Below are 57,671 nucleotides of genomic sequence, written 5' to 3'. Positions count from 1 at the left end.
GTTGGCCAGGCGCGCGAGTTCCAATGCGTCCGCACTGCCCAACTGCTGGCCAAGGGCGGTTAGAAAATCACTGTCCCACCCTGCCCCCTCGCGGACCAGCGCCTCGCGCAGCGGCGTGTCGGAAAGAAACAGATTGCTGTTAATCAGCGGATCGGGCTGATTGAATACGGTATGGGTTTTCCAGTCCATCACGGCACCTTTGTCATCAACGCTCACGTCAGTATGAGAGACGGACAAAAATGCAGGAGAAAGGGGAGTGAATTTCGGGGCGCAGGTCACGCCCCGGAAGGATTATTTACTGCGGCGCTGACGCACGGCCTCAAACAGGCAGACACCCGTGGCGACCGAGACGTTCAGCGAAGAGACGCTTCCGGACATGGGAATGCGGATCAGCTCATCACAGTGCTCGCGGGTCAGACGGCGCATACCTTCGCCTTCCGCACCCATCACCAGCGCCATCGGACCGGTCATTTTGCTCTGGAAAAGATCGTGATCGGCTTCACCTGCCGTGCCAACAATCCAGACGTTAGCCTCCTGTAGCATACGCATGGTACGCGCCAGGTTGGTCACGCGGATCAGGGGAACATGCTCCGCCGCGCCGCTGGCCACTTTCTTCGCCGTGGCATTCAACTGCGCTGAACGGTCGCGGGGGACAATAACCGCATGTACGCCTGCCGCATCGGCGCTGCGCAGGCAGGCGCCCAGGTTATGCGGATCGGTAACGCCATCGAGGATCAGCAGGAAAGGGGAATCCAGCTTTTCCAGCAGCGCGGGAATATCATTTTCCTGATACTGACGACCCGGCTTAACCCGCGCCACAATACCCTGGTGCACGCCGCCCTCCACCTGACTGTCCAGCCACTGGCGGTTGGCAACCTGTATAACAATCCCCTGCGCTTCCAGGCCCTGAATCAGCGGCTGTAGACGGCGATCGTCGCGCCCTTTGAGAATAAAGACTTCCTGAAAGCGCTGCGGATCGCTGTCCAGCAGCGCCTGCACGGCGTGGATACCAAAAACAATTTCACTCATTAATCGGTTACTCAATATGAAATTTTAATGCTGCGGGCGGCAGCTTACCCGCCCACAGCACCAGACGGGCTCACGCCGTGGTGTCAGGTTTTTTCTTAGCGGCGCGTTTGGCACGGGTCGCAGCGGAGATTCTACGGGTTTTATCCGACGGTTTTTTAGCTTTTTTCTCTTTGCTGGCACCGTCGTCAACGCTGACTTCTTTAGGCTTCGCGGCGCGAAATGCGCTGTCTGGCTCAAAGTTCTTCCGCTTGCTCTGCTCACGACGACGCTTGCCGCTATTTTGCGAGGGGCTTTTCTTCGCGCGGTCACGTTCGGTTTTGCCTTCACCGCGCGGCTTACGCTGGCTTGAGATCAGCGCGAAGTCGATTTTACGCTCCTCCATGTGCACCGCGTCCACGCGCACTTCTACCGTATCACCCAGTCGATACGATTTGCCGCCGGACTCGCCAACCATACGCTGGCCAACGGCATCAAAGCGATAGTAGTCGTTATCCAGCGAGGAAACATGCACCAGCCCGTCAATAAACAGATCGGTCAGACGCACAAAGAAGCCAAACCCTGTGACGCTGGAAATCACGCCGCTGAAGGTTTCGCCAACCTGATCCTGCATAAAGTCACATTTCAGCCAGTCGGCAACGTCACGCGTCGCTTCATCGGCCCGGCGCTCCGCCATCGAACAGTGCTGGCCTAGCTGCAACATCTGCTGAAGATCGTAATGGTAGCCGCCCGTCGGCGTGGTGTTGCCCTGCAGCGTGCCGTTCTCTTTCGCCACCAGATACTTAATGGCGCGGTGCAGCAGCAGGTCGGGATAACGACGAATAGGCGAGGTAAAGTGCGCGTAGGACGCCAGCGCCAGCCCGAAGTGACCCCGGTTTTCCGGATCGTATACCGCCTGTTTCATCGAGCGCAGCAGCATGGTTTGCAGCATTTCATGATCGGGACGGCTGGCAATTTGCGTCAACAGCTCGGCATAGTCCAGCGGATGAGGCTTATTGCCGCCGCCAAGCGTCAGACCCAGCTCGTTGAGTACCGAACGGAAGCTTTTGATATTCTCTTCGCTTGGGCGGTCGTGATCGCGGAACAGCGCCGGTTCATTGTTCTTTTCGACATAGCGCGCGGAGGCGATATTCGCCAGAATCATGCACTCTTCGATCAGCTTGTGCGCATCATTGCGCGATACCTGCTCAACGCGCTCAATACGGCGATCGGCGTTGAAAACAAATTTAGCTTCGTCCGTCTCAAAAGAGATGCCGCCGCGCTGCTCGCGGGATTTCTCAAGCACCAGATACATGCGGTGCAGCTCTTCCAGATCCTTAACCAGCGGCTGATACTGCTCGCGCAGTTCCTGGTCGCCCTGAAGGATATTCCAGACCTTGTTATAGGTCAGACGCGCCCAGGAGTTCATTACCGCTTCATAGTGCTTATAACCGGTCAGCTTACCGGTAGCGGAAATGGTCATCTCGCAAACCATACACAGGCGATCGACCTGCGGGTTAAGCGAACAGAGTCCGTTGGACAGCACTTCCGGCAGCATGGGAACAACCTGCGACGGGAAGTAAACCGAGGTGCCACGGTTAACCGCTTCGTCGTCAAGCGGCGTACCGGGACGCACGTAGTAGCTGACGTCGGCGATAGCTACCCACAGCCGCCAGCCGCCGCCGCGTTTTCTTTCGCAGAATACGGCATCATCAAAGTCGCGGGCATCTTCACCATCAATAGTGACCAGCGGCAGATCGCGCAGATCCACACGGCCCGCTTTCGCCTCTTCCGGCACTTCTTCTTTCAGTTTAGCGATCTGTCGCTCAAGCTCAGGCGACCAGCTATGGGGAATATCGTGGGTACGCAGCGCCATTTCCACGGCCATCCCGGTGCCCATATTATCACCAAGTACTTCGACGACCTTACCCACGGCCTTGCTGCGGCGGGTTGGACGCTGCATCAGCTCCACGACCACCACAAAGCCCATGCGCGCGCCCATCAACTCTTCGGCGGGGATCAGAATATCAAAGCTCAGGCGGCTGTCATCCGGCACCACAAAGCCGACCCCGGCTTCAGTGAAGTAGCGGCCAACGATCTGATTGTTGCGCGGTTCGAGTACACGCACCACGCGAGCTTCCCGGCGGCCTTTGCGGTCTGCGCCCATCGCCTGCGCGAGGATCACATCACCGTGCATGCACATTTTCATCTGTTCGGCAGAGAGGTAGAGATCGTCTTTGCTGCCTTCAATGCGAAGAAAGCCAAAGCCATCGCGGTGGCCGATAACTTTACCGCGAAGCAGGTCCAGACGCTCCGGCAGCGCATAGCACTGGCGGCGAGTGAAGACTAACTGACCGTCGCGCTCCATGGCGCGCAGGCGGCGGCGCAGCGCTTCTGTCTGCTCTTCGCCCGTAATAGAAAGTTCATCGGCCAGCTCTTCACGGCTGGCCGGTTTTTCGCGTTTATCAAGATGAGCAAGGATAAATTCGCGGCTGGGAATGGGGTTTTCGTATTTCTCTGCTTCCCGTTCCTTAAATGGATCTTTTGACATTGCGGTTCCTCCGTTGTCATTCATTGCAGCGTGAAGATCGTTCACGGCGCAATAATGGGTAGAGCGGATGGGTGTTATCAACCCGGTCAGCCTGCGGCTGACGTGCGGGTGATGCAGCTAAGCGCTGTCTCCCAGGGTACAGGCTCTTTTCAGGCAACAGGCCCGGAGCGCTACCCTATTCCGCTCATAAATGAGTGTATTGTAAATGATGATAAACCACCCTTTACACTTAGGGCCATTTTATTTAAGCGCGGTGGCAAGAGAAAACTGGGCAGGGCATGACACGGAAGGACAAAGGCCGGGGAATCCCCGGCCTGAGACGGCTTTATGCGTCAAAAGGATCGCGCAGAATCATGGTCTCACTGCGATCCGGGCCGGTAGAGATGATATCTACCGGTACGCCGGTTAACTCTTCCACGCGCTTAATGTAGTCGCGTGCTGCCTGCGGCAGACCTTCCAGCGTTTTAACCCCAAACGTGTTTTCACTCCAGCCTGGCAGGCTTTCATAAATGGGTTCAATACCGTCCCAGCCCTCGGCTGCCAGCGGCGTGGTGGTCACTTCACGACCGTCTGGCATGCGATACGCCACGCAGATTTTCACCTCTTTCAGGCCATCCAGCACGTCCAGCTTGGTCATGCAGAAACCAGAAAGCGAGTTAATCTGCACGGCACGACGCACGGCGACCACGTCCAGCCAGCCGGTACGACGGCGGCGACCGGTAGTGGCACCAAACTCGTTGCCTTTAGTACACAGGAATTCGCCGGTTTCATCGAAAAGTTCGGTCGGGAATGGACCCGCTCCCACGCGCGTAGAGTAGGCTTTCACGATGCCCAGCACGTAGTCCACGTAGCGCGGGCCAATGCCTGAGCCGGTCGCCACGCCGCCTGCGGTGGTGTTTGAAGAGGTCACGTACGGATAGGTGCCGTGATCGATATCCAACAGGGTGCCCTGTGCGCCTTCAAACATGATCAGGTCGCCACGCTTACGTGCGCCGTCCAGCAGTTCGGAAACGTCAACCACCATGCCCGTCAGGATGTCGGCAATTGCCATCACATCGCTCAGCACTTTGTCGTAGTCAACGGCCTCTTCTTTGTAGTAGTTGACCAGCTGGAAGTTGTGATACTCCATTACGTCTTTGAGCTTGGCGGCGAAGGTTTCTTTATTAAACAGATCGCCGACGCGCAGGCCACGACGTGCGACTTTATCTTCGTAGGCTGGACCAATACCGCGACCGGTGGTGCCGATAGCTTTAGCACCGCGCGCTTTCTCACGCGCCACGTCCAGCGCAACGTGATACTCAAGGATCAGCGGACAGGCTTCAGAAATAAACAGACGTTCACGTACCGGGAAGCCGCGATCCTCCAGCCCCTTCATCTCTTTCATCAGCGCAGCCGGAGACAGCACCACACCGTTGCCGATGATGCTGGTGACGTTTTCGCGAAGAATGCCAGAAGGGATTAAGTGGAGGACGGTTTTCTCACCGTTGATGACTAGCGTATGGCCAGCGTTATGGCCGCCCTGATAGCGTACAACGTATTTTGCACGTTCAGTCAGGAGGTCAACAATCTTACCTTTACCTTCGTCACCCCATTGGGTGCCCAGTACGACGACGTTCTTACCCATTTCTCAAAATCACCGATTGCTTAAAAATGGATTCTACCATCGTAAAACCCGTCTTTCAGCTCTTTTAGCATACGATTGCGTACTTTTTTACCCTAAATCAGCGGTGCAGCGTAAAGTAAAACGCCAGACAGAGACCCCAAAGGTTGAGAAGATGCGAGAGCGGGGGATTCGGCACTCCCTTGCCACAGCAGGTCAGCCCTGACCACCATTATGAATGCTCACCATGTAGTAGGTTACCGCACCTGCCACCACCAGCCCCCCACCAAAACGGCGCAGCAGCTGGTCAGGGAGGTTTGCCATTGACAGGATCATTCGGCGCCAGATACGCGGCAGCAGTACGGGCCCTAAGCCTTCTAAAACCAGCACCAGAGCCAGTGCCATCCAAATGGTTGAGTTCATTATTATACCCGCATAAGACAAAAAGAAGGGGCCGGAAGATCCGGCCCCAGTTTTATAACAGATTCTTAGCGTGTGGCGTTAGAAGGCGACTTCATAAAGCGGAAGAAATCGCTGTCCGGGCTGAGCACCATAATATCCTGGTTGCTCTTGAAGCTGTTATCGTAGGCGCGCAGGCTACGAATGAAGGCGTAGAAATCCGGATCCTGGCTGAACGCATCGGCGAACAGCTTAGCCGCATCCGCATCCCCTTCACCACGGGTCATCAGCGCGGTACGCTGCGCTTCTGCCAGCGTGCGGGTCACTTCGTAATCCGCACCGGCACGTAGCTTCTCAGCCTCTTCCTGCCCCTGTGAACGCTGGCTACGGGCGACGGCTTCACGCTCTGCGCGCATACGGTTGTAGATCGCATCCGACACTTCCGTTGGCAGATTGATCTGCTTAATGCGCACGTCGACCACCTGAATGCCCAGCGCAGCCATGCTGTTCGGATTGACCGCCGGCTCTTTGCTGGTGGTTTCACGCTCAACGCGGGCCGCCGCGGAAGCGATGGCATCGTCTGCAGCAGGCGTGGCAATTTCATCATCCTGCCCTGCCGTACCCGTATTCAGCGCTTCCCGCACGTCCGTGGTCAAACGCCCACGGGAGTCAGTAACGATATCCTTCACATCCAGACGTCCCATTTCGGAACGCAGGCGGTCACTGAATTTGCGCTTCAGCAGCACTTCGGCCTGAGAAATATCACCGCCGCCTGTTGCCAGGTAGTAACGGCTGAAATCGCTGATGCGCCACTTGATATAGGAGTCGACGATCAGATCTTTCTTCTCTTTGGTGACAAAGCGGTCAGCCTGGTTATCCATGGTCTGAATACGCGCATCAAGCGATTTGACCGATTCCAGGAATGGGATCTTAAAATGCAGGCCTGGCGCATAGACCAGCGGCTTGTTCTCGCTGTCGCGCAGCACTTTACCAAAGCGCATCACGATACCGCGCTGCCCCTCCTGCACTACAAACAGTGACGCGTACAGCACCACCAGCACAACAATCAACACTACGATTAATGGCTTACGCATCGCTTATTCTCTCCCTTCGCGCTGGGTATCGTTGCGCTGGGCGTTAACCCGACGCTGATCCATGATGTCGTCCGGGCTGAACGACGAACTGCTGCTGGCGCGTTCACTGCTGCTGCCTGAAGCCGGTGGCAGACGAAGCAGGCTGTTGCTGCTGCTGTCCTGCGTTGCGTTGGAGGACGAACCGCCCTGGCCCCGCATCAGCTGGTCCAGCGGCAGCACCATCAGGTTATTGCCTTTATCGTTAACCAGCACCTTGCGGGTGTGGCTCAGTACACGTTCCATGGTTTCAATATAGAGACGCTCGCGGGTAATTTGCGGCGCGGCTTTATATTCAGGCAGAATTTTTGCAAAGCGGGCAACTTCACCCTGGGCTTCCAGCACGGTACGTGTTTTATAAGCACGTGCCTCTTCGAGAATACGCTGAGCCTGACCATTAGCGCGTGGCTGAACCTCATTCGCATAAGCTTCTGCTTCACGGACGTACTGCTCGCGGTTTTCACGCGCGGCAATGGCATCATCAAACGCGGCTTTCACCTCTTCAGGCGGACGAGCAGCCTGGAAGTTGACGTCCAGCAGCGTAATACCCATATCGTAAGGACGGATAGTTTCTTCCAGCTCGCGCTGCGTTTCGCTACGCACCACGGTACGACCTTCGGTCAGAATGCGATCCATCGTCGAGCGCCCAATCACGCCGCGCAGCGCGCTGTCCGTGGCCTGACGCAGGCTGTCATCGGCGCTGGTAACGGCAAACAGATAGCGCTCCGGATTGGTGATGCGGTACTGCACATTCATCTCAACCCGTACGACGTTTTCGTCAGAGGTCAGCATGGTGCCGGACGCCGCCAGCTCACGCACGGCTTCAACGTTTACCGCACGAACCTGATCAACGAAGGTTGGCTTCCAGTTCAGGCCGGGTTCAACCAGATGGCTGAATTTACCAAAGCGCGTTACCACACCCCGTTCCGCCTCTTTGATGGTGTAGAAACCGCTGCCCGCCCAGATAACTACCGCGGCCACAACCACGATGCCGACCAGCCGGCCGCCGCGTCCTGGCGTATTCTGGCTACCGCTGTTATCGTTTTTACCACCGCCAAATCCACCAAGCTTTTTGCTTAGCTTGCGAAAAATATCATCCAAATCAGGAGGCCCCTTATCGCGCCCTCCCTTATTTCCCCCAGAGTTGCCGCCTTGATTATTGCTGCTTCCCCACGGGTCGCGGTCCTGTCCGTTATTCCCGGGCTGATTCCACGCCATGTTTATACTCCATTAATTGTGTGTGCGGTGGTATCCCAGGGCCGGGATACGCGTGTCAGGCAAAATCAGTCAAACAATGTAATCCACCAGTGCCGGCTCCTGCTTGCACAGACGACGCCAGTCAACGATGGGCATGCGTACCTGCAAACCTACGCTACCATCGTCTTCATTCCACTCTTTTTCTATCGCCTGGAGCTGATAAAAACGGCTGCGCAACCGTCCCGTTCCCGGCGGCAGACGTAAATCATACTGCGCGATCTCGCCCGCCAGACGTTCAGTCAGCGCCTGAAACAGGAGCGGGATCCCTTCGCCCGTTTGTGCAGAAAGCCAGACGCGGATCGGCAGATTTTCTTCATTACGATCGATTCGCGGAACAAAGTCCTCCAGCATATCGATTTTGTTCATCACTAACAGGGCGGGAATATCATCAGATTCGATCTCTTCCAGAACCTCATTCACCGCCTCAATATTTTCATCCACGCGCGCATCGCTGGCGTCAATGACGTGCAGCAGCAGCGTTGCCTCGCGAGTTTCCTGTAGCGTGGCTTTAAACGCGGCCACCAGGTCATGAGGCAGATGGCGGATAAATCCAACCGTATCCGCCAGCACCACTTCTCCTACATCCACCACGTCAACGCGACGCAGCGTGGGATCCAGGGTCGCAAACAGCTGGTTTGCAACATACACCTCTGCGGAGGTAATACAGTTAAACAGCGTCGATTTACCGGCGTTGGTATACCCCACCAGCGAAACCGTTGGCACGTCGGCTTTATTGCGGGCCTGCCTGCCCTGCTCACGCTGCTTTTCAACTTTCTGCAGTCGCGAAAGGATCAGCGTAATGCGATTACGCAGCAGGCGGCGGTCCGTTTCCAGCTGAGTTTCACCCGGCCCGCGCAGGCCAATACCGCCTTTCTGGCGTTCAAGGTGAGTCCAGCCGCGTACCAGACGCGTGGCAAGATGGCGGAGCTGGGCCAGCTCCACCTGCAATTTACCTTCATGGGTACGCGCGCGCTGGGCAAAAATGTCAAGGATCAGGCCCGTGCGGTCAAGGACCCGGCACTGGCACAGGGCTTCCAGATTACGCTCCTGAGCCGGGCTAAGGGCGTGATCGAACAGCACCACTGAGGCACCGCTGGATTTGACCGCTTCAGCAATTTCAACGGCCTTACCTTCGCCAACAAAATATTTAGGATGTGGCGCTTTTCGGCTACCGGTTACGACTCGCAGGGCTTCAACACCCGCAGAAGAGACAAGAGTTTCAAACTCCTGCAAATCTTCCATATCTCTGTCTTGGGAGAAATAGATGTGTACCAGTACGGCCTGCTCACCGGCATCATAACGGTCAAACAAACTTGAAACCTCTCAGAACCTTGTGAAACCTGTTACGCAATGGCCATACAGCGTTAAAATCAGATTTACAGTGCGCGTTTTCGGTTGAAAACGGCGTTTATTTGCGTAATTTGGCCCAGGCTTTATCTGCCCGGGCAAATCAGGCTGGCATTATCCTACCTGGACGGGGAACCTGAAGAACGCTCCCCCGTCATATAAGACCTGTGATTACTCTGCGTCGTCACCGTCTTGCTGAGGCTGAGTTGAAGCCCCCTGAGTACTGCCACTGTGGTGATAGTTGCTGCTTCCGCCACCCGCGTTATTGTTGTGGTGGGAGACCGGACGGGACGGAACAACGGTGGAGATAGCGTGTTTATACACCATCTGGCTTACCGTGTTTTTCAATAAAATCACAAATTGATCAAACGACTCGATCTGACCCTGAAGTTTGATACCATTAACCAAATAAATCGAAACCGGAACACGTTCGCGACGCAGTGCGTTCAAGAACGGATCTTGCAATGATTGCCCCTTAGCCATTCTATCTTTTCCTTATATGCTTGTTGTTTGCTACTTAAGAACCTCGCGGTTCTGAAATACTGCGTAAAAAATTTGCGCAAGATAACGTACCAATTGTACACAATCACCCATGCTTCGCACCAAGAACCTGTAACACTTTCACCCGTGCGGCTTCAGGGTGTTCGCTATCCAGCCAGTGAACATCTTTCCACCCACGAAGCCAGGTCATCTGGCGCTTGGCCAACTGCCGGGTCGCGCAAATTCCCCGATAAACCATGTCATCGTAATCGATCTCACCCGTCAGAAATGACCACATCTGGCGATACCCGACACAACGAATGGAAGGCATATCCGTATGCAAATCACCTCGTGCAAAAAGCGCCCGAGCCTCCGCTTCAAATCCTGACGCCAACATCTGTCGAAAACGCAGCTCAATACGCTGGTGAATCAGTTCGCGCGCCTGAGGGGCTATCGCAAACTGAACAACGTCATAGGGCAGGGCGTCACCTGAGATTTTAGTCAGTTCCGTTAAAGTTTTACCCGAAATAAAAAAAACTTCCAGTGCTCGCGAGAGTCTCTGGGGATCATTCGGATGAATACGATTTGCAGCAATGGGATCTATTTCACATAACTGACGGTGAAGTGCATCCCATCCACACTCACTCGCCTTCTGCTCAATACGCTGACGCACCTCAGGATCGGCCGGGGGCAACGGCGATAATCCTTCCAGTAAAGCCTTGTAATAGAGCATGGTGCCACCAACAAGCAACGGAATTCGACCGCTCCGGGTGATCTCCGCCATTTCAGCCAGCGCATCACGACGAAACTCGGCTGCCGAATAGGCTTCTGCCGGATCGCGGATGTCCAGTAAACGATGGGGAGCAAGACGCTGTTCCTCTGCGGAGGGCTTGGCGGTGCCAATGTCCATACCGCGATAAATCAGGGCAGAATCTACGCTAATCAACTCAACAGGCAGATGCTGGCGTAGTGCAATTGCCAGCGCCGTCTTACCCGACGCGGTCGGGCCCATCAAAAATAGTGCCTTTGGCCGGCCAGCCTTGGATGTTTCACTCATGCTTCAGGGCGTTCATCGCCTGTTCAATATCGATGTGCTGCAATAATCCAGAAGGTGGCGATTTAATCAGCTGCGGGCATAACCGTTCGAGATCGGCCAGCAGTGCAATCGCCTGCGAGTGATTCCAGTGAGGGTGTTCAGCAACCGCATGGCGCGCTAACCACTGCGCCATTTGCGTTGTGCTGACATCCTGCTGCCGGGCCAGATAGCCTAACAGTTCTGGAATCAAGATTTGTAAATTTTGTTGGCGCAATGGTAAAGGCACCGCCCGTAGCTGGATGTGATGCCCGTCGGTTTGCAGGTCAATCCCCATCTTATTCAGCAGGCTGACGTAGCGGGCATGGGCATCACGCTCGGGCCGGTCGATTTTCATTCTGAGGGGGATAAGCAGCGGCTGTGGCCGAAGCCCCTCTTCGCCTGGTTCCAGCTGGGCCTGTTTTAGCCAGCGTTCCGCCACCGGCAGCAGGATCAGCGCCAGCTGGTTGTGCCCCTCAACCAGCGCACAATCTTCCCCGATAATGGTCAGGACGCGGCCAAAGCTCTGGCTATGACCACCGAGCGGCGAGGCCGCCTGAATTTTTGGTGCCGGACTCTGCTCATTGATGCGGGAGGCGCCAGAAACATTCAATAGCTGCTGGTAAACCGCCCCCTCTTTTTTCTGGTAAACCGGCTCCTGTCGCTGCCTGGCGGGAGGCATGCCGCCCGCACCGATCGGACGTGTCGCACCACCCTGCGACGAAGCAGAGGAGCCGCCCGCTGAATGTGTCGACCCGCCCGTCGGTGAAGATGAATTGCTGTCTGACGGGAATATTGCGCGATCTGCACTCCCCTGAGAGGAACGCCCGGCAACGGATGTCGGGTGTCCGGCCTCCAACGATAGCACCACATTCCCGCCCACGGCTTTACCCGTGGCAGGTGTAGAGAGGTGATCGTCACCCGCTGATGTCGTCGCCACAGGCGTAGAGAAGTGGTTACCGCCCGCAGCCTGACGGTTTTCCGGCTGCCAGCGCGCCGGAGATTCGCCTTCCGCGCCCGGCAGTACGGGCTGTGCGCTCTCCTGCAGGACGGTCACCACGCCCTGATAGATAAAATCATGTACCAGGCGTGACTGGTGGAAACGTACCTCATGCTTGGCAGGATGCACGTTGACATCGACCTGATGCGGATCGATTTCCAGATAAAGAACGTAGGCGGGCTGGTGATCGTCCCCAAGCTTATCCTGATAGGCCTGGCGAATCGCGTGGTTGATCAGCCGATCGCGCATCATCCGTCCATTCACATAGCAGTATTGAAGGTCGGTCAGGGTGCGCGAACCGGCAGGATCGGCCACCCAGCCGCGCAGGCTCAGATCGCCGTGCTGCCACGCTATTGCCAGGGCATGGTTCAGGAAGGGCAGGCCGCAGATCGAACCAAGGCGTCGCTCCTGCTGGCCGCTGCCGCTCACGGCACGATACTGCCGCATCAGCTTGCCGTTGTGCGTCAGCGAGAAGGCCACATCAAATCTCGCCAGCGCTATACGGCGAATGATTTCATCAATGTGGTTAAATTCCGTTTTCTCGGTGCGCATAAATTTACGCCTGGCAGGCGTGTTGTAGAAGAGATCGAGCACTTCCAGCGTTGTACCAACCGGATGCGCCGCCGGTTTCAGCGTCACCGCCATCTCCCGCCCTTCCGCGTAGGCCTGCCAGGCTTCTGTTTGTGCTTCCGTCCGCGACGTCAGCGTCAGGCGTGAAACCGAGCTGATGCTGGCCAGCGCCTCACCGCGAAAACCGAGGCTGACAATCGCCTCCAGGTCGTCGAGCGACGTAATTTTGCTGGTGGCATGGCGGGCAAGCGCCATCGCCAGTTCATCCTTGCCAATACCGCTGCCGTTATCACGGATGCGGATCAGCTTTGCACCGCCCCGGTCAATCTCGACATCAATGCGCGTGGCACCCGCATCCAGGCTATTTTCAACCAGTTCTTTGACCACCGACGCCGGACGCTCCACCACTTCACCGGCCGCAATCTGGTTAGCAAGTTGGGGAGGCAACACCTGAATGGGCATAAAGGTTCCTTGGTTAATTACGAGGTCGGGATCGTGAGCGTCTGACCCAGCATCACATTCTGCGACTTCATTTTATTGGCCTGCATGATGGTGCCCGGGCTGACGCCGTAGCGTGCAGCAATTGCGGTCAGTGAGTCGCCGCGGACCACTTTGTGGCGCATTACCCTTTTCGGCTTGCTGGCGCGGGTAAGCTGACTGCCCGCCGGAACCTTAAGGCGCTGTCCAACCCATACCACGTCTCTTTTCAGCGTATTCAGGGTGCGCAGCGTCGCCATGCTCACGCCATACTGCGCGGCAATACCGGAAAGCGTTTCGCCCCGTTTTACCACATGGCGCTGAGTAGGCCCAGAATACTGCGTATTTGCCGGAGCAGGTATCGGTTCGACGTTAACCGCCGCTGCGGACTGCAGCGGTCGGTTTTCCTCCTTTGGGACCGATTGTAGCGGGTGCGCCAGGAAGTAGTTGCGGAGTCCTTTGTAAATCGACTCGGCAATCTTCTGCTGGTATGCGCTACTGCCAAGCAGTCGCTCCTCCGAAGGATTACTGATAAAGCCGGTTTCCACCAGCAGGGAAGGAATATCCGGCGATCGCAGAACGCCCAGGCTCGCGTGTTCAGGACGGCGCTTGTGCAGCGAACCCACGCGCTGTAGCTGAGCGATCACTTTGACCGCCACGTCATAGCCCACGCGCTGGGAGTGCCCAAACTGCAAATCCAGCACCGCCTGGCTCAGATAAGGGTCGGCCTGGCTGTTCGCCAGCAGGTCACCTGCGCCACCCAGCAGCTCTGACTGTTTCTCATGCTGTTCAAGCCAGCCCGCCATCTCGCTGTTGGCACGTCGGTTAGACAGCACCCAGACGGAAGCCCCGGATGCGCTGCGATTTGGGGCCGCATCGGCGTGGATAGACACCAGCACGTTAGCGTTTTGCTTGCGCGCCACGTCGGAGCGGCCCATCACCGAAATAAAGTAGTCGCCATCGCGGGTCATTACGCCTTTGAACATCCGGTCCTCATTCAGCAGGACTTTCAGCTTACGGGCGATAGCAATAGTGACATTCTTCTCTTTTAATCCGCCTGCGCCAATAGCGCCAGGGTCCTGTCCGCCGTGCCCGGCGTCAATGGCCACGATCACCGCGTCATTGGTCGCGGTAGCACTTGCACCGGGCCGCAGGACGGTATTACTGCTGCTGACGACCGTGACAGCCTTCGACTTAAACGGATTTTCAGCGGCGGTCGCCCGGCTCGGGGAGGCGGTGCGCGAAGCGGGACTTATCGTGGCCTGTTGACCGGCTGGCGGCGCCTGCTGCGTACCTGAAATGGTAAATATTACGTTGTAGCTGCTGCCGCTACGCTGGGTTATCGCGCGGGTCTTGCCCTTCTGACTCAGCTCAAACACCAGCCGAATACTCTGACCATCTACCGGCTTGCTGGAGCGAATGCGCTTAACGATATTTTCGCCGCTAAAAGTCAGGGGTAATCCCTTGATCACGCCGCTCTGACGGATATCCAGCACCACCCTGTCAGGATTGTGCAGCGGGAAAAAAGCATAAATCGGCTGCCCGCTGAAATTGAGCGTCACCGTCGCCTTGCTGTTGCCGTTCGAGACGTTGATATCCGACAAATTCGCGGCCAGGGTGGAGAATGTACTGAATAACAGGGCCAGTATCAGACCCATCTTCATGCGCAACATCATTAACAGCCCTTCTCTGCGGCAAGCTGCCGCACAATTTCATCACCCGTTGCGGAACAGGCGGTAATCTCAGCCTCACGCGCGTCGCCCTGATAGCGAAGATGAAGTTCAATGTCCGGCGTCGGCAGCACGCCAGCGCCCTGCTGCGGCCATTCGACAAGGCAGAGGCTGTCGCCGGTAAAGTAGTCCCGGATGCCCATGAACTCCAGCTCCTCCGGATCGGCAAGGCGATAGAGATCGAAGTGATACACCCGGCGGTTCGGCAGAATATAGGGTTCAACAAGGGTGTAGGTTGGGCTTTTCACATTACCCTGATGCCCCAGCGCCTGGAGGAAACCGCGGCTAAAAGTAGTTTTACCCGCGCCGAGGTCGCCATACAGATAGAGAGTAGCCGCTGCCGTGCAGAATCGGGCCATGCTGGCACCAAGGTCGAGAGTTGCTGCCTCATCGGGCAATGTGATTACACAGGTCTTCATTCTTATTTATTCAACATCTCAGGATTAACAAACAGATAGAGCTCGGAAAACAGATCGGTCGCTAGCATTCCCCGCGTACCATAGCGTCTGGACACGGCTTCAGCGGCTGCGCCATGCGCAACGCATCCTGCACAGGCCGCCTCATACGGTGAGAGCTTCTGTCCTAACAAACCGCCAATAATACCCGACAGTACGTCACCCATACCGCCGCTGGCCATCCCCGCATTGCCTACATCGGCAATGGCCATTTCGCCCTTTTCGCTGGCAATCAGCGTACCGGCACCTTTTAGTACTACCACGCCACCGTAGCGTTTTGCCAGACGCGTCGCGGAATGTAAGCGGTCACTCTCAATTTCGCTGGTCTTCACATTCAGCAATCGTGCCGCTTCGCCGGGATGAGGGGTAATAATCCGATTTTGACGTTTATCCGGACTGATTGCCAGCAGGTTAAGTGCATCCGCGTCCCAAAGCATGGGTTTCTGAGAGTTTTCTACCTTATTCAGAGCATTTTTGCCCCATTCGCCCTGCCCGAGGCCCGGTCCAATCACAATGACATCGGCCCATTCCAGCGCTTCGTCAATACTCTGGTTGCTAAGCTCATGCACCATCAGCTCGGGACGGGCGGTCAGTAAGGGGGAAACATTATCTTTGTGAGTAAGCACTCGCACCAGGCCGGCTCCGGCGCGTAATGCGGCCTCGCCGGTCATGCGGATCGCACCTGCCGTCCCGCGATCGCCACCAATAATCACCAGCTTACCGTGATCGCCCTTATGCGACGTGGGCCGCCTCGGTTTCAGCCAGCGAGAAAGTGCACTGGCGTCATAGCGCGAAATGGGCGCAGGCTGCTCATTCAGCCAGGGATCCAGGCTTAGCGCATGGAAATGCAGCGTGCCCACCACATCGCGTGCCTTTCCGGTCAGCAGGCCGGGCTTTAGTGCAATAAACGTCAGCGTGTGAACCGCGAAGATAACCTCACCGGGAACCGTACCCGTAGCGGCGACCAGCCCGGACGGCACATCGACGGCGAAAACCGGTGCCGGGTGGGCATTAGCTTTTTGGATTAGCGCATCATAAGGGGCTTTAGGGGGACGATTACCGCCGGTGCCTAAAAGCGCATCGACAATCACTCCGACGTTCTCAGGCCAGGCTACCGCGGGATCGTGAACAATGCCGCCAGCCGCCAGCCAGGCCTCGCGCGCCTGTCCGGCCTCCGCCGGTAACGGTTTGCTGCCATCGCAGGCGATCAGCGTGACCGTTAATCCCGCTGACTGCGCCAGCCGGGCGATGATGTAGCCATCACCGCCGTTATTGCCATGACCGCAGAGGATTAAATAGTGCTGCTCATCGGGCCACAGGCTGCGGATTTTAGCAAAGGCGGCCTCTCCCGCGCGCTGCATCAGTTCAAACAGCGTCAGCCCCAGCGCATCCGCCCCCTGCTGCTCAAGGTGGGATAGCGCCTCTACAGGCCAGACGGAATAGGGTAAACTGGCGATGTTTTCTTGCTGGTTCAGGTTACTCATGTCACATCCTCTTGATCTTTTTCAACTCGCCCAGGATATCAAGCACTGGGGGCAGACCCTCGGTTTTCAACAGGTCGGCATTTGCGATACCGATTTAAGTTTGGAAGAGCCTCGTCTCCAGGCGTGGCTGGACAAACAGTATCACGGCGAGATGAGCTGGATGGCACGCCACGGCATGATGCGCGCGCGTCCTCACGAGCTACTTCCCGGCACTCTCCGGGTTATCAGCGTGCGCATGAATTATCTTCCGGCGAAGGCTGCGTTCGCCAGTACGCTAAAAAACCCCCAGCTTGGCTACGTCAGCCGCTATGCACTTGGCCGTGATTATCACAAAGTATTGCGCAATCGACTGAAAAAGCTTGGAGAATTGATCCGCGAGCACTGTACTGACGCGCATTTTCGCCCCTTCGTTGACTCTGCGCCGGTGCTGGAAAGACCGCTGGCGGCCAGGGCCGGACTGGGCTGGACCGGTAAACACTCTCTGATCCTCAACCGGGAAGCAGGCTCGTGGTTTTTTCTTGGCGAGTTACTGATTGACCTTCCCCTTCCCGTAGACAGCCCCCAGCAGGATCAATGCGGCCGCTGCGTTGCCTGTATGACTGCCTGCCCTACAGGCGCTATCGTTGAACCCTACAAGGTCGATGCGCGCCGCTGTATCTCATACCTGACCATTGAGTTAGAGGGCGCGATCCCGGAAGCGTTCAGGCCGTTGATTGGCAATCGAATTTACGGCTGCGATGACTGCCAGCTGATTTGTCCATGGAATCGCTACGGTCAGTTAACGGATGAAGAAGACTTTAGCCCGCGAGCGGTGCTGCATGCGCCTCCCCTCACCGAACTCTTTGCCTGGGATGAGGCAACATTTCTGCGCATAACGGAAGGCTCGGCCATTCGGCGCATAGGCCATCTGCGCTGGCTGCGTAACATCGCCGTTGCGCTGGGCAATGCCCCCTGGGCGCGGGAGAATCTTGACGCGCTTGTCGCCAGGCGAGGCGAGAACGCGATGCTGGATGAGCATATTGAGTGGGCGGTTGAGCGTCAGTTAGAAAGCAGGAAGCAAAATGCAGTAGAAATCACGGCGGCGCGTCATAAGCGCCTGCTCAGGTCGATTGAGAAAGGACTACCGCGTGATGCCTGACAACGAAGGTGTCGCTCAGGCCACCGGAACAGTTTTCCACATGCTGTGAATAAAAATAAAAAGTCGTTGTCATTCAACTGTCACAGAAAGCACAAGGGATCGTGATAACAAATTGAAATATTATTTATAGTAATTAATTCATGTGGTTATCAAAAGATGTAAAAAAGATGCCTGTTCGGGAAGCCATGCAGGGCGGCGGCTAACCTGTGGATAACTCTGTGAATGATGTATTTATAAATGGCAAAAAAAGCGAAGCACAGCTGAATTACCGCTGTGGATAAATCATCTGTCGGCCAGGCTTTTCGTCATTTTTTTGGAGCGGGAAACGAGACTCGAACTCGCGACCCCGACCTTGGCAAGGTCGTGCTCTACCAACTGAGCTATTCCCGCATACGATCTGAATTGTGAAAGAGACTATCCGTGGAAAAAATCAGCAACTTCGCGCTAACTCTTTGATTTTAAACGGTCTCTCTATTCCCTGTTTCGGAATGGAGGGGATTATGAACGTTATGCTTGTTGATGACAAGATCTTTTTAGCGATCGGATGATCCCGATGGGCATGATGTCGTGGGTAAAACCGTGCCATGACCAGCCTGAGGATACCGGTTGTACACGTTGAGAAGTAAGCCCGGTTCGCTCAGTCTGCGCGCCGGGCTTAAGTGTTACCTGTTATTGCCGCCAGAAGCGGAAGGCGTATTCGATTTATTATCTATCAGGGTTTTCCAGTTTTCACTGCGCGTGTTAATGGCTGGCGTGGAGCCTGGCTTGGGCTGTCCGCCCCCGACTCCGCTTGAACTGCCCGGGCCTCCAACAAAACCGGAGGGTGGCGTCACCGTCGGCCACTTACCGTTACTGCCTGTCGGGGTGGCAGGATTAGTTGCTGGGGCCTTTGCACCAGTAGCGGGAGTTGTAGCCGGTACTTTAGGTTGCAGGCAAAAAAACGCAGCGTATACGACGCACGTGAAGACGTTGAGCACTGCCTTACGTCATAATGACCAATGAAATTTCATGATGGGATGAGCTCCAGGGGCAGTGCAGTTCTTCAGAAGTATTAACCGTGAAAATACCCGCTAATTTTTTGGTTGAAAAATTGACACTGCTGCTCTATTGGAGTGCTGTCAGTGAGCAGAGCCTGATAGATGTGCTCACTCTTTTCAGCCAGCTGCTGGTACTCTGCGGCATCCACCGGCCAGCTGCGCTGCTTAGCCAGTTCAAGGATGCTGGACAACATCTTCTCCCCTGAAGGCAGGTCACTGCGATGACATTTTGCTTTCAGGTAATACCCTCCCCCCACAATGGCCGACAGCTGCTGGACCTGCTGCTCGATTTCAGGCATTTCGGCGACTGATGTAATATTTAACTTTTTGGCGCTTTGCTGGCACCCCGTCACCGTCAGCAACATTAAAGATGCCGCACAGAAATTAAATAAGTATTTTTTGTGAATCATTATTCTTTTCCTTAAGTTTAAAAAACGCTGTCCGTTATTAACTAGCCTGCTATCCCGTAGTTAAGACCCCCGTGACCTGTAGCCATCCAGCTACGGCCAGAGCAGGCCCGAACGGAATAGCGGAGCGGAGGTTTTTTTTATACACTAAATGCGCGAGTGCAATGGCGAGTATTCCCAGCGTTGCCGCCAGTAATAGCAGCTGCGGCAGGCATTGCCAGCCGCTCCACGCAGCGAGAGCGGCTGTAAGTTTGAAATCCCCGTTACCCATACAATTTTTTTTCACCAGGGATGATGTCACCGCGTTAAATAACCACAGCAAACTATAACCGGCTATCACGCCTAAAACTGCATCCTCCAACGGTGCAAATTGACCGTTCAGATTAAACAGTAGCCCCGTCCATAGCAGGGGCCAGGTTAAGGCATCCGGCAGCAGCCAGGTCTTGCCGTCGATAACAGCCAGTGCAAGCAGTAACCAGCTGAAAAGTAGTACTCCAATTAACGCAAGGCCAGGAGGGAACAGCCAGGCGCAGAACAGCGTCACACCCATAGTGACTAACTCCACCAACGGATAGCTAATGCTAATGGGTTTATTGCAGCAGCGGCTTCTTCCCCGGATCAATAGCCAGCTTAAGAGTGGAATATTATTCCTCCAGCCCAGTGGGGTGCGACATGAGGTACAGTGTGACGCCGGAATTAACAGGTTAAATACTCCCCTTTCCTGCCGCGTATCAAGCTGAGTAGCGAAAGAATACGGGGCTATTCTTTCTTCGGCTCTCTGTTCCGCGATGGAAATCATTAGCGGCAGACGATAGATCAGCATGTTTAAAAAACTGCCGACACAGAGTCCCACTGTCGCCAGTCCTGCCCACCAGAGCACCGGCAGGTCCCGCGCAATTTCTGCGAATAAATCCATTTAACGTGTCCTTTCTTTCAACGGTGCGCTGACGTCCTGAAGCATCCATCATTGGCCATGTTTTAACACCAACTCAGTTACACTCACGACATCATCCTTATCGCTTTGCGCCACTGTATTTAGCTGGAGAACCTCAATCCCAGACTCTTCCTGTAATTCATTCATAAAGCTGATTAAATGGCTAAATTGAATAGCCGCTATTTGCAACTTTATCTCCTGCGGAGAGTGATCATCAATGATGGCCGTTATGCCGTTTCTCATCATAGTTTGGTTAACAGAGGTTAATAAAGGGTCTGGACTTTTATTTGCGGCGCGGCGTCCACTTAGCTTAAGCAAAAGGTTTTTTTGCTGAGCGATCCATTGCAAATCCTCTTCAGCCTTAATCATCCTTTTATTCGTGCTGTCAGCGTACTCTTTCAACGGGCTAACGACACCACAAGTGATAAACAGCACAACCGCAACGCTTATCACCCCCAGACAGGCGCCTTTTTCGCTGCTGGAATATGCCTTCCAGCGCTCGATTATTTTCTCTTTCATTTCTGTCTGTCCATTTGCAGCCACACCGTCTGGGGATCATTATGTGCTTTCAGCTCCGGCTCTGCTGTGCGAACGACTAATGACAGGGCTTCCAGACCGTTACTTAGCTTTTCGGCATTTTCACGCGGTACCTCAATAAATAATGCGTCCTGATTGCCGTCATAACAGATCGAATGAATAACGATCCCAGCCTCAGCATCACTGGCGACGGCCAGGATATTCAGTAACTGCATCACGCCACTCTGCTGCTGCTGCTTTTGCTCGTTATTTTTAACTATCTGCATAAGTCGGAATTTAGGATTGCTCACTTTTCGCTTACTTTGCGTGATTTCCCGATATAATTCCTGAGATTGCATTTCCATCCGTTCTGCAGCCTGCTGATACTGATAGCCACGTAGAAAAAGCGACAGGCAGAGCATTCCCAAAACCAGGGTTGCCAGTAGTACCGTATATTTCCAACCCTTAAACAGAACGCCTTTTTTGACACCCACCGGCTGCTTAAGTAAATTCACCGTCGTGCTGCTACTGTGAGCCGCCAGGCACTCAAGCGTATTGCCCGCTATAACCGGATACCATCCTGCCGGAAGCGCAATCCCGGTATTGACGCCGTACACCTTTGCAACAGGGAGATCGCCAGACAGGGCGGAGAGCCACTGACGATGAAGCACCATGCCGCTCCCCGTATTCTGACGGATAACCCATCGCTCACCATCCTGAACACAGCTCCACTCCTCGTCGCAGGGAACCGGGAGGCAAAGCGTATCCGGCACGATGCGATGCAGCGGTAATTCGGCTTCGGTAAACCAACTGATCCATGCCTGCAACACCGCTTTATCCACGCCGAACATACTGAAGGGAGGCTCAACATTAACCCGCAGCCACTCCAGTGCGTCGACTTCGCCTGGGATCTTATCCTCCAGCCAGTAGGGCAGAGCTTTCTGCAGCTGGCGGCTCATTCTTACTTTTCCGGCACCGGGTATATCAACAGTGTGAAATACTGCGAACTCGCCGGGAAGGATCAATATGACATCACCTGCTGCAGCATATTCCTTCAGCCTGTTAATGCTGGCCATACCTGGGAGTTCACCTGTGGCCTGAATGTCTTTATTAATGGAATAAAGCCATTCAGCGCGCTGGTCGGAAGAGGGCGAAGGCCGGATAAAAAGCACCGCACGCTTACCTGCTTTTTTCTTAATATTATTCATTGACTCTTACTCAGTAATCTTCGCTCATGCCATAACGCCGTTGGATGACAGTTAATTTTTTATTTTCGTCTTTTAACAGAGAGCGAAGAACGTACTCATTTTCATCGTCCGTGACCCACTGAGAAAGCGAGAAATAGCGGCTTTTCAGCACCAGCGTTTTCCCTGTCGCTTTCTTAAACCCGAGCTCCTTCTCTGTTGCTGCCGCCATTAATAAAGCACTGTCTGTCCAGCCCTCCGGCGGTCTTTCACTTAATAACCGGCTGGCCTTGCTAACAGACAAGCTGCCCGTAAACAACGCCGCCAGCAATGCACCCCGAGCTGGGCTCAACGCGTTGATATTTATGTTTAAATTATTATCCGGCAGTACGCAGATCCAGGGATTCAGCAGCTCCCAGACTTTCTGGTCAACGCCGCTTAGCCTGCGCAGCTCGCGGCTATCAAGCATCGGCGCATAGGTAACGGGCCGTTCCACAGACCGTTCTCTGTCTGCATTTTCATCCTTATCGCCCGGCACATTATTTACCGAATCGTCTGCTTCCCGATTTGCCCACTCCACTGCTGACTGAGTGACGCTTTTTGCTGCTATAGGGTCCATCCCGGTGACATTGATCAGCAGGTGAGTGAAGACCGCCGCAGGATAATGCCCAGCTTTCTGCGCCATTCCCTGATCGTTAGCAGTCAATGACGTGTCCACCGCAGACGACCCATCCAGCGGTGAGATTTGAGATCCCGCTACAGAGGGCTCGTTTTCCGGTGCCTCATCTTTTTCTGCCGTGCTCGCCGGTAAATCGCTTTTGTCAGAAGAGGCCGCGCTGACCAGCGAGTTCAGATTGAAACAATCGCTTCTATCGCGAATTTCATAGCTGATATGCACATCGTCCAGCACCGCAATCCGCCCGACGGGCAGGATCTTCAGCTCTTTTTGCAGCTGGTTCCTGACAATCTTCTCGTTGCCCAGCAGCGTCCACTTCATTTGCGTCCGCCAGACTGCGTGCTGGCTTCTGGTCATGACGTGCTGCCAGTACTCATTACTCATCACGGTTATGGTGAGAATTAAGGCCATCATCAGCAATACCATCAGCAACGCGCTTCCTTTCTGATCTGACATCCTCTTCCCTCACTCTTCTGCCAGCAGAAACACCCGGCTGAATTTCCCGGACTCAGTAAGCACCAGCGTTATTTCAACGGCCTTCGGTAACACGCTCAGCATATTGAGATCCTCAACCCACTGATTACCGCTGTAGTAGCGGAGTGTAAAAGCCTCTACACCCGTCAGTAATGAAGTCACCTTGGGCTTGCGACCCGATATATCCGCAGGCCATACGGCACTGACTTTTTGCAGCTCTCCCTGCCTCAGGCGATAGCTGACCACCTCGATTTGCGTACGCTGTAGCATCCCGCCGGGATTAAGCCAGTTACCCCGTAAAAACTGCACTGCAGACCCGGAAGCGGGCGTGGGCAGGTCGTTGTTCGGGGTAAAGCCCTTATCTTCGCTACCAGCAACGCTTAGCAGAGCATGTGAAAAATCATTTTCCATCACCGAGAAGGCAAACTGTTGTTGCATCAGCCGGGTAGATTTCTCACGTAACAGCTCCGAACTGTGCAGTACCCCCTGAAAAAGCTGTAGCGCCACCACGCTGATTGTCGCAGTCAACGCCAGAGCGACAATCATTTCCAGCAGCGTAAAACCGGCCTGTCGCTTAAGTCCGTTCATTCTTAACGCTCATCCACGTTCTTAGCGATGCCACAAGCTGTTGCTTCCTGTTTTGACGGATTTCAATCTCCACGGCCACGATCCCCGGAACGGTGGTGGAAACTCGCCGCCAGCGAAGATGCCACGTCGTGCCTCCCATCACCTGAGAATCCTGCTGCCATAGCTCAGAAGTGCTGGCAGGATGGAGCATGATTTCGTTCAGCTTCGAGTCTGCCAGCCATGCCCCAGTTTGTTTCTGTTGCAGGCTAGTGAGAGCCTTTACCTGTTGTCCGTTGGTTCTCAACACCGCAGTCGCTGAGATAGCCAGAATAAGCATCGCCACCAGCACTTCCATCAGTGCCATTCCGCTTTCTTTCACAGCTTTCACCCTCTGATAGCAAAAATTGTGCGCTGGAGGTGATAAACCCGCCTGCGGCTGCACCGTTTGCCTGCCTGTCCCTGTCGTCACTGGCCTGTCGCATCGACGTCGATAAAACGAAGTCTGTGACTTCCCCGCCAGGCAGGAAGAGTACCTGGGGTTTGTCATCGCCCCCCTTTTCCCCGACAGAGGAGTAAGACACGCGGTTAACCTCAATTTTCAGCACGACCTGTGGCGGTAAGCGGTACTGCAGCGTTTTACTTCCGCGTTTCGCTATCCGCCAGTGGTAGCCGTCAATTAAAGCACCCGACTGCCGGAGCTCAGCAGGCTCGGTATCCCGGCTTAACACCCTGATGTCCCATCCACCCGGGCGAATTTGCAGGCCGTAAACCCGACCTTCAAGCTGGGCCCGCTCAGCCGTAGTGCGCAGCGCCAGAAGGATTTTTTCATGCTCTCTGGCCATCTCACGGTGCGGAGAGGGAAACGCGCCGGTTACCAGCGATCCCATCAGCCCCAGCAAAAACAACACGCAAAGCATCTCCAGCAGCGTGAACCCCTGACTACGCGTAATCACGGCTATTTCTTGCGCTCATCGTCCCAGTTACCGATATATTGCTCGCGCGCGCCTTCGCCCTCTGGCCCAAAGGAGAAGACATCAATCGCGCTGTGGTCGCCAGGGTTGAGCAGCTGATAATCATTGCCCCAGGGGTCCCTGGGCAGACGGCGAATATACCCCTGTTCAGGGTAATTTTTGGGGATGGGGGACAGCTCAGGCTTCTCTACCAGCGCTTCCAGGCCCTGTTCAGTGGTCGGGTAACGATGGTTATCCAGTCTGTACATATCCAGCGAATTTTCCAGCGTGGCGATATCGCTTCTGGCTTTTTGCCTGTCTGCTTTCTCTTTATTCCCCATCAGACTGGGTATGGTCAGGCTGGCAAGCAGCCCCAGAATGACAATCACCACCATAATCTCAAGCAGGGTAAAACCACCCTGCCCGTCAGGCCGTCGAATGCGTCTCTCTCCATAAGTCATCGTGTATATCCTTATCCAATCATTTCATTGAGCTGCAATATGGGCTGTAAAATAGCCAGAATGATGAAAAGCACTATGCTCGCCATCGTCACCACCAGCGCAGGCTCAAACAGAGCCAGGGCCAGGGTAATCTGATGTGATAACTGTTCTTCCTGTATCTCTGCCGATCGCTCCAGCATCTCATCCAGGCTACCGCTTTGTTCCCCTGACGCCACCATATGCAGCATCATCGGTGAAAAAAGCCCGGTGGCTTTCAGAGACTGATGAAATTTCCCGCCCTCTCTGACTTTCGCTTCAGCGTCGTTCAGCTGTTGTCGGGCATACTCATTCATTACCACAGACGCGCTGATGCGCATCGCGTCAAGCAGCGGTACGGCACTGGCATTCAGAATGCTCAGGGTGCGGGCATAGCGCGCGGTGCTGATACTGCGGGTGAGTCGGCCAATCAGCGGCCAGCGAAGATGCTGCCGGTGCCGCTGAATCAGCCTCGCCGGGTGACGCAGCCACAGTAGATTCGCTATCGCTAACGCCACCATCCCGCCGAGCAGGATGACTCCGTAGGTGCGCAAAAAATCGCTGCAGGCGATCAGCATTCTGGTTGTTAACGGCAGTGCCTGCTTCATGGTGATAAACTGTTCAATCACTTCAGGCACCACGGCCGTTAGCAGGATGGCCACAACAGTAAAGGCCACCAGCGTCAGCACTATTGGATAAATCATTGCCTGCATAATTTTGCCTTTCAGCTTCTGGCTCTGTTCCTCATTATTCGCCAGCCGCTGAAGCACTAACGGCAGATGCCCCGAGGCCTCACCTGCCGCCACCATCGCACAGTACATCCGGCTGAAGACCGTTGGAAAGGTCGCCAGCGCTACCGCCAGCGAGCGTCCCTCACGGATCATGCCTCTTAGCTGGGAAAAAATATTCACGACGGTTTTTCTTTCGCTTTGCTGAGCAACGGCCTGTACCGCTTCATCAACCGGCAGATGCGCCGCAATCAACGTCGCCAGTTGACGAGTCGCCAGCGCCAGCTCCCTGCCAGAGAGGGAGGAACGCCGCGGAAGCGCTACTTTCATCGATCTTTTGAGCGTAATAACCGCCAGTCCCTTCTCTCTTAACTGTTGTCTGGCATCGCTGAGACTGGCTGCCAGCAGCTGCCCCCGGCATTTTTCTCCCTGGGGTGACAACGCCTGATAAGTAAACTTTTCCATATCAGACTTCCCTCGTCACCCGGGCGACCTCTTCCAGGGTTGTTAATCCGGCCAGCACCTTGCTTATACCGTCCTGCCGCAGCGTAGCCGTGCGTTGATGGACCAGCGCCTCAATCTCCTGCTCGCTTTTCCCCTGGCTCAGCGCCGTCCTTACCTCCTGATCGAGAATAATCAGCTCATGAATGCCGGTTCGCCCCTGATAGCCGGTCTGCTTACAATGCTCACATCCTACTGCACGAGAAAGCATCAATGTCGGTTGCAAACAGCCTGTAAGTTGCTGCTCCTCCAGGCTTGCCGTTGTCTGTGTGCTGCAGTGAGTGCACAGGGTACGCACCAGCCGCTGGGACATCACCCCGGCCAGCGTATTGGCGAGCAGAAAGGGCTCTATCCCCATATCCTGCAGTCGGGTAATGGCGCCGGCAGCGGTATTAGTGTGAAGTGTGGAAAGCACCAGATGTCCGGTCATGGAAGCCTGTACGGCGACCTGTGCCGTCTCTGCATCGCGTATTTCACCCACTAATACCACGTCGGGATCCTGACGCAGTAACGCCCTCAGTCCACGGGCAAAGGTCATCTCCACCCTGCTGTTTACCTGGGTTTGTCCAATCCCGTCCAGCTCATATTCAATCGGGTCTTCGACGGTCATGACGTTGCGTACACCGCTGTCAATCTCATTCAACGCCGCATAAAGCGTGGTGCTTTTACCCGATCCAGTGGGTCCGGTGACCAGAATCAATCCGTGTGGCTGATGTACCAACTGGGTCAGCCCTTCGCGGCAGGCGGCAGACATACCTGAATAAGAGAGCGTCAGCCTGGCATTATTTTTATCAAGCAGGCGCATCACGACCCGTTCGCCATACTGCGTGGGAAGCGTCGAAACGCGCACATCTACCGCACGCCCCGCAATACGTAAGGCAATGCGCCCATCCTGAGGAAGGCGCTTTTCGGCAATATCCAGCTTCGCCATGACTTTGATACGGGAAACCAGTAATGAAGCCAGCTGACGCTGAGGTTCCAGGACGTTATGTAAAATGCCGTCCACCCGGAAACGGATCAGCAGACGCTTTTCAAAGGGTTCTATGTGCACATCTGACGCCGCTTCTTTAATCGCTTCGCCAAGCATGGCGTTAATCAGTCTGATAATAGGCGCGTCATCATTGCTATCCAGCAGATCGATGTGGCTGGGGATCTCCTCTGCCAGTGCATAAAAATCAATTTCACTGCCAATATTTGCCATCGCGCCAGTATTATTTTGATAAACCTCTGCAAGGGTATGTTCAAAGTGGGACTGACTGACCCGTTCCAACTCCCCGATGGCGGGAAAGAGGCGCTGAATCTCCATCAGCGCGGAAAGGGTGACATTCTCACGACAGACCACGCGCAGGCTTCCCGGCCCCTCTGATACCAACGCGCCGTGCTGCTTAACCCATGAGAAAGGCAGCGATGGAATCGGATCCCGTTGCCTGCCTGTCACTCTTTCACCCCTCCGTGCTGCTGAAAGGCTGCGATCAGCGCGGTAACCTGTTTGAACTGTTCACGCTGCACGTCAGAGTCTTTCAGCGCTATCAGCTCGCTGGGCAATTTATGTATGCCATCACGTACAGGCTGACGATCCTGATGATCGTTGAATTTACGCGAGCTGAGATGATGGTACTGTTCGCCATCACGAATAATTGTCGGACGAATAAACAGGATTAGATTTCGCTTGATGGTTTTCTTGGACGTTGAGCTAAAGAGTTGCCCAATAAAAGGAATATCGCCCAGCAACGGGACTTTCTGCATCACATCAGACTGGGTGGTATCCAGTAGCCCACCCACGACAACGGTTTCCCCGCTGCCCACCAGCACAGAATTATTGAGCGTGCGGGTGTTAAACGTCGCACCGAGCTCGGCGCTGCCGGTGGTTGAACTCTCCGCCACGCTGGAGACTTCCTGCTCGATTTTCAGAAATACAGAATCGCCCTGATTAATCTGCGGTTTAACCTTCAGTTTAATACCGACGTTCTTACGCTCAACGGTATTGAATATGTTATCGCTGTTAGTAGTTTGTGATCCAGTAAGCACCGGCACTTCCTGACCGACGCTAAAAACTGCTTCAATGTTATCCAGCGTAACAATGCTTGGCGTAGCCAAAATATCGTTATTGGTATTACTTTTAATTGCACTGAGCAAAGCCGACCAGTTGTTATGACCAAAGCCCACGCCTAATCCCGTCACGTTTTTAACGGCACCCGTCAGCGACCCGCCCTCCAAAATTCCGATAGCTGATGCATTATTTGATGGAAAATTTGTACCGCCGCCATTTTTATTGAACCACTGCACGCCCAGATTCAACCCTTCGGCGTCCTGCAACTCCACAATCACCGCTTCCACCAACACCTGGGCGCGACGGATATCTAATTTTGCAATGACGCTTTCCAGTTCGGACATCATGCCTGGCTGAGTGGTAATAATCAGCGAGTTGGTCTGCTCATCCGCTTTGATGCTGGTGCCTTTTAACAGTGCGGGGCTGGCTGTCGATGAGGCCGACTGGCCATTGTTTTCCATATTGGCACTCATGCCGGTCAGGACTTCAACTAACCCGGCAGCCTGGGCATATTTAAGGTAGATGACTTTGGTTTTTCCCTGCGCGGTATATTCCAGATCGAGCTTTTGGAAAAGATCCTTCGCTAACCGACGTGAGTCAGGCTCTCCCATTATCAGAATACTGTTAGTGCGCTCATCGGCCACCATCTGCAGCGCCATCGCGCCCGGGCGGGCGGATTTTCTGCTGTCGTTTAGCATCTCTTCCGCGAGGCGGATAAGCTCGCCAGCTGAAGCATGCTGGAGGGGGTAGACGTCAATATGGCTATCGCCGCGACGATCGATTCGCTTAATGATGTCCAGTAACCGGTTAATTACGCTGCTTTTCCCGGTGAGCAACAGGCTATTGGAGCTCTCAAAACTGCTGATAAGCATCCCGCTGGCCGCATTCGATTTTTCCAGTGCGGGAACCAGCTCATGCGCAGGCATATTCTTTATGGCCACCACGCGCGTGGCGAGCATGTCACCGCCCTGAGTCATCCCCTCGTCAATGGCGGCATTGCTGCCTGCAAATACCGCGGGCACGACCTTCAGGACATTATTGTCCATTTCAATTACGCTAAAGCCATAAACGTCCAGTACGTTCAGGAAAAACTGATAATACTGTTCTTCATCAAGCTGTTGGTAACTCCTGACGGTTACTGTGCCGCTAACTGCCGGCTGGATGATAATGGTTTTATTTAATGCCTGACTCACCGTATTAATAAATTCCCGAATATCAGTATTCTGGAAGCTGGCGCTGTATTTATCGGCCATGGCGGGCGCGGTGAATATCAGGGCCAATATGATAAGCAATACCGTTTTTAACGCCCGGCAATCAGCGATTCTACGTCCCTGCATAATCACAACTCCTTGAAACGCTACTAAACTATTTAATCCGTGAAGGGGATGATGAGTTCATTTTACTTACTGTTTTGCTCTGGAAACATAAGCTTAGCGACATAAAAACCCTTTAACTCAAATATCACCCTGTCGGGTAAAACCCGCACGACCGTCCCCCCTTCTTCCAGCTGGTCACCGGGTCGATAACTTTTTTGCTGGCCCGAAAATTCAATAATGGCCAGGTCCTGATGCCGATGATGACTACTAAACAATCCGGTTACTATGCCGGGCAATTCACCGACGGGGGCCTGCATAAACACTGCATCATCAGGCAGCGGCTGAGTGACAGCAATTTTTCCATCTCTAACGCTGTCTGTCGCGCGTATTCTTATTAACTGTTCGAATGGGCTGGGGGTATCAGGAGCGCTTTCTTTTTCGAAAACGTCTGCCCCCCCACCTTCTTCAGCTGATAATATAATATTTTTAACATGCTTTTCCTTAAGCGTTAAATCGGCAAAGGTCGTTGCAAGCAGGTAAGCGGCAAGGCTCAACAGAATGAGGTTGATCACAATTATTAGCGGCGAAACACGTAGAAAACCAAAACGCTGCAAGTTAAAGCTCTCCCAGGAATAACCGACCTGTAATAGCTGAAAGGAGAGATTGACTCTCTCCTTTCAGCTTGTTAAAACCCTGCCCTGACAAGCGGCAGGGGCCACTCACTATTTAACTACATTGGAATAAATCGTAGTGAAGCTGGATGAACTCACGCCTGGGATATGACTCACGCGTTTAACCTCAATTTTATCACCTGTTTTAACAGACGATGAACCGGTGAAAGTCACTCGATCTGCCTGTTTTTTTACTGATGAGTGATAGGCTTTACCGTTATAAGATTCCATCATGTATTTACCATTCAGATAAACCATATAACGATTAGGCTGATTATACTCTTTGGCACTAATGGTCACACTGACCTTGCCATTTCCAACAATGACAGATTGTATCGCTTTGTCGGCAATATAGTTAATACCATTTTTTACCACAATTTTCTGGCTAATCGTTGAACTGCCAGTCACATTTAGGGTGATGATATCGCCATCTTTCGTATCAAGGCCATGAGTCAACTGAATCACACCTCCCCCCAGGTCTGATTGGTAAGAGTAATATGCGCTACCCTTGTTAAAGGAGAAGATATATTTCCCATTTAATTTAACCTGGTAAGCGGTCGTTTTTAACATTTTGTCAGAGACAAACAGTTTAACTTCAGCCCCCTTATTGTAATCAATGTAGCGTAGCTGGGGACCGGCTGAAACGTCTGGTACAGCCAGTTCTACCGCGGGTGCTTCAGGCTGCTCTGGCTCATTCGGGGTGACAGGATCAACGGGCGTTACGGGCGGAGTTTCTTTCGCCAGCTTAACCATATCGTTCAGGTAAGAAACCTGATTGGCAAATGATGTCTGTTCAGTTGAAGAACCTAATGTCCATGCGAAGAAGCCGCCATAGCCATTTTCTGCCTGCCACGCAGCACGCTCCATGTTGTTAGCTTTGCTTTCAACAAAGTTACCTTCTGGCCCCCATTGACTGTTAATCGTCGCTCCAACCAAAATTTTACTTTTATCTCCAACCGCATTGGCGTAGTTCTGCATGGCAACTTTATAGTTAAAGTTTTTGCCCGCGTCATAGGTCATTACGTTGAAGAAATCAAAAAGGTCCTTGCTGTCTTTCAGCAGCTGAGTCACTTCACCGTGATGGGCTGAACGCGCGTTTTCGATATAAGAACAGTTTTCAGTGACGGAAGGATTCTCGCAGTTTTCCGGATCCGCGCCAACGTGGTAAGTGGTCAGACTCAGCATAGGTTCTTTACCGACCAACGCACGCAGACGCTTAACCAGATCCACCAGGTTGTCGTTTTCCTGCTGCGTCAGGCGGGCAGCCTTTTCGAAATCAAAATCAATGCCGTCGATATAAGTATATCCCGCGAGCTGATATTGACTGTAGTCACACTTTCCATCCCAGGTTGTTGCCAGACATTCACCCACGGCCTCATTAGCCTTCAAACCTTTTTGGTAAACAGGGAAACGTGTATTGAGCAGATTTGCCAGATTTTTGGCGACCTTATCGCGCTGTGCCGGAGTACTGATTGCTGACCAAATCCCTTCATAGGTCTGACCGCCAAAGGCCACAACAACCTTTTTGTTTGGATTGGCTCGCTTAAGCTGCGTCCATCCCAAATAACCCTGCGGCATCCAGTAACCCTCGTATTTAGGCACGGTTAGCATTTTGTCCGATACGGTAATATTACCTTCGCTATCCCACTGGCCGAAAGAGAGCATAAAAATATCAATATCAGATTTTTTCAGCTGAGCAGTGAGAGCATCAACGTCGGGTAAGCCCCAGGATGTCAGATAGCTGACATAGCGATTTTCTGCCGCAGCCGCAGGCATCATTTGAGCCAGTAATGTACAACCCAGTAATGTGGCAACAGCCGTCTTTTTAAACATTTATGTATTTCCTTATAAAAACGTAAAATAAACTACAGTTAACATCGCTGAATGTAAGACGATGGCTCTGAGAAGTTTGCGACAGGCCAGCTATAACTTTCAGTTAACAAATTATTTAATCTTCTGATTATATTTGGGTCGCAGCCACCCCTCCTTCAGGATGCCCACTCAGATAAAGCAGGGCAATATAGCCACAAAAATAATAATTTTCTTGCATTTTTTGCTTAAGCGACCAGAACGACACTCATTAATAAGCACATTAAGGGGAGAAATCGCAAAAAAATTAGCTGATAATACATGCCGCCGCGCTTAAACTCATCATTTTCTGAAAGATAAGCCAACCAGAAAATAATCCATCATCTTAAGCCAGGTGCATTATGGGACGCAAAGCCCCGCCAGCCAGATTATAGGAAATTTTAGAACACATTAAAGCTAATACTTTATCATTAAAGTAATAGCCCCGACCGTAGCTTATTGTAATAAACCCATTATGTGGCAGGAGAACGACTGTGAGTTATAAAGTACGCTCACGCTCTTTGATCCTGTTGCTATTTTTGTTATTAAATGCTTTCATTATCACCAGGAATAAGAGGAAGGTACCGATAGAAATCAATCATTGATAATTAAAATATCTTATCATTTTCGGTGCTGCGTTACGCTAGTTAAGTCGTAATCTTCAATATATTAAGGACGATGTAATCATGGCTAATCAATGCGACACATGCTATTTAATTAATGAAAAGGTAATATTCCTACCACATAAAAACCTGTTTATTTCACGTAACAATAAGACTCAGCATGTGATTTTCAGTACGGCCTCTCGCTGTTTAGTTTTGTTAATTGTTAACCATGGCAACATTGTCAGCCATCAGCAATTCTATAAAAGTGGCTGGGAAGAGCATGGAAAACAGGTCACCCCTAATACTTTATATCAGACCATATCAGAGTTGCGCAGGCAGCTTGGAAAAGCCGGAATTGAAATCAATATTATTAATACAGTACCGAGACATGGTTGGGTTATACATCAGGAAAGTGTCGTTATTGAAGAATACATCCCCAGTGGATTTTCTGGCCAGCATGTGGATCTAAATTCCGAGGAGAAAGCGCCCCCCGCCAAACTGCCAGCCTGGATCTCACTGACCCAAAAGTTAAAAGCCTTTGCACGTTTGTTAGTATAAGCGCAGTAACTGGAAACATCCTACGAGCCGCAACGCTAAAACCTTTGTGTACGCCACGTCATTATCATTGCAGGTAAGCCGCATCTAAATAGAACCAGCGGCTTTCAGACCGACTGAGAATCTGTGAATTAAAATGGGATGCGTCAAAGGTCTGCCAGGATCGCGTACGGCGCGCGGCATAATGCAGGGAAATGTATTAGCTGTATCGAACAACCTGTCATTAGGTTGAGGTTTTAACGGATGGGCAAGTCGTGGGTGCAGGTCACTAAGAAGGCGTTTCACCCTGAGCGGGTTCAAATGAGATTTGGAGCGGGAAACGAGACTCGAACTCGCGACCCCGACCTTGGCAAGGTCGTGCTCTACCAACTGAGCTATTCCCGCAGTAGTGCTGGTATCATAATGCAAAAATCTGGAGCGGGAAACGAGACTCGAACTCGCGACCCCGACCTTGGCAAGGTCGTGCTCTACCAACTGAGCTATTCCCGCAGTAGTGCTGGTATCGTAATGCAAAAATCTGGAGCGGGAAACGAGACTCGAACTCGCGACCCCGACCTTGGCAAGGTCGTGCTCTACCAACTGAGCTATTCCCGCAATAATGCTGGTATCGTAATGCAAAAAACTGGAGCGGGAAACGAGACTCGAACTCGCGACCCCGACCTTGGCAAGGTCGTGCTCTACCAACTGAGCTATTCCCGCTCTGGGTACCAAAATCTGTCCTGGTACGGGGTGCGAATTATACGAGAATTCCTTTTGGCTGCAAGTCTCTCGTGGCAATTTTTTTCAGTTGCCGGCTGAGTGCCGATTAAAACAGCAGAATGCGGGTTTAATCGGCAGCAGTCCGCTGCGAAACCGCCGACCAGGCCCCGTACAAATAAACGCCTGCGGGGAAGAGCTCGTTATAGCTGGATAAAATGCTCGCGATAGTAAGCCAGCTCCGCAACCGATTCGCGTATGTCATCCATCGCCTGGTGCGTGCCCTGCTTCTTGAAGCCAGGCAGGATTTCGGGCTTCCAGCGGCGGGCCAGCTCTTTCAGCGTACTAACGTCAAGATAACGATAATGGAAGTAAGCTTCCAGTTCAGGCATATATTTGAACAGGAAACGGCGATCCTGCCCTATGCTGTTGCCGCAAATGGGTGAACTGTTGGCTGGCACCCACTGCTGCAAAAAGGCAATGGTTTCCCGCTCCGCATCCCCATCGCTGTACTGACTGGCTTTGACGCGCTGCACCAGTCCGCTGTTGGTATGCGTTTTCACGTTCCAGTCATCCATCAGCGCCAGCTGTGCGTCAGACTGATGAACCGCAAACACCGGCCCTTCGGCCAGGATGTTGAGGTCGGCGTCGGTCACCAGCGTGGCAATTTCAATAATACGATCCTGTTCGGGGTTTAATCCGGTCATTTCCAGGTCGATCCAAATCAGATTACTTGCATTTGCGGTCATAGGGTTTCTCACCGTAGCTTATATCGTTATACGTTAGGGTGTATCATAGACGTTTTGCCCCGTTAGGGCGAAGCCTGCCAACCCCTGTGAGGAAGAGTGACTAAAAACAAACTGTCCAAAGGCCAGCAACGTCGCGTCAGTGCCAACCATGACCGCCGCCTGAAGCAGCGTGCCGATAAGCCGGAACCCGATGACAGCCTGTTCGGGGAAGCGCGCGATGGCGTGGTCATCAGCCGTTTTGGTATGCACGTTGATGTAGAAGATGCAGACGGAAGCCAACACCGCTGCAATATTCGCCGCACCATCCGCTCTCTGGTCACCGGCGATCGCGTGGTATGGCGTCCAGGCCAGGAAGGCAGCGCAACCGTTAAGGGCATCGTTGAAGCGGTTCACGAACGGACCTCCGTCCTGACCCGTCCTGACTTCTACGACGGCGTTAAGCCTATTGCCGCTAATATCAATCAGATCGTCATTGTGTCCGCCATTTTGCCGGAACTGTCGCTCAATATTATCGATCGATACCTGATCGCCAGCGAAACGCTGGAGGTTGAACCGCTGCTGGTGCTGAATAAGACCGACCTGCTGGATGACGAAGGCCGCGCGTTTGTCGATGAGCAGATGGAGATTTATCGTCGCATCGGCTATCGCGTACTGATGGTGTCCAGCCATCACAAGCGCGGGCTGGAAGAGCTTGAAACGGCGTTAACCGGGCGCGTCAGCATCTTCGCTGGCCAGTCTGGCGTTGGGAAGTCGAGCCTGCTGAACGCCCTGCTGGGTCTGGAAGTGGGCGCGGGCGAAATCCTCACCAACGACGTCTCCGACGTTTCCGGCCTCGGCCAGCACACCACCACCGCTGCCAGGCTTTATCACTTCCCCAACGGCGGCGATGTGATCGACTCACCCGGCGTGCGCGAATTTGGTTTGTGGCACCTTGAGCCGGAACAAATCACCCAGGGGTTTGTCGAATTCCGTGAGTATTTAGGCCACTGTAAGTTCCGTGACTGCAAGCATGACAACGACCCCGGCTGCGCAATCCGTGAGGCCGTTGAAAAGGGTGAGATCGATACGGCGCGCTTCGACAGTTATCACCGCATTCTGGACAGCATGTCAGATATGCAGCTTAAAACGCGTCGTAACTTCTCCGATAGCAGCAACTGAACCTGCCCGCCTGGCGCAACTGGCCGGGCGGAATAGCCTAATTGCCAGGGCACTGTTACAATCCGCCCCCATTCTACTTTGCTATCTGATCAAGCCTGGAGGCTATCGTGTTGGATCGTATAAAACTCGGCCTGAATAATGTTTTACCTAAAAAAGGCCTGACCGAACTTGCTGGCTGGGGCGCAGGTAAGCGCGCTGGCTGGCTGACCAAAGCCGTTATCGACGTGTTTGTCTGGTTTTACAAGGTTGAGATGAAAGAGGCGCAGAACCCGGATACCGGCAGCTACCGCTCCTTTAACGACTTTTTTGTCCGCCCGCTGCGCGATGATGCTCGCCCTGTTGAAACCGATCCTAACCTGCTGGTCCTGCCTGCCGACGGCGCAATCAGCCAGCTGGGCCACATTGAAGGCGATCGCATTTTTCAGGCCAAGGGCCACACCTATTCACTCGAGGCGCTGCTGGCCGGTAACAACACCATGGCCGATCTGTTTCGCGAGGGAGAATTTGTGACCACCTATCTGGCACCCCGTGATTATCATCGCGTGCATATGCCCTGCAACGGCATCCTGCGTGAGATGATCTATGTCCCCGGGGATCTCTACTCCGTCAATCCGCTGACCGCGCAGAATATCCCGAACCTGTTTGCGCGTAACGAGCGGGTTATCTGCCTGTTTGATACGGAGTTTGGCCCAATGGCGCAGATTCTGGTGGGTGCCACCATCGTCGGCAGCATCGAAACGGTTTGGGCCGGTACGGTGACCCCGCCCAGAGAGGGTGTGATTAAGCGCTGGAGCTGGCCGGGCGCAGACGAAGATGGCGCGGTGGTTCTGCTTAAAGGGCAGGAAATGGGCCGCTTCAAGCTTGGCTCGACGGTGATTAACCTGTTTGCTCCCAACAGAATCAAACTGGCGGAAAGCCTGACGCCGGAAACGAAGACGCGTCTGGGCCAGACGCTGGCCATCGCCCTGCAGAAAACCCCTGCAGAAGACGTTTTACACCATCCATAGTTGATGCCCATGTTACGCCTGATTCTGACGATTTTACTGACCTGGATGCTTTTCCAGCCCGCCTGCGCTGCCAGTGGCCCTGATGCCGCGCAAATCAGGCAGCAGCTTGATGAGGCCAGGTCGGACAAAAATACGCCGAATCAGGCGGAAACGATGGATGCGCTCCAGGCCACGCTTAACTGGCTGGACGAGCAGCAAAAATCTATCTCTAACGCCACCAGCTATCAGCAGGTAATTGACGACTTCCCAAAGATGGCTCGCGACCTCCGTCAGTCCATCGCCTCGCTGATTGATAATCCTAAGACCGTTCGCAGTTCCATGACCGCTTCCGAACTGGATCAGGAGATCCTACAGGTCAGCAGTCAACTGCTGGAAGAGAGCCGTCAGGCTCAGCAGGAGCAGGATCGCGCCCGCGAAATCAGTGACTCGCTGGCGCAGCTCCCCCAACAGCAATCAGAGGCGCGTCGGGCTTTAAATGACATCGAAAGGCGGCTCCAGGGCCAGCCTTCCGCCGTGACGCAGCTGGCTCAGGCACAGCTTGCCGCTCGCCAGGCGGAGTCCACCGCACAGAAGGCGAGGGTTGATGAGCTGGAGCTGGCGCAGCTTTCCGCCAACAACCGTCAGGAGCTGGCACGCATGCGCAGCGAGCTTCATCAGCGTAAAGCCGCTCAGCTTGACACTTATTTGCAGGATCTGCGCAATCAGCTTAACGCCCGCCGTCAGCGCGAAGCAGAGCAGGCGCTGGAGCGTACCGAGCAGCTGGCGGAAAACAGCGGTGAGCTGCCGCAGAATATCAGCAGGCAGTTTCGCATCAACCGCGAACTGTCAGCAGCGCTTAATCAACAGGCGCAGCGGCTGGATCTGGTCGCCTCGCAGCAGCGTACCGCAGCCAATCAAACCCTTCAGGTGCGCCAGGCGCTTAGTACCATTCGCGAACAGTCGCAGTGGCTGGGCATCTCGAACGTTCTGGGCGAAGCGCTTCGTGCCCAGGTTGCCCGACTGCCCGACATGCCGAAGCCGCAGCAGCTGGATAACGAAATGGGCGAGCTACGGGTGCAGCGGCTGCACTACGAGGATCTGCTTGAACATCAGGAGCAGCTGTTAAAGCAGAAGCAGGATGACGGCACGCCGTTAACCAGCGAACAGCATCGTATTCTTGAGGCACAGATTAAAACCCAGCGGGAGCTGATCGGCTCGCTGCTTTCCGGCTGCGATAACCTGATTCTGGAGGTGACCAAGCTTAAGGTCGCCAACGGACAGCTGGAGGACGCGCTGAACGAAGTGAAAGAGGCGACGCACCGCTACCTGTTCTGGACCGCAGACGTCAGCGCGATAAACCTCAACTTCCCCATCAATCTGGTCCGCGATATGAATAGCCTGCTCTCGCTGGATACGCTGGGGCAGCTTGGCGGTGCTATGGTAATGATGTTTACCAGCCGGGAAACCCTGTTGCCGATTATGGGTGCCCTGCTGCTGGTGGGCTTCAGCCTGAGCTCCCGCCGGCACTACCGGGATTTTCTTACTCGCGCCTCCGGCAAGGTCGGCAAGGTTACGCTGGATCATTTTAGCCTGACCCTGCGTACCGTCTTCTGGTCAATTCTGGTCGCCCTGCCGCTGCCGGTACTGTGGATGGCGCTGGGCTTCGGGCTGCAACACGCCTGGCCTTACCCGATTGCGGTAGCCACCGGGGATGGCGTAACGGCAACCGTGCCGCTGCTGTGGGCCTTTATGATTAGCGCCGCTTTCGCCCGCCCGGAAGGCCTGTTTATTGTGCATTTCCGCTGGCCGAAAGTGCGCGTTGCGCGCGCCATGCGCTTCTATACGCTAAGTATCTGGCTGGTCGTGCCGCTAATTATGCTGCTGATTGGCCTGGATAATCTGGACGACCGGCAGTTTTCTGCCACCCTGGGGCGCGTGTGCTTTATCCTGATTTGCGGCGCGCTCAGCCTGGTCACCGTCAGCCTGAAACGCGCCGGGATCCCCCTGCACCTGGACAAAGAGGGGAATGGCGAAAACTTCGTCAATAATGTTCTGTGGAATCTGATGATCTGTATTCCGCTGATCGCCGCACTGGCCTCCTGCATTGGCTATCTGGCTACTGCGCAGGCGCTGCTGGCTCGGCTGGAGACGTCGGTGGCCATCTGGTTCCTGTTACTGGTTATCTACCATATTGTTCGCCGCTGGATGCTAATCCAGCGCCGCCGTATCGCGTTCGATCGCGCCCGCAACCGCCGCGCCGATATCCTGGCTCAGCGCGCTAAAGGTGAGGAAGAGTTAAGCACACAGCAGGCTAATTCTGAGAATCTGGACGTGGAAGAGCCGGTTATCGATCTTGATGCCATCAGTGCGCAGTCGCTGCGGCTGGTCCGCTCTATTCTGACGCTGATTGCGCTGGTGTCGGTGATCGTGCTGTGGTCTGAAATCCACTCGGCGTTTGGCTTCCTGGAGAACATTCGCCTGTGGGACGCCAGCACCACCGTGCAGGGTGTGGAAAGCCTCCAGCCCATTACGCTCGGATCGGTGCTGATCGCCATTCTGGTGCTGATTATCACCACTCAGCTGGTGCGTAACATGCCCGCCCTGCTGGAGCTGGCGCTGCTACAGCATCTTAATCTCACGCCCGGCACCGGCTATGCCATCACCACGCTGACCAAATATCTGCTGATACTTATTGGCGGACTGGTGGGCTTTTCAATGATTGGTATCGACTGGTCGAAGCTACAGTGGCTGGTTGCGGGTCTGACGGTTGGACTGGGTTTCGGTTTACAGCAGATTTTCGCCAACTTTGTCTCTGGCCTGATTATTCTGTTTGAGAAGCCGATTCGCATCGGCGATACGGTGACCATACGGGATTTAACCGGCAGTATCACGCGCATTAATACCCGCGCGACCACCATTACCGACTGGGACAGAAAAGAAATTATTGTTCCCAATCAGGCTTTTATTACTGAACAGTTCGTTAACTGGTCGCTTTCTGACTCGGTGACGCGCGTGGTGTTGACCATTCCAGCGGCGGCAGAAGCCAACAGTGAAGAAGTTACCGGCGTACTGTTAGCCGCCGCGCACCGCTGCCAGTACGTACTGGAGATGCCGCAGCCTGAAGCCTATCTGGTGGATTTACAGCAGGGGATCCAGCTGTTTGAACTGCGTATTCACGCGGCGGAGATGGGACACCGTATGCCGCTGCGGCACGAGCTGCACCAGCACATTCTACGCGGTTATCAGGAACACGGTCTTGAAATGCCGTTCCCACCTTTCCAGGTCAGAATGGAAACGCTGGGGCGTAAAACCCCTCCGGGCAGCGGAACGGCCCCGACAACGCGTACCTATAAGTCAGGCGGCCTGTAGACTCGCTGGGGATAAAGGGCGGTAATGACGCCCTTTATCCCGACAACATCAGCAGCGGTCGACTCCTCCGCTCCAATCAGCAGCGGTCGACGGAAAAGGCGATCACCTCGCTTAACGTCTCCACTTTCAGTGCCAGCATCACGATGCGATCCACGCCCAGGGCCACGCCTGAACAGTCTGGCAAGCCGTGCGCCAGCGCATCCAGCAGGTTGGTATCAATGGGGTGCTGAGGCAGCCCGCGCGCGGCCCGCTTGCGGTTATCCTGATCGAACCGCTGACGCTGTTCACGGCTGTCCGTCAGCTCATGGAAGCCATTAGCCAGCTCCATTCCCTTAAAGTAGACCTCGAAGCGTTCAGCAACGCGATGATCCTCGGTACTGATCTGCGCCAGCGCGGCCTGTGAGGCCGGGAAATGATACACAAAAGCCGGCTTATCCTTACCGATGTGGGGTTCCACCCCCAGCATAAACAGCAGCTGAAGCAGCGTATCCCGATCCTCTTCCCGGTTCGCCAGCTCGCCCTCCCCCAGCTTTTCTGCTGCCGCACGCAGCTGTGCCTTATCGGCTGAGAGCGGATCGATCTCCAGATGACGAATAAATGCCTGCTGGTATGAGAGCGTTTCCGCCGGCGCGCACTCCAGCACCTGCTGCAAAAGATCGTCCACTTCGTTCATCAGACGATACATGTCGTAGTGGGGTCGATACCACTCCAGCATGGTGAATTCAGGGTTGTGGTGACGGCCCGATTCTTCATTACGAAAGCTGCGGCAGAGCTGGAAAATGGGGCCACTCCCCGCCGCCAGCAGCCTTTTCATATGGTATTCCGGGCTGGTCATTAAATAGAGATCCTGCCCTCCGGCAGCGCCCGGCCCAATAAAGCGCGTCTGGAAAGGGAACAGATGGACATCGGTCACCGTAGCCTGGCTCATGGCCGGGGTTTCAACTTCCAGTACGCCACGATCGGCAAAAAAACGCCGAATTTCTGCCATTATCGCCGCTCTTTTCAATAAATTGGCAATGGGTGCACTTGGTAGCCAGCTGGCCGTATCGCTCATCTTTCGACTCCTCAGTCTGACAGGGTGAAGCAGTCTACCCGAGCGGGCGAAGACAAACAAATTTGCGCCGCCGCATTCGGTCATCAGCGGGATAGTCCGGGCCGCTGGCAAAAAAATTTGCATAAAAACGTCAGCCGCGTCGCATTTTTGCGCTTAATTTTTCGCCTGAATACCGGAACATATCAAGTTTAGCGTGGCTGGAGCGTTTTATAATACCCATGGACAAATGAGGGGCATCTCTCATCCTCCTATATGACAAGCTGACAGGGAGAATACCGTGCAACACGTTACTGCCGATCTGGTCATTGTCGGTGCCGGTGGAGCGGGTCTACGCGCCGCCATCGCCGCGGCCGAAGCCTACCCAACCCTTTCCATCGCGCTGATTTCCAAAGTCTACCCCATGCGCAGCCATACCGTCGCGGCTGAAGGCGGCTCGGCTGCCGTCACCCAGGCACATGACAGCTTTGATCTTCATTTTCAGGACACCGTTTCCGGCGGCGACTGGCTGTGCGAGCAGGACGTGGTGGATTATTTCGTCGAGCACTGCCCGCGAGAAATGGCTCAGCTGGAAATCTGGGGTTGCCCCTGGAGCCGACGCGATGATGGCTCGGTTAACGTACGCCGCTTTGGCGGTATGAAGATCGAGCGTACCTGGTTTGCCGCGGATAAAACCGGCTTTCATATGCTTCACACCCTGTTCCAGACCTCGCTCAAATACCCACAAATCACCCGCTACGATGAGCATTTTGTTCTCGACATGCTGGTGGATGAAGGCGAAGTACGCGGCGTGGTGGCGATGAACATGATGGAGGGATCGCTGGTTCATATTCAGGCGAATGCTGTGGTGCTGGCCACCGGCGGTGCCGGACGGGTTTATCGTTATAATACCAACGGCGGCATCGTAACCGGTGACGGCATGGGTATGGCGCTGCGCCATGGCGTGCCGCTGCGGGATATGGAATTTGTTCAGTATCATCCTACGGGCCTGCCCGGCTCAGGTATTCTGATGACGGAGGGCTGTCGGGGTGAAGGCGGTATTCTGGTCAATAAAGATGGCTATCGTTATCTGCAGGACTACGGCATGGGCCCCGAAACACCCCTGGGCCATCCCGAAAATAAATATATGGAGCTAGGTCCGCGCGACAAAGTGTCCCAGGCATTCTGGCACGAATGGCAGAATGGCCGGACAATCGCCACGCCGCGCGGTGACGTGGTTCATCTTGACCTTCGCCATCTGGGCGAGAAAAAACTTCACGAACGACTGCCCTTTATCTGCGAACTCAGCAAAGCCTATGTCGGCGTTGATCCCGTCTCCGCCCCCATTCCCGTTCGGCCAACGGCGCACTACACCATGGGCGGCATTGAAACTAACGCCCAGTGCGAAACTCGTATTCGCGGGCTGTTTGCCGTAGGTGAATGCTCTTCAGTTGGCCTGCACGGCGCTAACCGTCTGGGTTCAAATTCTCTGGCCGAACTGGTGGTCTTTGGACGCGTCGCGGGTGAGCAGGCTGCTGCCCGCGCCCTGCAAAGCAAAAAAACCTCCACGGCGGCGCTGATGGCACAGGCCAGCGACTGCGAACGCCGCCTCAACGCGCTGGTGAATCAGCAGGGCAATGAGTGCTGGTCAACCCTGCGCGATGAAATGGGTATGGCAATGGAAGAGGGCTGCGGCATCTATCGCACCCCCGAGCTGATGCAGAAGACGATTGATAAGCTGGCCGAACTGAAAGAACGCTTTAAACGAGTGCATATCAGCGATATGTCGAGCGTATTTAATACCCAGCTGCTTTACAGCATTGAGCTGGGGCACGGGCTGGACGTTGCAGAATGCATGGCCCACGCGGCCTTCCAGCGCAAAGAGTCTCGCGGTGCCCACCAGCGGCTGGATGAGGGTTGCACCCAAAGGGACGATACGCATTTCCTCAGTCACTCTCTCGCTTTTTACAACCCGCACGGCGCACCGGAAATCGCCTGGGATTCGGTAAACATTACCCGTTTGCCGCCTGCTAAACGTGTTTATGGCGGTGAATCTGAAGTAAAAGGAGGCAAGGCATGAGCGATTTGAAGCGCTGTAAAATTGTTATCCAGCGCTATAACCCCGAGACCGACCGGGTGCCCCGCAATGAGAGCTTTGATGTCCCCTGGGATGAACAAACCTCGCTGCTGGATGCGCTGGGTTTTATTAAAGATAATCTCGCCTGCGATCTCTCCTTTCGCTGGTCCTGCCGGATGGCGATTTGCGGCTCCTGCGGGATGATGGTGGATGGCGTGCCGAAGCTGGCATGCAAAACCTTCCTGCGTGAATATCCAAAGGGCATGCTCGTTGCGCCACTGGCTAACTTCCCCGTGGAGCGAGACCTGGTTGTCGATATGAGCCACTTTATTGAAAGCCTCGAGGCGATCAAACCCTATGTGATCGGTAACACCCGGGAGCCATCAGAGGGGCCAGGCCAGCAAACGCCAGCCCAGATGGCGCGTTACCACCAGTTCTCCGGCTGTATCAACTGTGGGCTCTGCTATGCCGCCTGCCCGCAGTTTGGCCTTAACCCCGAGTTTATCGGCCCTGCGGCCATTACGCTGGCGCATCGCTACAATCTCGATAATCGCGACAAAGGCAAAAAACAGCGTATGGCACAGCTGAATGGCGAGAATGGCGTCTGGCCCTGCACCTTTGTGGGTTATTGCTCGGAGGTCTGCCCTAAGCATGTAGATCCTGCGGCAGCTATTCAGCAAAGCAAGGTTGAAAGTGCAAAAGACTTTCTGATTGCCACACTCAGGCCACGTTAAGGAGGGATAATGATCACTAAACGTAAACCTTATCACCGCCCGATGGAGACCGGCTGGTGGATGAAATCCGGTTTTTATCGCTTTTACATGCTGCGCGAAGGGACGGCTATTCCGGCGCTGTGGTTCAGCCTTGAGATGATTGCCGGGCTGTTTGCCCTGCGGCACGGTGCAGAGAGCTGGGCCAGTTTCATCGCGTTTTTACAGCATCCGGTGGTGCTGCTACTGAATCTTATTACGCTGGCAGCAGCCCTTTTACACAGCAAAACCTGGTTTGAACTGGCACCTAAAGCCTCGGTTATTGTTGTGGGCGATAAAAAACTTTCGCCGCGCCCGGTCATCATTGGGCTATGGAGTGTCACGATCGTCATTACCCTGGCGGTGTTGCTTCTGGTGCTGTGGCCTTAAGGAGAAATGAAATGAAAGCACAACCTGTACGCTCCGACGAACCGGTATTCTGGGGCTTATTTGGCGCAGGAGGGATGTGGGCTGCACTCTTTTCGCCGGTGATTGTCCTGGTGGTGGGTCTGCTGCTGCCGCTGGGTGCCGGGCCTGAACACGCCTTCAGCTATGAGCGGGTCCTCCACTTTGCTCAGTCCCTGCCCGGCAGGGTGTCTCTGTTGCTGGCTATCGTACTGCCGCTCTGGTGCAGCCTGCACCGAATACATCACAGCCTTCATGATATGAAAGTCATCCTTCCGGCCGGTAAATGGTTGCTTTACGGCTTCGCCGCTATCCTCACCGTGGTAACGCTTATCGGCATTATCGCGGTGTGAGATCGCTGGCGGCAAGCGGGTGAATCCCCGGAAGCTTACACCAGGTAAGTGACCGGGGTGAGCACGGGCGGCCAACGCGCCTGCAAATTGAAAGATGAAGGGTATATACTGGTGACGATATTCATTGCTAATGGAATACGTCTCTATGTCTCTGTGGAAAATGCTCATCGCCGGCGGCACCGCCCTTCTCTCTGTTGCCTGTAATACCACCCCGCCGAAAGGCGTCACGCCCGTTGAAGGCTTCAATACCGATCTCTATCTTGGTAGCTGGTATGAAATCGCCCGGCTGGATCACCGCTTTGAACGTGGTTTGCAGCAGGTAACCGCCAGCTACAGCAAGCGCGAGGACGGTGGCCTTAAGGTGGTAAACCGCGGATACAATGAGCAGAAGCAGCGCTGGCAGGAGAGCATTGGCAAGGCCTATTTTACCGGCTCCACCCGTCGTGGCGCGCTAAAAGTCTCTTTCTTCGGCCCCTTCTATGGCGGGTATAACGTTATTGCCCTCGACGACGACTATCAGCATGCGCTGATCTGCGGCCCGAACAGGAATTATCTGTGGATATTGTCGCGCACGCCAACGCTGACCGAATCTGTGAAAGAAACACTGCTGGCAAAAGCACAGCGTGAGGGATTTGACGTATCGAAGCTAATTTGGGTTAAGCAGAAGTAAGGTTAGAGATGAGGCCGGTGCGCGGGCACCGGCACACAAATTACTGCGCGGAACGCTGAATGGCCTGACCGCCAGCCGACACGTCTTCTCCCACGCCGCGCGTGGTGTTACAGGCTGTGAGCACGGAAGAGAGGACCAGCACCGAAAATATCGCAACAATACTTTTCTTTAACATGACAATTTCCTTTTAAGTAGAAGTAAAGTACAGCGTTTTAAGCATAGCTGTAATTTAGCCACACGCCTCAGAGCCGCGTAGCGAAAAGGAAACTTTAGGAGTATTGAGTTAGCTGGCTACGCGAGAGATAGCACCGCCAAGATGCTGAACGTCCTCGCCGAAACCATGGAAGGTATTACAGGCGCTGAGTGCGCAGGTCATCAGTAATGTTACAGCAATGCGTTTTATCCACTTCATCATCTGCATCCAACCACCTGAAAAATAAGGGCCTGCATCAGAGCAGACCCCCCAGTGTCCCGACTTATTTTACGCGAGAGACGTATTCGCCAGAACGGGTATCAACACGGATAACTTCGCCAATCTGCACGAACAGAGGTACTTTCACTACGGCACCGGTAGACAGCGTAGCGGGCTTGCCGCCAGTACCTGCGGTATCGCCTTTCAGGCCTGGATCGGTATCAACGATTTCAAGCTCAACAAAGTTTGGCGGCAGTACCTGAATCGGCTTGCCGTTCCACAGCGTAACGATACATTCGGCGTTGTCCAGCAGCCATTTTGACGCATCCCCAACCGTTTTCTCTTCAACAGGATGCTGTTCAAAAGTTTCAGGGTGCATAAAGTGGTAGAACTCACCATCGTTGTACAAATAGTTCAGGTTAGTATCTACTACGTCTGCGCCTTCGGCGGAATCGGTAGATTTGAACGTTTTCTCAACGCGGGTACCGGTCAGCAGACGACGCATTTTCACGCGTGCAAAAGCCTGGCCCTTACCGGGTTTAACGAACTCGCTTGATTCGATAGCATAAGGTTCGCTTTCGAACATGATTTTAAGACCGGGACGGAAATCGTTGCTAGAATAAGTCGCCATAAAGGCCCTCTACAATTTAATACTGGTACTTAGCCAAAAAAATGGCACACATTGTAACCCTAAACCCCCCTTCGCGAGAAGAATGGTTGCATCAACTTGCGGATGTAATCACCGATCCACATGAATTACTGCGTCTTTTAGGCCTTGATTCGCACCCGGCGCTGACGGCGGGCACTGATGCACGTCGTCTTTTTGCCCTGCGCGTCCCCCGGGCCTTTGCCAACAGAATGCAAAAAGGCGATCCGCAAGATCCTCTCCTGCTGCAGGTCATTACCGCCAGTCAGGAGTTTGTTGATGCTCCGGGCTACAGTACCGATCCGCTGGATGAGCAGAGCAGTGTCGTGCCGGGTCTGTTACATAAATATCGAAACCGTGCGCTGCTGTTGGTCAAAGGCGGCTGCGCCGTCAACTGTCGCTACTGCTTCCGCCGCCATTTTCCCTATGCTGATAACCAGGGCAACAAGCGCAACTGGCAGCAAGCCCTGGAGTATATCCGAGAGCAGCCAGAACTGGATGAGATTATTTTCTCCGGCGGCGATCCGCTGATGGCCAAAGACAGTGAGCTGGACTGGCTGATCGGCGAACTGGAGCGGATCCCGCACATTAAGCGGCTCAGATTTCACAGCCGTTTACCGGTGGTTATCCCTGCGCGCATCACCGCTGCTTTTTGTCACCGGCTGGCGCAGTCACGCCTGCAGGTGCTGTTCGTTACGCATATTAACCACGCCCGTGAGATTGATAGTGACCTGCGCGACGCCATGCAGCAGCTTAAACGTGCGGGTGTTACCCTTCTTAACCAGAGCGTACTGCTACGCCATATCAATGATAGCGCGGTTACGCTGGCTGCGCTGAGCAACGCACTCTTCGATGCCGGGATCCTGCCTTACTATCTTCACGTGCTGGATAAGGTTCAGGGTGCCGCTCACTTCTTTGTCTCTGACGAAGAGGCGCGCGCCATTATGCGTCAGCTGTTAACCCTGGTATCCGGCTATATGGTGCCTAAGCTCGCCAGAGAAATTGGCGGCGAACCAAGTAAAACACCGCTGGATTTGCAGCTACGTCAGTATTGACCGATGGGAGCCAGGGGCATGGCTTGGTCTGAGTCTGAGTCTGAGTCTGAGGCGTGAGAGGCTGTGGCAAAGCTTGCAAGGGTGTGGAGCATGAGAGGTGGCGGAAAAGCCAGGCGGGGCAAAGTATGGGAGGCGATAGAGCTATCCTCCCTTCGACGATGTGGTGCCAGGGCTAATTCAGGGGCACTTATAAACCTGACCGGTCATTTTGCTGTCCAGAGGCGCAAAGCTGGACCAGATGTTCTGCGTTGGGCTGGTGGCACCATAAATAACGTTGCCGCCCATTGCTGCTGCACGATTGCGTAAATCATTTGCCGCGCCGCGCAGGGAGCTGCTCTCGCCGCCTGCACCGCTCAGCCAGTTGCTCTGTGAGCCCGTCAGGTTGCCCAGTAGCTGGCATCCGCTCGCGGGCTGTTGGTCGGTGAAGGTGACACGTTCACCTCCAGCACTCAGCTGGTGTGAACTGCTACAGCCTGTCAGCAGCACTGCCGCGACAGAGAGTCCCAGCAAGACATTAATCCGCATTTTAATCCCCATTATTATCATCAGAGTCTTTCCAGAGCATACCGTGAAACCGGCTGAAGCTCTTGATCACCCGTTGTCCAACAACCCATAAACCGTTGTTCGGATTAGTTCTGGTGCCAATGACTTTACTATTTTCCCTCACAAAAGAAAAACCCCCTGTCAGAGACAGAGGGTTTCTTTTCAAACGGAGGGGGAATTACATCATTCCGCCCATGCCGCCCATACCACCCATGCCGCCGCCAGCACCTAAATCAGGCGCGTCACCTTTAGGCAGGTCGGTCACCATGCATTCGGTGGTGATCATCAGGCCAGCAACTGAGGCCGCGTACTGCAGCGCAGAACGGGTCACTTTGGTTGGATCCAGAATACCGAAGTCGATCATGTTGCCGTACTCTTCGGTCTGCGCGTTGTAACCGTAGTTACCTTCGCCTGCTTTAACCATGTTAGCCACCACGGATGGCTCTTCACCGGCGTTAGAGACGATCTGACGCAGCGGAGATTCCATGGCGCGCAGAGCAACCTTGATACCTACGTTCTGGTCTTCGTTCTGACCGGTCAGGCCAGCCAGCATCGCAGCAACGCGAACCAGCGCAACGCCACCGCCGGCAACCACACCTTCTTCTACCGCTGCGCGAGTGGCGTTCAGGGCATCTTCAACGCGGGCTTTTTTCTCTTTCATTTCAACTTCAGTCGCTGCGCCCACTTTCAGTACGGCTACGCCGCCTGCCAGTTTAGCGATACGCTCCTGCAGTTTCTCACGATCGTAATCAGAGGTCGCTTCTTCGCTCTGCTGACGAATCTGGTCAGCGCGACGATCGATGCTCTCTCTTTCACCCACGCCATCAATGATGGTGGTGGTATCTTTGTTGATCACAACGCGTTTCGCCTGACCCAGGTCTTCCAGCGCCGCTTTTTCCAGTTCCATACCAATCTCTTCGGAGATAACGGTACCACCGGTCAGCACGGCAATATCCTGCAGCATTGCTTTACGACGATCGCCGAAGCCAGGCGCTTTCACCGCAGCAACTTTAACGATGCCGCGCATGGTGTTAACCACCAGCGTTGCCAGTGCTTCACCTTCAACATCTTCAGCGATAATCAGCAGTGGCTTACCGGCTTTAGCAACGGCTTCCAGCACGGGCAGCATTTCGCGGATGTTAGAGATCTTCTTATCAGCCAGCAGGATGTAAGGTGATTCCAGCTCAACAGCGCCCGTTTCTGGCTTGTTGATGAAGTAAGGAGAGAGGTAGCCGCGGTCGAACTGCATCCCTTCCACGACAACCAGCTCGTCTTCCAGGCCAGTACCTTCTTCAACGGTGATCACGCCATCGTTGCCGACTTTCGCCATAGCCTGAGCAATCAGCTCACCAACGGTTTCATCAGAGTTAGCGGAGATAGTCCCTACCTGAGCGATCGCTTTAGAATCGGCGCAGGGTACGGAAAGGTTTTTCAGTTCAGCAACGGCGGCGATAACGGCTTTGTCGATACCGCGCTTCAGATCCATCGGGTTCATGCCCGCAGCAACGGCTTTCAGACCTTCGTTAACGATAGACTGAGCCAGTACAGTTGCCGTTGTGGTGCCGTCGCCCGCAGCGTCATTGGCTTTAGAAGCGACTTCTTTCACCATCTGCGCGCCCATGTTTTCGAACTTGTCTTCCAGTTCGATTTCACGTGCGACAGAAACACCATCTTTAGTGATGGTCGGTGCACCAAAAGATTTATCCAGAACCACGTTACGGCCTTTCGGGCCCAGGGTAACTTTTACTGCATCTGCCAGTACGTTCACGCCACGGAGCATTTTTACGCGTGCGTCATTACCGAATTTTACGTCTTTAGCTGCCATCTTAAATATCCCTTAAATTCGTTTCGTTCAGTGAGGTTCGCGGAAAATTACGCTTCAACAATCGCCAGAATGTCGCTTTCAGAGATGATCAGCACGTCTTCGTTGTCGATTTTTTCCGTTTTGGCGCCGTAGCCTTCATTAAAAATGACGACATCACCCACTTTCACGTCGAGCGCTTTTACGTCGCCGTTGTCAAGGAGTCGGCCATTACCGACAGCAAGCACTTCGCCACGGGTCGATTTACCCGCCGCGGAGCCGGTCAGCACAATGCCGCCCGCTGATTTAGATTCCACTTCTTTACGCTTGACGATAACACGGTCGTGCAGAGGACGAATTTTCATTGATAGCTCTCCTTTGAGAAGTCCAATCAGTCTTTTTTGGGATGAAAGCCGGGCTTAAGTGGCACCGGCCTCGTGACGGAAGAGATAGGGACGCGCGGAGGGGCTTTCAAGGGGAAAAAAATAAAAATTTTGCTTTTGCGTAACGATTGCACAATTTGTAACCGTAAGATCCCTAAGAGAAAGGCGGTTTCCCGCCTTGCACCTCATTTGCGACGGTCACCGTCACCGCGATCGTGTTCGATAAGCGTAGATCCCTTACGCTCATACTCGCCGTCAACGGTCACGCCGCTGTCGTTCGCCCCGCCCTGCCCCCGCCACACCCGCAGATGAGGCATCAGCTTAAGCGTAAGACGCTTCTGCACCGGCGGCAGCAGCAGCAGTAATCCCAGGAAATCGGTGAAAAAACCGGGCAGCAGCAGTAAAAAACCCGCCAGGATCAGCGAGACGCTTTTGATCATCTCCGCCGCCGGGCTTTCACCCATCTGAAGCTTCTGCTGCATCAGGACAATGTTTTTCATCCCCTGATTTTTAACCAGCGAGATACCAATCAGCGAGCTGAATACCACCAGCACCAGCGTCAGCAGTACGCCCAGCACGTGTGCCACCTGTATGAAAATGCTTATCTCAATCCAGGCGAGAACAAATAATATTAAAAACGGTAACCAGCGCACCGCAGTCTCCTGTTAGTCAGGGCCGCCCCGCATACTGCGCGACGGCAAAATAGAGATCGTAACGATCGTAGTTCAATGTAATGGGGGCTGTACGCGACCTTTTCAACCGTACCGCACCCGGTTAAGGGTTAGGGACGATATGCGATACAGCTCACATTGCGTCTGACTCAGTTGAAAATTAACGTGTTTCTTTTGATCTGCGTTCAGGCTTTCACACACCAACAGAATATGATCGTGCTCCGCCCTGGGCAAACGGATAAAATATTGCCCTAAGAGTTCCCAGCCAGACAATCATGATGATTGAATGGGTAACTACCTGAAAATCACGCATTTGAAAGGTGCGCACAACGTTAAGAAGGTTCACATGGCTGATAAGATTCGTATCGAAGAAGACCTGTTAGGTATGCGCGAAGTGCCGGCGGAAGCTTATTACGGCATTCATACTCTGCGGGCGATAGAAAACTTTTACATCAGTAACAGTAAAATTAGTGATATTCCTGAGTTTGTGCGCGGTATGGTCATGGTCAAGAAAGCAGCCGCGATGGCGAATAAAGAGCTGAAAACCCTGCCTCGTGACATTGCGAACAGGATTATTCAGGCTTGTGATGAAGTGCTCATCAATGGCAAATGCCTGGATCAGTTCCCGGTTGACGTCTATCAGGGCGGCGCAGGCACTTCAGTTAATATGAACACGAACGAAGTTCTGGCGAATATCGGGCTTGAGCTGATGGGCCACCAAAAGGGCGAGTACCAGTTCCTTAATCCCAACGACCACGTCAATAAATGCCAGTCAACTAACGACGCCTACCCCACCGGTTTTCGCATTGCGGTTTATACCTCCATTCTGACGCTGCTGGAGGCACTCGGTCAGCTCAGCGCAGGCTTTGAGCGCAAGGCCACTGAGTTTAATACCATCCTCAAAATGGGGCGCACCCAGCTACAGGACGCCGTGCCAATGACGCTCGGGCAGGAGTTTCACGCCTTTAACGTGCTGCTGAATGAAGAGATCAAAAGCATTCTGCGCACCGCCGAACTGCTGCTGGAGGTTAACCTGGGCGCCACGGCAATCGGTACGCGATTAAACACCCCGGAAGGTTACCAGCAGCTGGCGGTGCAAAAGCTGGCCGAAATCAGCGGTCTGTCCTGCATTCCGGCAGAGGATTTGATTGAAGCCACCTCCGACTGTGGCGCCTACGTGATGGTGCACAGTGCGCTGAAGCGCCTGGCCGTTAAGCTCTCCAAGATCTGTAACGATTTGCGCCTGCTCTCCTCCGGACCCCGTGCAGGCCTGAATGAAATCAACCTGCCCGAATTGCAGGCAGGCTCATCGATCATGCCAGCCAAGGTGAATCCAGTGGTGCCCGAGGTGGTTAATCAGGTGTGCTTTAAGGTGATTGGCAACGATATGACCGTGACGATGGCGGCAGAAGCGGGCCAGCTGCAGCTGAATGTAATGGAACCGGTCATCGGGCAGGCGATGTTTGAGTCTGTGCATATCCTGACTAACGCCTGTTCAAACCTGCTGGAGAAATGCGTTAACGGCATAACGGCCAATAAAGCCGTATGCGAAGCCTACGTGTTTAATTCCATCGGTATTGTTACCTACCTGAATCCCTACATTGGTCACCATAACGGCGACATTGTTGGCAAAATTTGTGCTGAAACGGGTAAAAGCGTGCGCGAGGTGGTGCTGGAGCGCGGCCTGCTGACCGAGGCAGAGCTGGATGATATTTTTTCCACCCAGAACCTGATGTTCCCGGCATACAAAGCGAAACGCTATACCGATGAAAATGAGGAGTAGTTCATGATCGTGCCGGAGTTAATTGTCGTCCTGATGGCGATTTATCTGGGCGCACGCCTCGGCGGGCCTGGTATCGGCCTGGCGGGCGGCGTGGGGATGTTGGTTCTTACGCTGGGATTCCACATCCGGCCCGGTGCCATTCCCTTTGATGTAATTGAAATTATTATGGGCGTGATTGCCGCGATTGCGGCAATGCAGGTGGCCGGGGGCATGGATTACCTGGTGAGCCTGGCCGAACGGCTGTTGCGCAGGCATCCCCGTTACATCACCTTTCTCGCGCCGCTGGTGACCTGGTTTATGACTATGCTGGCAGGCACGGGACATACCGCGTTCTCAACCCTGCCGGTTATTGCGGAAGTGGCGAAAGAGCAGGGCGTACGCCCTTCCCGCCCGCTGTCGATAGCCGTCGTCGCTTCGCAGATAGCCATTACCGCCTCACCCATTTCGGCCGCCGTGGTATTTCTGGCCGGGATACTGGAACCTGTCGGCATCAGCTATCTGGGCTTGCTGTCCGTGGCTGTTCCCTCGACGATGATCGCCATTTTCCTGGCGGCGTTAGTGACTAACTTTCTCGGCAAAGAGCTTAAGGACGATCCCGTATACCAGGAGCGCCTGGCAAAAGGCGAAGTGAGCCAGCGCGGGGCCAGCGTGCTGGAGGAAAAGCCAGGCGCGAAACTTTCCGTGCTGCTGTTTATCGTCGGTATTATCGCCGTGGTGCTCTATGCGACCGCCATTAGCGATACCGTCGGGCTGATCGCCAATCCGGTATTACCGCGCAATGAGGCCATCGTCATCTTTATGCTGACCACGGGCGCGTTAATCTGTCTGACCTGCAAGGTGGATGCAACGCGTATTCTCTCTGCCAGCACCTTTAAGTCCGGCATGAGCGCCTGTATTTGCGTGATGGGCGTGGCGTGGCTGGGCGATACCTTTGTTAAGGCGCATCTGTCAGAGATTCAACAGGTCGCTGGCGATCTGCTGGTTGAGTTCCCCTGGATGCTGGCGGTGATCCTCTTTTTTGCTTCCACGCTGCTTTATTCACAGGCCGCCACAACCAAGGCGCTGATGCCTGCGGCGCTGCTGCTGGGGGTCTCCCCCGTAACCGCCGTGGCATCCTTTGCGGCCGTGTCGGCCCTGTTTATTCTGCCCACCTATCCCACGCTGCTGGCTGCGGTGGAAATGGACGATACCGGCTCCACGCGCATTGGAAAATTCGTTTTTAATCACTCCTTTATCATCCCAGGTACGCTGGCTATCTGCCTTTCCGTACTGTTTGGCTTTATCTTCGGCCATCTGTTTTTGTAGCGCCTTTCAGGGCCGGAACTTTCTGGCCCTCTCTTTTTTCCCGCTTAACTGCGTTACATCCTGAAAATGTTCCTGACCCGACGTCATGATATAGTGCGCTGCATCCGTATACGGATTACCCAACGTGCGCCCACAACCACGCCCGGACGCCGGTTGTTATTTAATTAAACATGGAAAGAGCGGTTTCATCCTATGGCCCAGCGTATTACCACATTACTCTTTTTGCTGTTAACGATCCTGCTTAGCCCGGTCGCTAACGCGTCGCTGTTCAGCAGTCCGGCTAAAACGCCTTTTGGCACGGTTAATCAGGCGTTTAGCTTTGATTTCTCTCAGCAGGCAAACACGTTAACCCTTAGCTGGCAGATTAAGCCCGGATACTATCTCTATCGTCAGCAGATCAGCATTACTGCACATGGCGCGACCCTCAGCGACTGGGTACTGCCAGCAGGAAAAGCGCATGAGGATGAGTTCTACGGTAAAACCGAGATCTACCCCGAGAACCTTACTCTACCGCTACAGCTGCTGCGGGCCGATAAGGGCGCCACGATTACCGTCACCTACCAGGGATGTGCGGCGGCAGGATTCTGTTATCCGCCGGAGACGCGTACCGTTCCCCTGAATCCCGTGCTGGCTGCTGGCAGCGGCTCTGCCTCAGCCTCGCAGGCATCCAGTGCGCCGCTAAAGACGTCTGCGATTGCCTCTTCACCTGCGGATACGAAAAACGTTAACGCTAACGCTAACGGTATGGCGGATCCCTCTTCGCCTGCTGATGCGGTACACGTTACCGCTAATGCTGCTGCACATCCTTCTTCACCTGCTGGTGCCAGCGCGTTGCCTTTCTCCGCCCTGTGGGCGCTACTTATCGGCATTGGCGTGGCGTTTACCCCCTGCGTACTGCCGATGTATCCCCTTATCTCCGGGATCATCCTCGGCGGCAGTCGTCGGTACTCCCTGCTGCGCCTGTTTGCGCTGGCCGTGGCCTACGTACAGGGTATGGCGCTGACCTACACGGTGATGGGCGTCATCGTCGCCGCAGCGGGATTGCGCTTTCAGGCTGCGTTGCAGTCACCGATCGTACTGATGGCTCTGGCGGTGCTGTTCACCCTGCTGGCCCTGTCGATGTTTGGCCTGTTTACCCTGCAAGTTCCCGCATCGGTGCAGACGCGTCTGAGCCTGTGGAGTAACCGTCAGCAGGGCGGCTCGCTGCCCGGCGTCTTTTTGATGGGCGCGCTGGCAGGGCTGATTTGCTCTCCCTGCACCACCGCGCCGCTCAGCGCGATCCTGCTTTATATCGCCCAGAGCGGCAATATGCTGGCCGGTGCCGGGACGCTCTATCTCTATGCGCTCGGCATGGGGCTGCCGCTGATTGCCGTAACGCTGTTTGGTAACCGCCTGCTGCCTAAGAGCGGTATCTGGATGCAGACCGTTAAAGAGGGTTTTGGCTTCGTTATTCTCGCCCTGCCGGTTTTTCTGCTCGAACGCATCGTCGGCGACGCCTGGGGACTACGACTGTGGAGCGGGCTGGGCGTTGCGTTCTTTGCCTGGGCATTTATCAGCCTGAAATCTTCGCATGGCTGGCTGAGAGTGGGACAAATCGCGATGCTGGCGGCGGCGCTGATCGTCGCCCGCCCCTTGCAGGACTGGGCGTTCGGGCCTGGTACTGCCCCTCAGACGGCCGCGCATCTCAGCTTCACGCAGCTTGATGATGTAAAGGATCTCGACGCGTCTTTACAGCAGGCTAACGGGCGCATCACTATGCTCGACCTCTATGCCGACTGGTGCGTTGCCTGTAAAGAGTTCGAGAAATACACTTTCCGCGATGCACAGGTGCAGACCCGGCTGAGCGCATTACAGCTGCTTCAGGCCGACGTCACGGCTAACAGCCCCAAAGAGCGTGAGCTGCTTGAGCATCTACAGGTACGCGGCCTGCCGACTATCCTGTTTTTTGATGCCAACGGCCATGAGATCCCGCATTCCCGCATTGCGGGCTATATGGATGCCCCGGCATTCCAGCAGCATTTGCAGAAACTGACGCAGTAAACGACACTGGGAAATGATTTCCGGCTGAAGCCGGAAAAATGCATACAAGAGGAGAGTCACTTGCAACGTGAACAGGTACTCGAGCATGCACTGAGTGTACTCGAGCAAAATGGCCTGGCCCCCACCACTTCCTTTGCCATGATGGCAGAAGCCGTGGCGTGTCAGGAGCAGGATATCAAACGTTTCTGGCCGGACCGTGAGGCATTACTGTATGACGCCCTGCGATATCACAGCCAGCAGGTTGATACCTGGCGGCGCAAACTGCTGCTGGATGAGACGCTCAAACCCGAGCAAAAGCTGCTGGCCCGCTATGAAATGCTGGCCGAAGCCGTAAACAATAACCGTTATCCCGGCTGCCTGTTTATCGCCGCGTGTAGCTTTTATCCCCAGCCCGAACACCCTATTCATCAGGTCGCTGACCAGCAAAAGCGCGCATCCTGGCAGTACACGCACGATCTGCTGAGTGAGCTACAAACGGATAATCCCACGCTGGTCGCCCATCAGATGGAACTGATCCTCGAAGGATGCCTGAGCCGCCTGCTGGTAAAGCGTAAGGTGCAGGAAGTGGAGATTGCACGCCTGCTTGCAGAAGATGTGCTGAATTTTGCGCTATGCCGTAAGAATGGCGCACTCACCTGAGCAATATTTTGCCAGGCTGGGTGAAAAGCAGTCACTCAAACGGGTTTTAACGGATTTTTGTGACAAAGCCGTTGACGAAGGACGGCCTTTACGGTTTAATGCGCCCCGTTGCCCGGATAGCTCAGTCGGTAGAGCAGGGGATTGAAAATCCCCGTGTCCTTGGTTCGATTCCGAGTCCGGGCACCACTAATTTTGCATCAAAGCACGCTGGTTAAGAGATGAGAACCTTAACGGGCGGTTAATACAGGGGCCGGTCATTACGGAATGTCCTCCGGTGTAGGCGTATCTGCACTGGTTAACGTTTCTGAATCAGTCTCTCAAGTGAGGGAGCCTGTTCGCGCAGGCTCCCTTCTCTCGATCACTGGCAATAATCCCAGTCAATCAGTTTTGTGTCAATAGTTGTAATTCCCTTTCTACACAGAGATCTGTGTGTAACGACAATTCTTCTTCCAGTGTTTTTCCCACAATATCCATCTTGAGTTCCACATATTCCATTGTTGTACTGACACTACGATGACCAAGTAAATCTTTAACCAGTTGAAGATTCCTTTCAGGTGCTTTCATCAGTTCCGTAGCAAGAGTGTGTCTGAAACGGTGCGGCGAAACGGCAAAACCGCACTCCTTTGACAGACGGCGAAAGAATGAGCGGATCTTTTGATGCATCACACTCACATCGTTTCTTTCGAACTTCGCCTTTCTCCCGGCAATATAAAAACTGACATCGAAAAGATTATCTTTTGGCCCGGCTCCGGCTTCTGTTGCCCGTGTGAGGAGAAGCTGTAGCCGCAAACGCAGCTGTTTGACAACGGGAACGCGCCATTCCCTGTGCGTTTTACTCCCCTCAAGGCGCAGATCTATATAGCCTTCTGTCAGATTGACGTCCCTGAGCTGAATATGCAGCAGTTGATTTTGCCTCATTCCCGTATATCTGAGCGTATCCAGAACGGTTATCCAGAACCAG

53 protein-coding genes and 6 tRNA genes (2 of these 59 only partly in view) are annotated in these 57,671 nt (G+C 54.2%); 16 read left to right on the top strand and 43 right to left on the bottom strand.

Translation table 11 applies throughout. The features are described from left to right. The 14 genes from AAGR22_RS02810 to nnr all read right to left on the bottom strand — a co-directional run. A protein-coding gene (locus AAGR22_RS02810; RefSeq protein WP_345830151.1) for an isovaleryl-CoA dehydrogenase crosses the window boundary here: on the bottom strand, window positions 1-189 show its start. 1,443 nt of this gene lie to the left of the window's left edge; 189 of the gene's 1,632 nt are visible here — the first part of the coding sequence; the start codon lies at window positions 187-189; the stop codon falls past the left edge of the window. Between the two features lie 102 nt (window positions 190-291). Then, complete coding sequence (gene rlmB, locus AAGR22_RS02805; RefSeq protein ID WP_067704147.1) at window positions 292-1,029, bottom strand: 23S rRNA (guanosine(2251)-2'-O)-methyltransferase RlmB; 738 nt, start codon at window positions 1,027-1,029, stop codon at window positions 292-294. Window positions 1,030-1,099: 70 nt separating this feature from the next. Continuing rightward, window positions 1,100-3,556: a ribonuclease R gene (gene rnr, locus AAGR22_RS02800; RefSeq protein WP_067704150.1), complete on the bottom strand. Its 2,457-nt coding sequence runs from the start codon at window positions 3,554-3,556 to the stop codon at window positions 1,100-1,102. A 325-nt stretch (window positions 3,557-3,881) separates the two neighbouring features. Continuing rightward, complete coding sequence (locus AAGR22_RS02795; RefSeq protein ID WP_067704153.1) at window positions 3,882-5,180, bottom strand: adenylosuccinate synthase; 1,299 nt, start codon at window positions 5,178-5,180, stop codon at window positions 3,882-3,884. A 192-nt stretch (window positions 5,181-5,372) separates the two neighbouring features. Next, window positions 5,373-5,579 carry a DUF2065 domain-containing protein gene (locus tag AAGR22_RS02790; protein WP_067704156.1) on the bottom strand — a complete coding sequence of 69 codons (207 nt, stop codon included), beginning with the start codon at window positions 5,577-5,579 and terminating at the stop codon, window positions 5,373-5,375. 65 nt (window positions 5,580-5,644) lie between these two features. Continuing rightward, window positions 5,645-6,649 carry a protease modulator HflC gene (hflC, locus tag AAGR22_RS02785; RefSeq protein WP_067704160.1) on the bottom strand — a complete coding sequence of 335 codons (1,005 nt, stop codon included), beginning with the start codon at window positions 6,647-6,649 and terminating at the stop codon, window positions 5,645-5,647. A 3-nt stretch (window positions 6,650-6,652) separates the two neighbouring features. Further along, a complete protein-coding gene (hflK, locus tag AAGR22_RS02780) occupies window positions 6,653-7,903 on the bottom strand; it encodes an FtsH protease activity modulator HflK (RefSeq protein WP_345830146.1) in 1,251 nt (416 codons plus the stop codon). A gap of 69 nt (window positions 7,904-7,972) precedes the next feature. Then, complete coding sequence (hflX, locus tag AAGR22_RS02775; RefSeq protein WP_067704167.1) at window positions 7,973-9,253, bottom strand: ribosome rescue GTPase HflX; 1,281 nt, start codon at window positions 9,251-9,253, stop codon at window positions 7,973-7,975. A gap of 207 nt (window positions 9,254-9,460) precedes the next feature. Beyond that, window positions 9,461-9,772 carry an RNA chaperone Hfq gene (gene hfq / locus AAGR22_RS02770; RefSeq protein WP_067704169.1) on the bottom strand — a complete coding sequence of 104 codons (312 nt, stop codon included), beginning with the start codon at window positions 9,770-9,772 and terminating at the stop codon, window positions 9,461-9,463. Window positions 9,773-9,875: 103 nt separating this feature from the next. Then, window positions 9,876-10,826 carry a tRNA (adenosine(37)-N6)-dimethylallyltransferase MiaA gene (miaA, locus tag AAGR22_RS02765; RefSeq protein WP_067704171.1) on the bottom strand — a complete coding sequence of 317 codons (951 nt, stop codon included), beginning with the start codon at window positions 10,824-10,826 and terminating at the stop codon, window positions 9,876-9,878. After that, window positions 10,819-12,873 (bottom strand): DNA mismatch repair endonuclease MutL, encoded by a 2,055-nt coding sequence (gene mutL, locus AAGR22_RS02760; RefSeq protein ID WP_345830141.1) that lies wholly within the window; start codon window positions 12,871-12,873, stop codon window positions 10,819-10,821. The genes miaA and mutL overlap by 8 nt, the downstream gene beginning before the upstream one ends. Before the next feature lie 17 nt (window positions 12,874-12,890). Continuing rightward, the gene (gene amiB, locus AAGR22_RS02755) at window positions 12,891-14,564 is read right to left on the bottom strand and encodes an N-acetylmuramoyl-L-alanine amidase AmiB (protein WP_345830139.1); all 1,674 of its coding nucleotides are present in this window, start codon (window positions 14,562-14,564) and stop codon (window positions 12,891-12,893) included. After that, window positions 14,564-15,037: a tRNA (adenosine(37)-N6)-threonylcarbamoyltransferase complex ATPase subunit type 1 TsaE gene (gene tsaE / locus AAGR22_RS02750; protein WP_067704180.1), complete on the bottom strand. Its 474-nt coding sequence runs from the start codon at window positions 15,035-15,037 to the stop codon at window positions 14,564-14,566. The genes amiB and tsaE overlap by 1 nt, the downstream gene beginning before the upstream one ends. Before the next feature lie 2 nt (window positions 15,038-15,039). After that, window positions 15,040-16,557: a bifunctional ADP-dependent NAD(P)H-hydrate dehydratase/NAD(P)H-hydrate epimerase gene (nnr, locus tag AAGR22_RS02745; RefSeq protein WP_345830137.1), complete on the bottom strand. Its 1,518-nt coding sequence runs from the start codon at window positions 16,555-16,557 to the stop codon at window positions 15,040-15,042. On the opposite strand from nnr, the gene queG reads away from it, so the two are divergent. After that, window positions 16,556-17,695: a tRNA epoxyqueuosine(34) reductase QueG gene (gene queG / locus AAGR22_RS02740; protein ID WP_067704186.1), complete on the top strand. Its 1,140-nt coding sequence runs from the start codon at window positions 16,556-16,558 to the stop codon at window positions 17,693-17,695. The genes nnr and queG overlap by 2 nt on opposite strands. 314 nt (window positions 17,696-18,009) lie before the next feature. On the opposite strand, the gene AAGR22_RS02735 is transcribed toward queG, so the two are convergent. From AAGR22_RS02735 to AAGR22_RS02665, 15 genes are all read right to left on the bottom strand, one after another. Beyond that, window positions 18,010-18,085: transfer RNA gene (locus tag AAGR22_RS02735), tRNA-Gly, on the bottom strand. Between the two features lie 661 nt (window positions 18,086-18,746). After that, window positions 18,747-19,142 carry a type II secretion system pilot lipoprotein GspS gene (gene gspS, locus AAGR22_RS02730; RefSeq protein WP_345830135.1) on the bottom strand — a complete coding sequence of 132 codons (396 nt, stop codon included), beginning with the start codon at window positions 19,140-19,142 and terminating at the stop codon, window positions 18,747-18,749. 49 nt (window positions 19,143-19,191) lie between these two features. Next, complete coding sequence (locus AAGR22_RS02725) at window positions 19,192-20,055, bottom strand: A24 family peptidase (RefSeq protein WP_345830133.1); 864 nt, start codon at window positions 20,053-20,055, stop codon at window positions 19,192-19,194. A gap of 48 nt (window positions 20,056-20,103) precedes the next feature. After that, on the bottom strand, window positions 20,104-20,592 hold the full coding sequence (gspM, locus tag AAGR22_RS02720; protein WP_345830131.1) for a type II secretion system protein GspM: 489 nt from the start codon (window positions 20,590-20,592) through the stop codon (window positions 20,104-20,106). After that, window positions 20,589-21,797: a type II secretion system protein GspL gene (gene gspL / locus AAGR22_RS02715; protein ID WP_345830129.1), complete on the bottom strand. Its 1,209-nt coding sequence runs from the start codon at window positions 21,795-21,797 to the stop codon at window positions 20,589-20,591. Before gspL ends, gspM begins: the two co-directional genes overlap by 4 nt. Window positions 21,798-21,807: 10 nt before the next feature. Beyond that, window positions 21,808-22,875, bottom strand: coding sequence for a type II secretion system minor pseudopilin GspK (gene gspK, locus AAGR22_RS02710; protein WP_345830128.1), 1,068 nt, complete (start codon window positions 22,873-22,875; stop codon window positions 21,808-21,810). 39 nt (window positions 22,876-22,914) lie between these two features. Continuing rightward, the gene (gene gspJ / locus AAGR22_RS02705; protein WP_345830127.1) at window positions 22,915-23,511 is read right to left on the bottom strand and encodes a type II secretion system minor pseudopilin GspJ; all 597 of its coding nucleotides are present in this window, start codon (window positions 23,509-23,511) and stop codon (window positions 22,915-22,917) included. After that, complete coding sequence (locus AAGR22_RS02700) at window positions 23,498-23,827, bottom strand: type II secretion system protein GspI (protein WP_345831536.1); 330 nt, start codon at window positions 23,825-23,827, stop codon at window positions 23,498-23,500. The genes gspJ and AAGR22_RS02700 overlap by 14 nt, the downstream gene beginning before the upstream one ends. After that, window positions 23,757-24,443 carry a type II secretion system minor pseudopilin GspH gene (gspH, locus tag AAGR22_RS02695; RefSeq protein ID WP_345830125.1) on the bottom strand — a complete coding sequence of 229 codons (687 nt, stop codon included), beginning with the start codon at window positions 24,441-24,443 and terminating at the stop codon, window positions 23,757-23,759. Before gspH ends, AAGR22_RS02700 begins: the two co-directional genes overlap by 71 nt. Window positions 24,444-24,445: 2 nt before the next feature. Next, entirely contained in the window at window positions 24,446-24,901 is a 456-nt protein-coding gene (gspG, locus tag AAGR22_RS02690; RefSeq protein WP_067704227.1) for a type II secretion system major pseudopilin GspG, read from the bottom strand. 11 nt (window positions 24,902-24,912) lie between these two features. Continuing rightward, window positions 24,913-26,109, bottom strand: coding sequence for a type II secretion system inner membrane protein GspF (gspF, locus tag AAGR22_RS02685; protein WP_345830122.1), 1,197 nt, complete (start codon window positions 26,107-26,109; stop codon window positions 24,913-24,915). 1 nt (window position 26,110) lies between these two features. Further along, the gene (gene gspE / locus AAGR22_RS02680) at window positions 26,111-27,583 is read right to left on the bottom strand and encodes a type II secretion system ATPase GspE (RefSeq protein WP_345830121.1); all 1,473 of its coding nucleotides are present in this window, start codon (window positions 27,581-27,583) and stop codon (window positions 26,111-26,113) included. Continuing rightward, window positions 27,580-29,532 carry a type II secretion system secretin GspD gene (gene gspD / locus AAGR22_RS02675; RefSeq protein ID WP_345830119.1) on the bottom strand — a complete coding sequence of 651 codons (1,953 nt, stop codon included), beginning with the start codon at window positions 29,530-29,532 and terminating at the stop codon, window positions 27,580-27,582. Before gspD ends, gspE begins: the two co-directional genes overlap by 4 nt. Before the next feature lie 62 nt (window positions 29,533-29,594). Continuing rightward, on the bottom strand, window positions 29,595-30,125 hold the full coding sequence (locus AAGR22_RS02670; protein ID WP_345830117.1) for a type II secretion system protein N: 531 nt from the start codon (window positions 30,123-30,125) through the stop codon (window positions 29,595-29,597). Window positions 30,126-30,233: 108 nt separating this feature from the next. Then, window positions 30,234-32,015 (bottom strand): glycosyl hydrolase family 18 protein, encoded by a 1,782-nt coding sequence (locus tag AAGR22_RS02665; protein WP_345830115.1) that lies wholly within the window; start codon window positions 32,013-32,015, stop codon window positions 30,234-30,236. 701 nt (window positions 32,016-32,716) lie between these two features. On the opposite strand from AAGR22_RS02665, the gene AAGR22_RS02660 reads away from it, so the two are divergent. After that, window positions 32,717-33,193 carry a winged helix-turn-helix domain-containing protein gene (locus tag AAGR22_RS02660; RefSeq protein WP_345830113.1) on the top strand — a complete coding sequence of 159 codons (477 nt, stop codon included), beginning with the start codon at window positions 32,717-32,719 and terminating at the stop codon, window positions 33,191-33,193. A gap of 305 nt (window positions 33,194-33,498) precedes the next feature. On the opposite strand, the gene AAGR22_RS02655 is transcribed toward AAGR22_RS02660, so the two are convergent. From AAGR22_RS02655 to orn, 5 genes are all read right to left on the bottom strand, one after another. Further along, a tRNA-Gly gene (locus tag AAGR22_RS02655) sits at window positions 33,499-33,574 on the bottom strand. 29 nt (window positions 33,575-33,603) lie between these two features. Then, window positions 33,604-33,679, bottom strand: a tRNA-Gly gene (locus AAGR22_RS02650). Between the two features lie 29 nt (window positions 33,680-33,708). Then, window positions 33,709-33,784: transfer RNA gene (locus AAGR22_RS02645), tRNA-Gly, on the bottom strand. A gap of 29 nt (window positions 33,785-33,813) precedes the next feature. Beyond that, window positions 33,814-33,889 (bottom strand) — tRNA-Gly (locus AAGR22_RS02640). Window positions 33,890-34,089: 200 nt separating this feature from the next. Beyond that, window positions 34,090-34,635, bottom strand: coding sequence for an oligoribonuclease (gene orn / locus AAGR22_RS02635; RefSeq protein WP_067704248.1), 546 nt, complete (start codon window positions 34,633-34,635; stop codon window positions 34,090-34,092). 96 nt (window positions 34,636-34,731) lie between these two features. Between orn and rsgA the strand changes: the two genes are divergently transcribed. From rsgA to mscM, 3 genes are all read left to right on the top strand, one after another. Continuing rightward, a complete protein-coding gene (gene rsgA, locus AAGR22_RS02630) occupies window positions 34,732-35,793 on the top strand; it encodes a small ribosomal subunit biogenesis GTPase RsgA (RefSeq protein ID WP_067704251.1) in 1,062 nt (353 codons plus the stop codon). Window positions 35,794-35,900: 107 nt separating this feature from the next. Beyond that, the gene (gene asd / locus AAGR22_RS02625; protein WP_345830111.1) at window positions 35,901-36,800 is read left to right on the top strand and encodes an archaetidylserine decarboxylase; all 900 of its coding nucleotides are present in this window, start codon (window positions 35,901-35,903) and stop codon (window positions 36,798-36,800) included. Window positions 36,801-36,809: 9 nt separating this feature from the next. Beyond that, the gene (gene mscM, locus AAGR22_RS02620) at window positions 36,810-40,148 is read left to right on the top strand and encodes a miniconductance mechanosensitive channel MscM (protein WP_345830109.1); all 3,339 of its coding nucleotides are present in this window, start codon (window positions 36,810-36,812) and stop codon (window positions 40,146-40,148) included. A gap of 76 nt (window positions 40,149-40,224) precedes the next feature. On the opposite strand, the gene epmA is transcribed toward mscM, so the two are convergent. Further along, window positions 40,225-41,202, bottom strand: coding sequence for an elongation factor P--(R)-beta-lysine ligase (gene epmA / locus AAGR22_RS02615; RefSeq protein ID WP_067704260.1), 978 nt, complete (start codon window positions 41,200-41,202; stop codon window positions 40,225-40,227). 277 nt (window positions 41,203-41,479) lie between these two features. On the opposite strand from epmA, the gene frdA reads away from it, so the two are divergent. The 5 genes from frdA to AAGR22_RS02590 all read left to right on the top strand — a co-directional run bounded on the left by frdA (window position 41,480) and on the right by AAGR22_RS02590 (window position 45,432). Beyond that, the gene (frdA, locus tag AAGR22_RS02610; protein WP_345830108.1) at window positions 41,480-43,258 is read left to right on the top strand and encodes a fumarate reductase (quinol) flavoprotein subunit; all 1,779 of its coding nucleotides are present in this window, start codon (window positions 41,480-41,482) and stop codon (window positions 43,256-43,258) included. Next, window positions 43,255-43,989, top strand: coding sequence for a succinate dehydrogenase/fumarate reductase iron-sulfur subunit (locus AAGR22_RS02605; protein WP_067704266.1), 735 nt, complete (start codon window positions 43,255-43,257; stop codon window positions 43,987-43,989). The genes frdA and AAGR22_RS02605 overlap by 4 nt, the downstream gene beginning before the upstream one ends. A 9-nt stretch (window positions 43,990-43,998) precedes the next feature. Next, window positions 43,999-44,394 carry a fumarate reductase subunit FrdC gene (gene frdC, locus AAGR22_RS02600; RefSeq protein ID WP_067704269.1) on the top strand — a complete coding sequence of 132 codons (396 nt, stop codon included), beginning with the start codon at window positions 43,999-44,001 and terminating at the stop codon, window positions 44,392-44,394. 11 nt (window positions 44,395-44,405) lie between these two features. Next, window positions 44,406-44,762: a fumarate reductase subunit FrdD gene (gene frdD / locus AAGR22_RS02595; protein ID WP_345830105.1), complete on the top strand. Its 357-nt coding sequence runs from the start codon at window positions 44,406-44,408 to the stop codon at window positions 44,760-44,762. A 145-nt stretch (window positions 44,763-44,907) separates the two neighbouring features. Further along, the gene (locus AAGR22_RS02590; protein WP_345830103.1) at window positions 44,908-45,432 is read left to right on the top strand and encodes a lipocalin family protein; all 525 of its coding nucleotides are present in this window, start codon (window positions 44,908-44,910) and stop codon (window positions 45,430-45,432) included. Window positions 45,433-45,472: 40 nt separating this feature from the next. Here AAGR22_RS02590 and AAGR22_RS02585 read toward each other — a convergent pair whose 3' ends face one another. From AAGR22_RS02585 to efp, 3 genes are all read right to left on the bottom strand, one after another. Further along, window positions 45,473-45,607 carry an entericidin A/B family lipoprotein gene (locus tag AAGR22_RS02585; protein ID WP_067704279.1) on the bottom strand — a complete coding sequence of 45 codons (135 nt, stop codon included), beginning with the start codon at window positions 45,605-45,607 and terminating at the stop codon, window positions 45,473-45,475. Between the two features lie 108 nt (window positions 45,608-45,715). Continuing rightward, complete coding sequence (locus AAGR22_RS02580; RefSeq protein WP_067704643.1) at window positions 45,716-45,847, bottom strand: entericidin A/B family lipoprotein; 132 nt, start codon at window positions 45,845-45,847, stop codon at window positions 45,716-45,718. 61 nt (window positions 45,848-45,908) lie between these two features. Next, window positions 45,909-46,475 carry an elongation factor P gene (gene efp / locus AAGR22_RS02575; RefSeq protein ID WP_067704280.1) on the bottom strand — a complete coding sequence of 189 codons (567 nt, stop codon included), beginning with the start codon at window positions 46,473-46,475 and terminating at the stop codon, window positions 45,909-45,911. Between the two features lie 41 nt (window positions 46,476-46,516). On the opposite strand from efp, the gene epmB reads away from it, so the two are divergent. Then, complete coding sequence (epmB, locus tag AAGR22_RS02570; RefSeq protein WP_345830100.1) at window positions 46,517-47,545, top strand: EF-P beta-lysylation protein EpmB; 1,029 nt, start codon at window positions 46,517-46,519, stop codon at window positions 47,543-47,545. Between the two features lie 177 nt (window positions 47,546-47,722). Here epmB and AAGR22_RS02565 read toward each other — a convergent pair whose 3' ends face one another. The 4 genes from AAGR22_RS02565 to AAGR22_RS02550 all read right to left on the bottom strand — a co-directional run bounded on the left by AAGR22_RS02565 (window position 47,723) and on the right by AAGR22_RS02550 (window position 50,925). Continuing rightward, entirely contained in the window at window positions 47,723-48,070 is a 348-nt protein-coding gene (locus AAGR22_RS02565) for a DUF4156 domain-containing protein (RefSeq protein WP_345830098.1), read from the bottom strand. A gap of 196 nt (window positions 48,071-48,266) precedes the next feature. Then, window positions 48,267-49,913: a chaperonin GroEL gene (groL, locus tag AAGR22_RS02560; protein WP_345830096.1), complete on the bottom strand. Its 1,647-nt coding sequence runs from the start codon at window positions 49,911-49,913 to the stop codon at window positions 48,267-48,269. 47 nt (window positions 49,914-49,960) lie between these two features. Further along, on the bottom strand, window positions 49,961-50,254 hold the full coding sequence (locus tag AAGR22_RS02555; RefSeq protein ID WP_067704283.1) for a co-chaperone GroES: 294 nt from the start codon (window positions 50,252-50,254) through the stop codon (window positions 49,961-49,963). Between the two features lie 203 nt (window positions 50,255-50,457). Then, window positions 50,458-50,925 (bottom strand): FxsA family protein, encoded by a 468-nt coding sequence (locus AAGR22_RS02550; protein ID WP_345830094.1) that lies wholly within the window; start codon window positions 50,923-50,925, stop codon window positions 50,458-50,460. A gap of 364 nt (window positions 50,926-51,289) precedes the next feature. On the opposite strand from AAGR22_RS02550, the gene aspA reads away from it, so the two are divergent. The 5 genes from aspA to AAGR22_RS02525 all read left to right on the top strand — a co-directional run bounded on the left by aspA (window position 51,290) and on the right by AAGR22_RS02525 (window position 56,896). Beyond that, window positions 51,290-52,726 carry an aspartate ammonia-lyase gene (gene aspA, locus AAGR22_RS02545; RefSeq protein ID WP_345830092.1) on the top strand — a complete coding sequence of 479 codons (1,437 nt, stop codon included), beginning with the start codon at window positions 51,290-51,292 and terminating at the stop codon, window positions 52,724-52,726. A gap of 3 nt (window positions 52,727-52,729) precedes the next feature. Further along, window positions 52,730-54,031: an anaerobic C4-dicarboxylate transporter gene (locus AAGR22_RS02540; protein ID WP_345830090.1), complete on the top strand. Its 1,302-nt coding sequence runs from the start codon at window positions 52,730-52,732 to the stop codon at window positions 54,029-54,031. Window positions 54,032-54,223: 192 nt separating this feature from the next. Next, window positions 54,224-56,071 carry a protein-disulfide reductase DsbD gene (locus AAGR22_RS02535; protein WP_345830088.1) on the top strand — a complete coding sequence of 616 codons (1,848 nt, stop codon included), beginning with the start codon at window positions 54,224-54,226 and terminating at the stop codon, window positions 56,069-56,071. A gap of 60 nt (window positions 56,072-56,131) precedes the next feature. Continuing rightward, on the top strand, window positions 56,132-56,710 hold the full coding sequence (locus tag AAGR22_RS02530; RefSeq protein ID WP_067704289.1) for a transcriptional regulator: 579 nt from the start codon (window positions 56,132-56,134) through the stop codon (window positions 56,708-56,710). A gap of 110 nt (window positions 56,711-56,820) precedes the next feature. Beyond that, window positions 56,821-56,896 (top strand) — tRNA-Phe (locus AAGR22_RS02525). Window positions 56,897-57,091: 195 nt separating this feature from the next. On the opposite strand, the gene AAGR22_RS02520 is transcribed toward AAGR22_RS02525, so the two are convergent. Beyond that, window positions 57,092-57,671 carry the 3' portion of a site-specific integrase gene (locus AAGR22_RS02520; protein ID WP_345830085.1) on the bottom strand. Its footprint extends 452 nt past the window's final position, so the window shows 580 of its 1,032 coding nt (coding positions 453-1,032); its start codon lies off the right edge, out of view; it ends in the stop codon at window positions 57,092-57,094.

It is taken from the genome of Erwinia sp. HDF1-3R, assembly GCF_039621855.1.
In the GTDB taxonomy this organism is placed as follows: domain Bacteria; phylum Pseudomonadota; class Gammaproteobacteria; order Enterobacterales; family Enterobacteriaceae; genus Erwinia.
Note: the sequence above shows the minus strand (reverse complement) of the source record. Positions and strands in the feature narration are given on the sequence as shown.

Coding starts and splice junctions, on each gene's coding strand:
- rlmB (WP_067704147.1), bottom strand. CDS start 1,029: ATGAGTGAAATTGTTTTTGGTATCCACGCCGTGCAGGCGCTGCTGGAC.
- rnr (WP_067704150.1), bottom strand. CDS start 3,556: ATGTCAAAAGATCCATTTAAGGAACGGGAAGCAGAGAAATACGAAAAC.
- AAGR22_RS02795 (WP_067704153.1), bottom strand. CDS start 5,180: ATGGGTAAGAACGTCGTCGTACTGGGCACCCAATGGGGTGACGAAGGT.
- AAGR22_RS02790 (WP_067704156.1), bottom strand. CDS start 5,579: ATGAACTCAACCATTTGGATGGCACTGGCTCTGGTGCTGGTTTTAGAA.
- hflC (WP_067704160.1), bottom strand. CDS start 6,649: ATGCGTAAGCCATTAATCGTAGTGTTGATTGTTGTGCTGGTGGTGCTG.
- hflK (WP_345830146.1), bottom strand. CDS start 7,903: ATGGCGTGGAATCAGCCCGGGAATAACGGACAGGACCGCGACCCGTGG.
- hfq (WP_067704169.1), bottom strand. CDS start 9,772: ATGGCTAAGGGGCAATCATTGCAAGATCCGTTCTTGAACGCACTGCGT.
- miaA (WP_067704171.1), bottom strand. CDS start 10,826: ATGAGTGAAACATCCAAGGCTGGCCGGCCAAAGGCACTATTTTTGATG.
- mutL (WP_345830141.1), bottom strand. CDS start 12,873: ATGCCCATTCAGGTGTTGCCTCCCCAACTTGCTAACCAGATTGCGGCC.
- amiB (WP_345830139.1), bottom strand. CDS start 14,564: ATGATGTTGCGCATGAAGATGGGTCTGATACTGGCCCTGTTATTCAGT.
- tsaE (WP_067704180.1), bottom strand. CDS start 15,037: ATGAAGACCTGTGTAATCACATTGCCCGATGAGGCAGCAACTCTCGAC.
- queG (WP_067704186.1), top strand. CDS start 16,556: ATGTCACATCCTCTTGATCTTTTTCAACTCGCCCAGGATATCAAGCAC.
- nnr (WP_345830137.1), bottom strand. CDS start 16,557: ATGAGTAACCTGAACCAGCAAGAAAACATCGCCAGTTTACCCTATTCC.
- gspS (WP_345830135.1), bottom strand. CDS start 19,142: ATGATTCACAAAAAATACTTATTTAATTTCTGTGCGGCATCTTTAATG.
- AAGR22_RS02725 (WP_345830133.1), bottom strand. CDS start 20,055: ATGGATTTATTCGCAGAAATTGCGCGGGACCTGCCGGTGCTCTGGTGG.
- gspM (WP_345830131.1), bottom strand. CDS start 20,592: ATGAAAGAGAAAATAATCGAGCGCTGGAAGGCATATTCCAGCAGCGAA.
- gspL (WP_345830129.1), bottom strand. CDS start 21,797: ATGAATAATATTAAGAAAAAAGCAGGTAAGCGTGCGGTGCTTTTTATC.
- gspK (WP_345830128.1), bottom strand. CDS start 22,875: ATGGTATTGCTGATGATGGCCTTAATTCTCACCATAACCGTGATGAGT.
- gspJ (WP_345830127.1), bottom strand. CDS start 23,511: ATGAACGGACTTAAGCGACAGGCCGGTTTTACGCTGCTGGAAATGATT.
- AAGR22_RS02700 (WP_345831536.1), bottom strand. CDS start 23,827: ATGCTTATTCTGGCTATCTCAGCGACTGCGGTGTTGAGAACCAACGGA.
- gspG (WP_067704227.1), bottom strand. CDS start 24,901: ATGACTTATGGAGAGAGACGCATTCGACGGCCTGACGGGCAGGGTGGT.
- gspF (WP_345830122.1), bottom strand. CDS start 26,109: ATGGAAAAGTTTACTTATCAGGCGTTGTCACCCCAGGGAGAAAAATGC.
- gspD (WP_345830119.1), bottom strand. CDS start 29,532: ATGCAGGGACGTAGAATCGCTGATTGCCGGGCGTTAAAAACGGTATTG.
- AAGR22_RS02665 (WP_345830115.1), bottom strand. CDS start 32,015: ATGTTTAAAAAGACGGCTGTTGCCACATTACTGGGTTGTACATTACTG.
- AAGR22_RS02660 (WP_345830113.1), top strand. CDS start 32,717: ATGGCTAATCAATGCGACACATGCTATTTAATTAATGAAAAGGTAATA.
- orn (WP_067704248.1), bottom strand. CDS start 34,635: ATGACCGCAAATGCAAGTAATCTGATTTGGATCGACCTGGAAATGACC.
- mscM (WP_345830109.1), top strand. CDS start 36,810: ATGTTACGCCTGATTCTGACGATTTTACTGACCTGGATGCTTTTCCAG.
- epmA (WP_067704260.1), bottom strand. CDS start 41,202: ATGAGCGATACGGCCAGCTGGCTACCAAGTGCACCCATTGCCAATTTA.
- AAGR22_RS02605 (WP_067704266.1), top strand. CDS start 43,255: ATGAGCGATTTGAAGCGCTGTAAAATTGTTATCCAGCGCTATAACCCC.
- frdC (WP_067704269.1), top strand. CDS start 43,999: ATGATCACTAAACGTAAACCTTATCACCGCCCGATGGAGACCGGCTGG.
- frdD (WP_345830105.1), top strand. CDS start 44,406: ATGAAAGCACAACCTGTACGCTCCGACGAACCGGTATTCTGGGGCTTA.
- AAGR22_RS02590 (WP_345830103.1), top strand. CDS start 44,908: ATGTCTCTGTGGAAAATGCTCATCGCCGGCGGCACCGCCCTTCTCTCT.
- AAGR22_RS02585 (WP_067704279.1), bottom strand. CDS start 45,607: ATGTTAAAGAAAAGTATTGTTGCGATATTTTCGGTGCTGGTCCTCTCT.
- AAGR22_RS02580 (WP_067704643.1), bottom strand. CDS start 45,847: ATGATGAAGTGGATAAAACGCATTGCTGTAACATTACTGATGACCTGC.
- efp (WP_067704280.1), bottom strand. CDS start 46,475: ATGGCGACTTATTCTAGCAACGATTTCCGTCCCGGTCTTAAAATCATG.
- epmB (WP_345830100.1), top strand. CDS start 46,517: ATGGCACACATTGTAACCCTAAACCCCCCTTCGCGAGAAGAATGGTTG.
- AAGR22_RS02565 (WP_345830098.1), bottom strand. CDS start 48,070: ATGCGGATTAATGTCTTGCTGGGACTCTCTGTCGCGGCAGTGCTGCTG.
- groL (WP_345830096.1), bottom strand. CDS start 49,913: ATGGCAGCTAAAGACGTAAAATTCGGTAATGACGCACGCGTAAAAATG.
- AAGR22_RS02555 (WP_067704283.1), bottom strand. CDS start 50,254: ATGAAAATTCGTCCTCTGCACGACCGTGTTATCGTCAAGCGTAAAGAA.
- aspA (WP_345830092.1), top strand. CDS start 51,290: ATGGCTGATAAGATTCGTATCGAAGAAGACCTGTTAGGTATGCGCGAA.
- AAGR22_RS02540 (WP_345830090.1), top strand. CDS start 52,730: ATGATCGTGCCGGAGTTAATTGTCGTCCTGATGGCGATTTATCTGGGC.
- AAGR22_RS02535 (WP_345830088.1), top strand. CDS start 54,224: ATGGCCCAGCGTATTACCACATTACTCTTTTTGCTGTTAACGATCCTG.